A 54,470-nucleotide genomic window follows, 5' to 3' on the forward strand; every position below is an offset into this window, starting at 1 on the left:
TATGCGGAAGCGTTCACGGAAGTGGGGATTCCCCACCGACACATGAAGAAGTCACTCGCGACGTAGACGCGGTCCGGGTGCTCACAACCCGACACCGGCGAATGTCTTCGAGCACCCGGGTGGGCCACCGCCTCGTCGCCCCCTGACCTCAACAGCCAGGGGATGCTGGTAACCTTTGCGAGAGGTCAGCGGGCCAGCGACACCGAGGAGACATGATGAACGGAACGAACGACGGACGCGCCGCGCCCCCTTCCCACCGGGCCGGCCCCTCGGGGGGTCCTGGGGACAGCGAGCTGGATGACGAGGGCTCTCCTTCCGAGTCGGAGGAAAGCCGCGCGCCTCGCCGTCCGCCCATCCACGTCCTGGAAGACAACACGCTGCACACGCGGCTGACGAAGGCCCTGGGCGTGCACTACCCCTTCGTCAGCGCGGGCATGGCCTTCGTGGCGCTGCCGCCGCTGGTCATCGCCGTGTCGGAGGCGGGAGGCATCGGCATGCTCGGCTCCGCGCCGGAGCCCGCGCCCTTCCTGCGCTCGCGCATCCAGACCATCCGCGCCGGCACGCAGCGCCCGTTCGGCGTGGACTTCATCCTCGACCGCGCGCGGGCGGGTGACTTCACCACGCGCGAGCACATCGACACGTGCATCGCCGAGCGAGTGCCGGTGGTCGCCTTCCACTGGACCCTGCCGCCCGCGGACTGGGTGAAGGCCTTGAGGGCCGCGGGGACGAAGGTCTGGGTGCAGGCCAGCTCGGTGGAGTTCGCGAAGGAGGCGCTGGCGCTGGGCATCGACGGACTCATCGCGCAAGGCCGTCAGGCGGCGGGCTACAACAAGGGCACCACGCCCACGCTGAAGCTGGTGCGGGAGCTGCGCGCACTGGTGGGAGAGCTGCCGTTGCTCGCCGCCGGTGGCATCGCGGACGGCCTGAGCGCGGCGCGGGCGCTGTTCCACGGCGCCGACGGTGTCTGGGTGGGCACGCGCATGGTGGCCTCCGTGGAGGCGTACGCGCACCCGGGCTACAAGCAGCGCGTGGTGGATGGAGACGCGCGCGACTCCGACTTCACCACCCTCTTCGGCCCCGAGTGGTCCGGTCCTCGTCAGCGCGTGCTGCGCAACCGCGTGGTGCGCGAGTGGGCGGGCCGCGAAGCACGCGCGCCGACGAACTCCACCGACTCCATTGGCACCACGCGGCTGTACCCGGGGCTGACAGGCGGCGACGCGCTCTACACGATGCCGCGCTTCAGCGCCTTCGTGCCCACGCCCGACACGCAGGGCGACCTGGAGGAGATGGTGCTGCCCGCCAGCGGCTCCAGCATGGCGCGCATCGAGAGCGTGCAGCCCGCGGGGCAAATCGTCGTGGAGATGATGGAAAGCGCGCACCGGCTCCTGGCGAACCCGTACGAGCTGGAAGCCGACGCAGACGAGAACGACCGCTCCTGAGTCGAGGTGCCCGGCGGACGGCGCCCTGGTGCTCCGCCCGCCGCCCTTCCGACTGAATCGGGTGAAGCGCTCGGGGAAGTTGGAGTAGGAACCCACGGAAGGACGGGTGGGTGCCATGACGATGACGACGACACAGGCGCGCTGGAAGCGCGTGGCGGTTTCGGGCTGGGTGGCCCTCGCGCTGTGTGGCGGAGTGGCGGTGGCGCGGGCCGTGACTTCGGAGGTGAGGACGCCCTCGCGGCGCCTGTCCGCCGACGAGCGTGTCCTGCTGGGCCGAGCCGCCGCCGAGGCGGAGCCCCACTGGCGTCGACGCTCGATGCACTCGTTCCCTGGGGACCACTGGTCCCAGGACGACGACTTCGGCGCGTCGGAGCGCGGCTGGGTGATGAGCGAGGCGCGCAGGCGCGACGTGCCGGTGACGGACGTGTTCGACGCCATCGACTCCGAGCTGCGCTCGGCGGCGCCCATCCTCCCGCCGCGCAAGGCCTCCGCCAGCCCGTGCAAGCCCCGTCCGTTCTACGACTGATGCCCGGCTCCCTCTCGCCCTCCCGCGCGCTCCCCTCCGCATGACGACCTCCTCCCACGGACTGCTCCGCGCCGCCCACCGCGCCGCCTCGCTCACCAGCGTGCGCCTGGCCCTCTTCGGCGTCCTCGCGCTCGCCGCGTGCTGGCACTCCCTGTCGGTCGCCGGGGGGATGAACGACTTCCGCGACTCGCACCTGCTCGACTCGTACGAGGACGCGGGCACGCGCAGCGTGGCGCACTACGGACAGCTCCCGCTGTGGAACCCCTGGTCCTGCGGTGGCCAGTACGCGCTGGGCAGTCCGCAGACGCGCGTCTTCTCGCCCACCGTGGTGCTGTCCTCGCTCGTGGGCCCGCGTCGCGCGGAGCCGCTCCTGTTGTGGGTCTTCCTCGTGCTCGGAATGGAGGGCTTCTTCCACTACGCCCGACGGCGCACGGGCTCCGCGCTGGGCGCGCTGGGCGCGGCTCCCCTCTTCGGGCTGATGGGCTTCACCGCGCTGTCCTGGGCCATCGGCTGGCTCAACTTCGCGGGCTTCCTCCTGCTGCCGTGGCTGCTCGTCGGCACGCGGCGTGTCGTCGAGGGGAAGCTGTCCGGTGTGGCGCTCGTGGGCGGCGTCTTCGCGCTGCTCTTGAGCTTCGGCGGCACCTACCCCGTGCCCATGGGCGCCCTCTTCGTCGTGCTGGAGACGGGCCGCTCACTGTATGGAATGCGCGGGCTGCGCAACCTGCACAGACTGAACAAGGCGCTGTGGGCCCTGTGCGCCACCGCCTGCTTCACCCTGGCCGCGTGCGCCTTCCGGCTGTGGCCCCTCATCGAGACGATGCGCTCCTCGCCGCGCGTCATGGCGGGCACACCGGGCAACTCGCTGGTGCCGCTGGTGCAGATGCTGCTCCAGCTCCCCGCGCGCTCCGGCTACAGCGACCCGGGCAACTTCTACTTCGCGCCCGCGGCCCTCGCCCTCGCGCTGCCCGCCCTCTTCTTCGCCCGACGCCGCGCGCTGTATCCCGCCATCGTCGCGGGCCTGTGCGCGTGGATGGCGGCGGGCTACTCGGCCAAGCCTTCACTGTTCGCGGGGCTGCGCACGCTCCCCATCTTCGAGACGTTCCGCTACCCCGAGCGCTTCCTCGTCCCCACCGGCTTCTTCCTCGCGGAGCTGGCCGCGCTGGGGCTCGCCGTGTTGCTCACGCGCACGTGGCGCTCGCCCGCGAAGTGGACCTGGGCCGTCGTGGCCGCGTGCGCCGTGCTCGTCTCGAGCTGGGGCCTGCAGCTTCGCGCCTTCGACAACCTGTCGCGCTGGGCCCAGATGACGGCGATGCCCGCCGAGCGCGAGCAGCCCTTCGCGCAGGCGCGCGGCAATCGCTGGTCGCAAGGACACCTGCTCGCCCTCAACCGGGGCTCCATCGCCTGTGGCGAGGCGTGGCCCGTGCCCATGTCCTCCAAGCTGCGCGGCGATTTGGGCGCGGAGGAGTACCTGGAGGAGCCCGGCGCGGGCACCGCGAAGCGCGTGGAGTGGACGCCCAACCGCGTGTCCGTGGACGTGGACGCGACGCGGCCCACCGTGCTGCTCGTGAACCAGAACTGGCACCCGGGCTGGAAGTCGTCCCAGGGCGAGGTCGTCTCACATGACGGCCTGCTCGGCGTGCGCGTGCCGGAAGGTCGCCATCAGGTCGTGCTGAGCTTCCTGCCCCGCTCGGGAATCGGCGGCGCGCTGGTGTCGGGCCTCGCGTGGGCGGGGCTCGCGTTCCTCGTGTGGCGCCAGCGGAGTGGACACCCGCTGCGGTGGCCCGTCGCGATGAACGTGTTCGCCGTTCCCATCGTCACGTGGTTCGTGCTCGCCATGGCGTGGCATGAGCCCGTGGCGAAGGCGGAGCCGCGCAACGCGGATGGCTCACCGCTGACGGTGCCGGCGCTGCCTCCCGAGGCCAAGCCCGTGGACACGCGCTTCGAGGTCCCCGTGGAGCTGGTGGGCGCGGAGGTTCCAGGGGAGCCGGACGCGGAGGGCATCCTCCCCCTGGTGCTCCACTGGCGCACGTCTGCACCGGTGCCCCGCTCGGTGGGCATCTTCGTGCACGTGGTGTCGGCGGAGGGCCAGCGCATGGGCTCGGACCACGCGGTGGTGGGCGGCACCTGGTTCTTCGCGGACGCGCCCCGGGACACGCTGCTGCGCGACGCCTTCTCCCTCTCCACCCGGGGCTGGCGGCCCGGGGAGTGGAAGGTGCTGGTGGGTCTGTGGCACGCGGGAGGCGACCAGTCCCGCGTCAACGTGGTGGAGCCGAGCGGCCAGCCCGTGTCCGAGGGCCGCGTGTACGTGGGGACGTTCACCGTTCCACGGAACGTCCGCCCCAATGAGTCCTCCGTGAACCCGTAGTCCAGGAGACGACAGCGCGCCGAGACGCGGCGGCGCTCCCGGCGTTATGAAGCGCGCATGCGAATCCTGCACACCATGTTGCGCGTTGGAGACCTGGAGAAGTCGCTCGACTTCTACACGCGGGTCATCGGAATGAAGCTGCTGCGCCGCCACGACTACCCGGACGGCAAGTTCACCCTGGCCTTCGTCGGCTTCGGCCCCGAGGACACGCACCCGGCGCTGGAGTTGACGCACAACTGGGGCGTGGAGAAGTACGAGCTGGGCACGGCCTATGGCCACGTGGCGCTCGGCGTGCCGGACATCCGCGCGACGTGCGATGCGATTCGGCAGGCCGGTGGCAAGGTGGTCCGCGAGCCGGGGCCGATGAAGCACGGCACCACCGTCATCGCCTTCGTCGAGGACCCGGACGGCTACCGCGTGGAGCTCATCGAAAAGGGCAGCTAGTCCCGCGCCCGGTGACAACGAAGCCTGCGGCGCCCGTCGCGGGCCATTAAGGTGGCCGGGTGAGCCCCAGCCCTTCCTTCCTCCCCAGCCACGAGCCCCCCAGCCGACCGCGCGACAGCGCCCTGCTCTTCCTCTCGCGCGGCATGGAGCTGCTCATCGTCGAGCAGGAGGGCGCCATCAACCTGCCCACCGGCTCCGCGTTCCCCGAGCTCACCGCGGCGGCCCACTACCTGGGCGCGCTGGACGGCGTGGATTGCTACGCCGCTCCGCTGCCTCGGGACTTCGCGGCGCCGGAGGGCACCACGCTGGTGCCCGCGCGCTCGCTCTACAAGCGACTGGACGAGGTGCGCTTCGCCATCGCCGGCCGCGCGCTCGCCATCGCCGAGTGGGACATCCAGCACCGCTTCTGCGGACGCTGTGGCCAGCCCACCCAGCTCGTCGCCGGGGAGCGCGCCCGCCGCTGCACGGTGGACAACACCCCGTTCTACCCGCGCATCTCCCCCGCGATGATTGTCCTCGTCACCCAGGGCGACACCATGCTGCTCGCGCGCAACTCCACGCTGCCGGAGCCCATGTTCAGCACGCTCGCGGGCTTCGTGGACGCGGGCGAGTCGCTGGAGGAGTGCGTCGCGCGCGAGGTGAAGGAAGAGGTCAACATCGAGGTGAAGAACATCCGCTACTTCGGCTCGCAGCCCTGGCCCTTCGGGCGCTCGCTCATGGTGGGCTTCACCGCCGAGTACGCGGGTGGTGACATCCAGGTGGACGGCAAGGAAATCGCCGAGGCGCACTGGTTCCACCCGGACCAGCTGCCGCGCGTCCCGCCCCGCCTGAGCATCGCCCGGCACCTCATCGACGCCTTCATCGAGCGCGTGAAGGGCCCGGCGCACAAAGGCTGACAGCGTCCCAGGGGTGCCAATAAGCAGGCCTTCGCGCCATCGGTTAGCGTCCCCCTCCCGCATCCTCGCAGGAGGGACCCGGATGAATCGCTTCGCGCTGCGCGACCGTACCGACCGCCTCGATGCCGTGACTCAGTACGAGGACATCGTTCGCATCCTCACCACCCAGGAGTTCCCCTGGGACATCAACCAGGCGCTCAGCTTCGCGCTGTTCCGCACCTACGCGGTGCCGAGCATCGGCGTGCTCCTGCACGAGACAGGGGAATTCAACGAGCGCGTCCAGAAGCGCTACGACGACACCGTGCTCATCCTCGACGCCATCCTCGAGCACGGCATCACCAGCCCCGCCGGACACAGCGCCTTCCGCCGGATGAACCAGATGCACGGCGCCTATGCCATCTCCAACGATGACATGCGCTACGTGCTCTCCACCTTCGCGGTGTCCCCCATCCGTTGGGTGCGCGAGTTCGGCTGGCGTCCCTTCACCCCCCACGAGGAGGAGGCGTGGACCCACTACTACCGCGCGATGGGCCGCCACATGGGCATCCAGGACATCCCCGAGACACACGCGGACTTCGTCGCGTTCCTGGACGGCTACGAGGCGAAGCACTTCGCCTTCGATGCGCGCGGCCAGGCCGTGGCCGACTCCACGCTCGAGCTGCTCACCACCTTCCCGCCGTCCCACCTGGCGCCCAAGAAGCTCGTGAAGCTGTTCGCTCGCACCCTCATGGAGGACGCGCTGCTGGACGCGTTCCACTACGCGCGCCCCTCCGCGCTCACCCGGAAGGTGTTCCGCTCCGCGCTCCGGTTGCGCGGGAAGTTCGTGCGCTACGCCCTGCCCCCGCGCGCGGTGCCCAAGTTCAGCCGCGAGAGCCCCAACGTGCGCACCTACCCGAAGGGCTACGCCGTCGAGCAGCTCGGCACCTTCCCCAAGACGTGCCCCGTGCACCACCACCGCCCGGCCACGGCCACGGCCGAGGAGGGGACGCCTCCCCGAGCCCAGGGGACAGGCGGTTCCTGAGCCTGGACGTCCACAAGTCCCCCAGATTCCACGCACTTCGCCGCGCGCGGGGTGGGGGCGCGGGTCCGGGAATCCCCGGCCGCCTCTGGGATGTTGGCTCCGGATTGGGGTGGCGGCTTGACCTCCCGGGCTGACTGGGGTTGAAGCGCCGCTCCCTTCGCCTCACGAAGAAGCCATGCCCGCCGCGCGTCCCCACATCGAGCCCCGCCTCGTCCCCACCGCCGACTCCGTGGTGGTGAAGGAGATCTACCTCTCTCTCCAGGGCGAGTCCTCGCACGCCGGCCTGCTGTGCGCCTTCATCCGCCTCACCGGCTGCCACCTGCGCTGCACCTACTGCGACAGCGAGTTCTCCTTCCACGGAGGCGCGCGCCGGAAGAACGCGGACGTCATCGATGAAATCAAGACGCTGCGCACCCCGCGCGTGGAAATCACCGGCGGCGAGCCCCTGCTCCAGCCCGGCGTCTACCCGCTGATGCAGTCGCTGCTCGACGAGGGCTTCACGGTGCTGCTGGAGACCAGCGGCGCCATCGACGTGCGGCTGGTGCCCGCCGCCGTGCACAAAATCGTCGACATGAAGACGCCGTCCTCGGGCGAGGCCGCGCGCAATGACTTGCGCAACTTCGCGTCGATGAACGCGAACGACGAGCTGAAGTTCGTCATCGGCTCACGCGAGGACTACGACTGGTCCAAGGCCCTCATCACCGAGCACCGGCTGGCCCAGAAGCCCTTCGCGCTGCTGTTCTCCACCGTGTTCGACAAGCTCCACCCGCGCGAGCTGGCCGAGTGGACCATCGAGGACCGGCTCCCCGTCCGCTTCCAGCTCCAGATGCACAAGTACCTCTGGGAGCCGAACGCGCGCGGCGTCTGAAGCCCTCAGCCTCGGGCGCCGGACGCCGCGAAGTACAGCCAGCCCCAGCCCAGCAGCCACGCGGCCAGGAGCCCCAGGTTCAGCCAGCCCAGCACGTACGCCACCCGCGCGGGAACCCGTCCCTTCTCGGGGCTCTCTCCCCGGCGGATGCGCCCCGCCTCCCGCATCCCCAGCACCACGCTGCCCACGCCCGCCACCAGCGGCGGCAGCGGCAGCGCCAGGGAACACGGCAAGGTCAACAGTCCCATCACCCCGAGCGCCAGCGCGCCCCAGGCCGCGCGCGACACGGGCCCCTCGCTCCGCCGCAACGACACACACGGCGCGCAGAAGGCGGACTCGCCGACGACCTCCAGACACTCTCCACACAGGAAGCTTCCGCAGCGCGTGCAGGTGGCCACCGCGGAGGCGTCCGCGTGGCGCGCGCACAGGGCGGCCGTGCTCTCCACCATCACCGTGACACCCTGGCGTCGGGCGAGCGCACGGCGAAGCGGGGCCTCAGAAGCCCGGCGGAGGAACGCGCGCCGTCAGCACCGTCAGCGAGTGCGCGCCCAGGCCCAGGAACACCGCGGCCAGCACCGTGCAGGACACGAAGCCCGCGACGATGAGCCCCTTGTGCCGGTGCTCGAACTGGCTGAACGCATAGAAGAGCGTGTAGCAGGGGATGAGCAGCACCATCACTCCCGTGCCCACGCTGCGACGGAAGGCATGGACGATGAGGAAGGCGGCGCACACCAGGGCGACGAGACTGGACAGGATGGCGAGCGGGAGCAGCGGCACGCCCTCCCCTTAACACGTTCCACCCCTGGCCAGGGCGCCGTGCACATACTAAGCACGGCCCGTCGTCCTCCTACCGAGGTGATTGCGCATGAACACCGCCAAGACGCTGCTCAACTTCGTCCTCGCGGGAGCCCTGCTGGGCATCCTCGTCGCATCCTGGGTCGGGCCCTCCGCCATCGGTTGGTACAACGAGACGCCCCTGGCGACCCAGACGATGTGCAACCTGCCCCAGGTGATTCAAAAGGTCAGCTCGGACCTGCTCGGCTGGCAGAGCGTGGGCGCCGGCATCGGCGCCGCTGTGTTCCTGGTGCTGGGCATCCTCTTCACCGTCAGCATGAACCGGAAGGCCCGCAGGCAGGAGACTCCGCCGCCTGGCGCTCCGTCGCAGACGGCGCCCTGAACCGAGAAGCTCCGGCCCGACTACGGCGTGCGCACCAACACCGAAGGTCCGGTGCCCAGGATGCCGCCGCCTTCGGTGTCCACCACGTTGACCTGCAGCAGGAAGTGCATGGGCTCCTTCACGTCCGGAGCCGTCCACGTCGGGGTGCGCGAGTGGGCGTCGCTGAAGTGGCCCGCGGGCTCCGCCGGATTCTGCGTCCAGTAGTACTCCATGTCGTCACCGTCGGGGTCCTGCACCTCGAGCACGAGCTGCACCACGCCCCCGGGTGCCACCGTCTTCGGGCTCGGGCTGGGTCCCACCCGCACATCCGGCGGATGGTTCACCACCCGTCCACAGCCCAAGGTCAAGACGACCAGTGCGGCGAAGACTCCTGAAAGCGACCGAAGCATGGACTGCCCCCTGTGAAGAGTGGTCCCACGGTAACGCGCGAGCGCGCGCTCGGGTATCGAGGGGCTTGATACAAAAGACCCGGATTCCCGGATGACGACACATGATGGCGCGAAGGGTCGCCCACCAACGGTCATCCCCGCACCCCGGTATGACGTGGGAACCGGCTCAGCGTCCGCGGCGTCGCGGGGGCCGGACGTCGGACACGAGCAGCAGCTTGTCGCTCCGGGTGAGGCGCTTGATGGCGGCCTCCCGTCGTAGGGCGGCGCCTCGGTCCTCGGCGGACTCGCTCCAGACGAGCGTGACGGGCAGCCGCGCTCGGGTATACGCCGCGCCGCGCCCTCGCCCGTGGGTGGCCACCCGACGCTCCAGGTCATTGGTGGCGCCAGTGTAGAGCGAGCCGTCACGGCAGCGCAGCATGTAGACAGTCCAACGCGAAGAGTCGTCCGGCACGGGGGGCGTCACTGTACCGCCCCGCGCCTGGACTCGTCGCACGCTTCAGGTCGCCGGGCGCATCCGCCCTCCCTGCCTCAGGCAGAAGCGCGGCAGCCGAAGGGACAGCCGCCTCCTTCCGCCCGGCAGCCCCACCCGCGCCATCACCTCCGACACGGGCGCCAGCGGATCTCCCCACGCCGCCAGGATGTGCGCCTCACTCACCAGCCCCATCAAGCCGCCCCCCTCGCCCACCACGCCCAGCAGTTGCACCTGGTGCCGCTCCATCTCTCTCAGGGCACGCAGGAGGGTGTCTGTGGGAAAAACGGTGGCGATGAAGGATGACAATGTTTCCTTGATTGCCCTGTTTTGCCGCATCCAGTTTCCTCCGGACCGATATGCCTACATCTCCTTGCAACGGCCCTGCCGACAGGGATGACCGCCCACCATTGAACACGGCAACGGGCTGCGGACCGGCTTAGAGTGGGGGGGTGACACGGAGACAGGTGGCGCGGCTGGGGCGGATGGCAGACCTCTTCTCGCGGACGATGAGCCGGGGAAAAGAGGGGTTGCTGACGCTGACGTTCCGCCCGGACGAGCTGTACCGGGTGCCCACGGACGACGGCGCGGCCATTGCCCTGGGGCGCTATCACGCCCGAGGCGAGCGGAGGTACGCGGAGCCCGTCATCCTCTGCCACGGGCTGGGCGCCAACCGCTTCCACATGGACTTCGACGAGCAGTACAGCCTGGCGCGCTACCTGGCGCGCTCGGGGTTCGAGACCTGGGTGATGGAGCTGAGGGGGCGGGGGCTGGCGGGCGACTGCTCGGACTTCAACTTCGACGACCAGGCGGAGCACGACGTGCGCACCGCGCTGCGCACTGTGATCTCCACGGGGTCCAAGGAAGTTCTCTGGGTGGGACATTCCAAGGGCGGCCTGATGCTCTACGCGCACCTGGCCCGCAATCCGCAGGCGCCGGTGCGGGCCGCGGCGATTCTGGGCAGCCCGTTCACCTTCGCGGTGCAGCCGGGGCTGCGCACCTTCATCCAGCGCGTGGAGCCGCTCCTGCGGCTGAAGGTCATCCCCACCGGCCGCGTCACCAGCATCGCGCTGTTGGGCGCGCCGCCGGGCCCGCTGAGCCGGTACATGATGCTGGCGGAGAACATGGAGCCGGAAGTCATCCGGCGCGCGCTGGCCAACGTGCCGGCCAACATCGCCGGCGGAGTGGGCCGCCAGTTCGCCCGCTGGATCTCCACCAACCGCTTCACCACCTATGACGGGGGCTTCGACTACCGCGAGGCTCTGGCGGGGGTGAAGATCCCCGTCCTGTTGCTGGCGGGCAGCAAGGACCTGTTGGCGCCGCCCATGTCGGTGGCGCGAGCCAAGGAGGCCCTGGGAGGCCCGGTGAAGTTCCTCGTGGCCGGGCGAGGGCACGGCTTTGGAGCGGACTACGGGCACGCCGACCTGGTGCTGGGCCGACGGGCACCGGACGAAATCTTCCCCCTGGTGGAGGCGTTCCTGTCCGCGCACGCCACCCGGCCGTGAGACGGCACACAGGGGACGGGACTCCGGGTTGTCCGGACCCCCTCGGCGTGCTACCCGGAAGCCCCTCCCCATGAGTCTGTCCCCTCGCCTCCTCACCCTCGCCCTGCTGGCGCCCGCCGCGTGCGGGAACGCCCCGGTCGAGGTGCCCGCCGGGCAGGCGGTGATGGACCTGCGCCACACGCGACGGGCGGGCGGACGGGCGGTGGCGCGCTGGAGCGGCGATGCCGTGACGGCGGAGGAGCTGACGGAGCGCTTCCTGGAGATGAGCCCCGCGCTGCGCGAGCGCTACGTGGAGCCCCGCGCCCGCCGCGAGTACGTGGAGTCGCTGGCCCGGTTCGACTTGCTGGTGCGCGACGCGCTCTCCCAGGGACTCCAGGACGACCCGGAGGTGGTGGAGGCCACGCGGCGCGCGCTGGTGGGCCGGCTGATGCGCTCGCGGCTGGAAGAGGCTCAGGTGTCCGTCTCGGACGCGGAGCTCGCGGAGGCGTACGCCGCGCGCAAGGACGACTTCGTGCGCCCGGAGGCGGTGCGGCTGTCCCATGTCTTCCTCGCCGCGCCGCGCGCCGATGCCGCCGCGCTCGCGGAGGCAAGAGCCCTGCTCGCCCAGGCGAAGGCGCTCCCGGCGGAGGACTTCGGGGGCTTCGGGAAGCTGGCGCGCGAGCGCAGCCAGGAGCCGCGCACGGCGCCGCTGGATGGCGACCTGCGCTTCCTCTCCGACGAGGCCCTGGCCCGCGAGTACGGAGCGGAGGTCGCCCAGGCGGCTCGCGCGCTGACGTCCGAGGGCGCGCTGAGCGACGTGGTGCGCACCGACACGGGCGTGCACGTGCTCAAGCTGCGCGCGCGCAGGCCCGCGCTGAACCTCTCGCTGGACGACGTGCGCGAGGAATTGCGCGTGCGCTTGGAGGGCGAGAAGCGCACCCGCGCGTGGGGCGAGTACCTGGCGCGCGTGGAGCAGCGGTTGTCGTTGTCGGTCGACACGGACGCGCTGGCGGGAGTGCTGGTGGACGTCCAGGCCCCCATGCGCAAGCCGTCGAGCCCGCTTCCGGGAACGGTGCCCGCGCCATGAGGGCCCGCTTGCCAGCTCGAGGGGCCATCCCCACCTTTGGGAGTCGCCCTCACCCTCTCCCCAGGACTCCGCGCATGCGTCTTTCTCCCACCCGCGCTCCCTTGCTGTCCCTGGTGCTCGCCCTGGCGCTGAGTCAGGGGTGCAACACCCCCGTCAAATCGGCGCCCGAAGACACGGTGGTGGCCACCGTGAATGGAGAGGTCCTCTCCCGCGTGGACTTCGAGCAGGAGCTGGGCCGAGAGCTGGCCTCCACGGAGGCCTCCCAGCGCACGCCGGAGGAGATTGAACCCTTCAAGCGCGCGCTGCTGGACACGTACATCCACCGGATGCTGCTGCTCCAGGAGGCGCGGAAGAACAACGTCACCGTCACCCCGGAAGAGGTGGACCGGGGCGTGCTGCGGCTGTCGGGCGACTATCCGGCTGGCAACTTCAACGAGGTGCTCGCCCAGGGCCAGCTCTCCATGTCGGAGCTGCGCGCGCGAGAGGCCAGCCGGCTCACGATTGAGAAGCTCTTCGCCAGCCACGTCTACTCGCGGGTGGGGGTGACGGAGGAGGAGCTGCGCGCGTACTACGCGGCGCACGAGGGCGAGCTGAACGAGAGCGAGCAGGTGCACGCCGCTCAAATCGTGGTGAAGGGCCTGGACGAGGCCCGCCGGCTCCAGACGCAGCTCAAGTCGGGCAAGAAGTTCTCGGACCTGGCGCGCAGGTACTCGCTGAGCGCGGACGCCAAGGTGGGGGGCGACCTGGGGTTCTTCCCCCGAGGACAGATGCCGCCGGCCTTCGACGAAGTGGTATTCAAGCTCGGGGTCGGGCAGGTTTCGGACGTGGTGTCCACCGAGTACGGCTACCACCTGTTCAAGGTGCTGGAGCGCAAGCCCGCGCGGAAGCGGGACTTCGCCGAGGCGCGTCAGTGGGTGGAGACGAAGTTGATGGAGCAGAAGCGCACGGAGGCGCAGGACGCCTTCGAGAAGGAACTGCGGGACAAGGCGCAGGTCCAGGTGAACGAGACCACGCTGCAGGCCATCCGCGGACAGCCCGCGGCGCTCCCGCAGGCAGCGAAGTGACGTGACGGAAAGCATGGGCCCGCACCGGACTGTTGGACGGGCCCGGTGTGGTGCGGAAGGATGCACGGAATGAAGAAGCTGGTGGCATTCGTCGCTGCGGCGGCGCTCCTGGGGGGCGCCACGTCGGCGCGCGCGGAGCTGGTGGACAAGGTGGCCGCGGTGGTGAACCGCGACGTCATCGCGCTGTCGGAGGTTCAGCAGCGCGCGGCGCCAGAGCTGTCGCGCCTCAATGACCCGGATCCGCGCAAGCGCTCCGAGCAGCGCGCGCACCTCATGAAGACGGCGCTCGACACCCTCATCGGCGAGAAGCTGATGGAGTCCGAAATCACGGAGATGGGCATCTCCGCGACCGAGGGCGAGGTGGACGAGCTGGTCAACGACGTGCGCAAGCAGAACAACATCACGGACCCGGCGCAGTTCGAGCAGGTGCTCACCGCCGAAGGCCTGACGATGACCTCGTACCGGGACATGCTGCGCAAGCGCATCCTCCGGGACAGGCTCCTGCGCATGAAGGTGGGCCCCAAGGTGAAGGTCACCGAGGAGGACCTCAAGGCCGCCTACAACCAGTACGCCCGCGTGGAGGGCGAGGACTCCGAAGTCCACGCGCGCCACATCCTCGTCGCCGTCGACCCGAAGGCCACCGAGGAGCAGGTGGCCGCCGCGCGCAAGAAGGCGGAGGGCATCGCCAATGAGGCCCGTCGCGAGGGCATGGACTTCTCCGCCCTGGCGCGCGCCCGCAGCGAGGGCCCCAGCGCCGCGGACGGTGGCGACCTGGGCTGGTTCAAGCGCGGCGTCATGGTGCAGGCCTTCGAGAAGGTCGCCTTCAACCTCAAGGAGGGCGATGTCAGCGAGCCGGTGCGCACCAACTTCGGCTGGCACGTCCTGAAGGTGGAGGAGCGCCGCTCCGTCGCCGCGACGTCCTACGAGGAGATGCGTCCGAAGCTGGAGAACAAGCTGCTCCAGGAGAAGACGGACAAGTTCCTCGAGCAGTACGTCGTGGAGCTGAAGCAGAAGGCCAGCATCGACGTGAAGATGTAGCCTGTCGTCCCCACGCGGGGGATGCTCGCCACCGTGAGCCTCCCCCTCGTCGGTATCTCCCTGGGTGATGTGTCGGGCATCGGGCCGGAGGTGACGGCCGCGGCCCTGGCGCTCCCCGCCGTGCGGCGCGTGCTCATCCCCGTCGTCTTCGGGGATGGGCCCACGCTGGAGCGCTTCCCCTTCTTCCGCCGCCATGCGCGCGTGGCCCCATCCGAGCTGGGCCGCGTCGAGTCCCCCACCGTGGTGGAGGTGACACACCTGGCCGCCAAGGACCGCGTCCCGGGCAAGCCTTCGCGCGAGGGAGGCCGCGCGCAGTACGCCTACGTGACGGCGGCGATTGAAGCCATGCGCGCGGGACACGTGGACGCGCTGTGCACGGCGCCGGTGTCCAAGGAGCAGATTTCGCGCGCGGGCATCCCCTTCATGGGCCACACGGAGGTGCTGGCGGAGGCCTTCGGCGTGGAGGTGATGATGATGATGGACGGGCCGCGCGTGCGCATCGCCCTGGCCACCAACCACGTCCCCCTCTCCGCGCTGTCGAAGCTCCTCACGGTGGACGGGCTCACCGCGCAGCTCAAGCTCCTGTCACGCAGCCTTGCGCCCGTGGTGGGACGCAAGCCTCGCATCGCCGTGCTCGGGCTCAACCCGCATGCGGGCGAAGGGGGCCTGTTGGGACGCGAGGAGGTGGAGGTGATTGGCCCCGCCATCCGCAAGGCGCGCTCGGCGCGGGTGGATGCGCACGGGCCCATTCCGGCGGACGGCCTCTTCGCCAGGCCCGATGAAGTGGGCACGCGGTACGACGCGGTGCTGGCCATGTACCACGACCAGGGACTCATCCCCGCGAAGGCGCTCGACTTCGAGCGCACCGTCAACGTGACGCTGGGTCTGCCAGTGCCGCGCACCTCGCCGGACCACGGCACGGCCTACGCGATTGCCGGCAAGGGACAGGCGAGCTGCGTGCCCATGGCGGAGGCGCTGCTCAAGGCCGCTCAGCTCGCTCGGCCGCCCGCGCGAGGTGCTCGGCCAGGTCCTCGCCGTCCTTCTCCGCGTCGATGAGCTTCACCTCCGAGCCCACGCCGCTCGGGGGAATCACCAGCACCGTGACTTTGTCGAGTGGACACTCGCCCAGACAGCCCGAGGAGAACACGCGGGTGCTGGGCCCGAGGCCACGCGCCGCCACGGCCTCCCGGATGCGGCGCGGCAGGTCCACGCCCCCAAGGCGAGGGTCCAGGCGCACCGTGCAGTTGTGGCACACGTGCAGCTCGGTCGGCTGGGAGCCCGGAGCGGCCTCGATGGGAGGGGGCTTGTGCATCGCCTGGAAACATAAGGCGGATGGGCCGTGAGCGCCGTAAGCTCCGCGCGGGTGCCGAGGGGCGCCCACACCCGGAAAGACGACGTCACCCTCCTGGAATCACCTGGAGCATCAGGTTCCTGACGAGTTCCTTCCACGGCCCATGCGCGGGTGAGGGCTGATACCGAGGGACTTTTCAGATGAGCATCCGGAACACGAGGCGCGCGACATGAAAGCGCCTTTCGGCAGAGACCTGACGACGGGCAGCATCCCCCGTCACCTGGTGGCCTTCTCCATCCCGATGTTGATGGGGAGCTTCCTGCAGACGGCGTACAGCTTCATCAACGCCATCTGGGTGGGGCGGTTCCTGGGCACCGAGGCGCTGGCGGTGGTGACGGTGAGCTTCCCCGTCGTCTTCGTCCTGTTCTCCATCGGCATGGGCCTCACCATGGCGACGAGCATCCTGGTGTCGCAGAACTACGGCGCCCGGAGGATGGATGAGCTGCGCAAGGTGGTCGACAGCTCCACGGTGCTCATCTACTCGCTGGGCGTGGTGCTCACGCTGCTGGGTGAGTGGCTGGCGCCGAGCATCCTCACGTTGATGGACACGCCCAAGGAGATCCACGCGGAGGCCGTCAGCTACCTGCGCATCTTCCTCCTGTCGATGCCCCTGGGCTTCGGCCTGTTCCTCACGCGCAGCCTGTTGCAGGGCGTGGGTGACTCGAAGACGCCGCTGTACTTCCAGGCGGGCTCCGTCCTGCTCACCACCGTGTTGGATCCGGTGCTGATGTTCGGGTGGCTGGGCTTGCCCAAGCTGGGCTTGAACGGCACGGCCTGGGCCACGGTCGTCTCCCAGCTCCTGGCGCTCGTCACGCTGCTCATCTACCTGCGCATGAAGGACGTGCCCGTCGCGCCGCGCAGGCCTCGGCTGGCCCACCTGGGGCCCATCACCTTGAAGACGCTGCGCATCGGCGTGCCGGCCGCGGTGCAGCAGTCGCTCGTGTCCATCGGCATGGTGTTCGTGACGGGGCTCGTCAACGGCTTCGGCGAGGTGGCCACGGCGGCGTTCGGCGCGGCGTCGCGCATCGACCAGATTGCGTTCATGCCGGCGATGACGTTCGGCATGGCCATCTCCACGCTGGCGGGACAGAACCTGGGCGCGGGCCGCGACGACCGCGTGCAGGAGATTTTCAAGTGGGGCTGCCTGTTGAGCGGCGGCGTCACCCTGGTCATCTCGGCGGTGGCGGTGACATTCCCGGAGGCGCTGCTGCGCATCTTCGTCACGGACCCCGCGGTCATCACCCCGGGCGTCACCTACCTGCACATCGTGGGAGGGACGTACGTCCTGTTCGCGCTCATCTTCGTGAGCAACGGCATCATCAACGGCGCGGGACGCACGTTGATAACGACGGCGTTCTCCCTGTTGAGCCTCTGGGTGGTGCGGGTGCCGGTGGCGTACTGGCTGTCGCGCCGCATGGGCAGCGTGACGGGTGTGTGGATTGCGATGGCGCTGAGCTTCGGCGTGTCGCTGGTGGTCAGCATGGCCTACTACTTCTCGGGCCGGTGGCGGCGCCCCCTCATCAAGAAGCCCCCCGAGGGCCCCACCACGCCCAACCCGGGCGAGGTCTTCGGACACGAGACGGGCGAGGCCTGAGCGGCCTCGCCCCCTTCGGGCCAGGGGCTAGAAGACGAACGGGAAGCGGATGGGCTCCTGCATGCGGACCGCGTGCACGGGGAACTTCCAGTCGCGCACCACGCCCTCGATGCAGCCGGCGAGCGGCGTGGCGCGCAGCACCTGCGTGTCCATGGCGACGTTCGTCGTCTCACCGCTCGGCAGCACGGACCAGCGCACCACGAAGCGCCCGCTCTTCTCCAGGGACGTGTCGGCGGAGTGCTGGCGCAGGCACGCGGTGATGGCGGGCTGATTGGACACGACGACCTGCTTCACGTCCTGCGACGTGAGGTGCTCCTTCGTGTCGAGCGCGGGCGGGACGTAGACGGTCCGCGTGGCGGTGGGCGCGGACGCGGCGCGCGCCTCCTCCGCTTCGTCCGTGAAGCCCAGCTCGCGCGCGAACTCCTCGTCCAGCTCGGACTCGGTGCTGTTCGCGCCATCCGGGTCGTCCGTGGTGTCCACCGGAACGGACGTGGCCAGTTCGTCGGAGTCGGGCTCGTCGAAGGTCATCTCCATCACCGCGCCCGACGAGGCCGCCGCGACGCTCTGGGCCGGAGCGGGGCTCGCGGGAGCACGGGTCGGCGCGCTCTCGGTACGGATGCGCCGCTCGCCGGACTTCACGGCCCGGGTGTCACGACGGGCCATCAGGTCCGCGCCGCTCGGGCCCGAAATGGACGTGGGCGCGCGCGTCGAGTCCGTCGACGTGCCTTGCGCGTGCAACCCGTTCGCGACGTCGCTGATGCCGCCAGGCGAGGTCGTGACGAAGGGGCCCGTGTACCGAGGCGCGGTGGGGTTCATCGCGTGGGAATCGGCCGTGCCCGTCGAGACGCCGGGACTGGCCCAGTGCTCGATGGCACCCGAAGACACCGCGCCACCAGTCTGCCCCGAGGCCTTCGTTCCCATCAGCGCTCCCGTGTTGTTCGCACCGTTGAGCCGCGCCGATGCGCTCGCACCCGGCAGTGCGCCCGCGGTGTTCGCGCTGTTGCTCTGGCCCAGGGCGCTCGCGCCTTGCTCCCAGAAGCGCACGCTCGCGACCACGAGCATCCCCGCTGCCACCACGCCCACCGCGGCGACGCCCAGCAGAACGCCAGACACCACATCCCGACGACGATTCGGCGCCGTCGGAGCGGCCACCTGTCCACCCCAGGCGTGCTGCTGCCCAGGCGCCATCGGCCCGCCCCACTGCTGAGCGGGAGGAACCATTGGAATGCCCCACGGTTGCTGCTGAAGATTGAGCGGGCCCTGCACCTCGTTCATGGTGTTCTTCTGGGCCGCCGCACGCGAGGCCGCGATACCGCGAGCCACCGCCGGAGGCACGACCTTGGAGTGCTCCCACGGCAGGCGCACTGCCTCGGCGACGGGCACCTCCGGGTTCGCGCGCATCCACTCCGGAATCACCACGGGCGAGGACTCGGACACCGTCTCGTCGGGCTCCGCGTCGGAGAACGTGGGCCGAGGAGACTCGGCAATCCAGCGCGCCTCCTCCTCCGCCAGGTCGAGCAACGCGCGCATGTCCTCCGCGGCTTCGCGCGTGGACGCATCACCGCCGCCATCGACCTCCGGCTCCAAGGCGAGCTCACGGTCCAGGTAGGCGTCGAGGTCGCCATCCAGCGCCTCCGTCACACTCAGCGCTTCACCCGACTCGTCGTGCTCGAAGCCATTCGCCTCGGGATGACTCATGCCCCGCGTACGGAGTTGTTCTTCTCCTCCTGACAGAAGCTCGCCCACACGCCCTCCCCTTCAACCGCGCAGCCATTCCCGCGCCAGGGCCGCAACGTAGGGACGGCTCCTGCTCACGCCAGCGTGACTGTCTCGCGCACGACGTTTCATCGCCGTGGCACGCGTTCGCTGTCCGGTGTCTCACCGCTCACGGACGAGACACGGCGCCACACCACTCCTGCGCACCGACACCGCACGACGCGTGGCCGTCCGAAAAATCGCGCACCACCGGACACGCAGTGTCCTTTGGTGATACACTGTGTCTCACGGGGGTGCTCAGGATGCCGCTCAATCGCGGTGAACGTCGGTGGACACTGCCAGCACGAAACGCGGACTGGCTCGTCGTCTCGTCCGTGGACGCCGAGGCCAAGGAGCGTCACCGTCACCCCGTCCCCGAGGTGTTCGTCACGTCCTCCCTGGAGCGGTGGCTGTCCACCCCTTCGGCGCGCACGCTGTACGGCATCTACGAGGCGCTCGGCGGTGGCAGCCCCCTCGGGCTGAACGGCCTGGAGCGCACCCGCTACGAGGAGCGCCTCAAGCAGCGCCTCTCGGACGCCTTCTCACGCGGAGAGCTGGTCGCGCTGGAAGTCGCCCGTCCGAAGAGCGTGCCGGCGCCGTGGACGCCTCAGCCCGCGGAGCAGGCCGAAGAGGTCGTGGTGGAGGAGATGACCTGGCTGGCCATCGAGCTGAAGGACGAGGCGGGCAAGCCCGTCCCCAATGCCCGCTACGTGGTGAGCCTGCCCGACGGCAGCACCCGCGAAGGCACCCTTAACGCCAACGGCTATGCGCGCGTGGAAGGCGTCAATCCCGGCGAGTGCCAGGTCACCTTCCCAGAGCTGGACGGCCAGAGCTGGAGCTGAGGCTCCGCCGTGCTTCACCTCTCAGGGCCTGCGAGGACCCGGAGCGGACGACGACATCCCCAGCGGTCGCTGGGGCAACAGCTTGAAGAGGAAGGCCAGGAGCGCCTCGAAATGGTCACCCTTGCGGAAGACGGCATCCACCGGCATGTCGATGGCGCTGTCAGCGCCGGTGACGAAGACCACCTTCGCGCCCGGCATGTGGTGACGCACCAGCGGAATCAACCCCGTGCCGAAGCCGTCCCCCAGGCTCTGGTCCAGCAGCACCGCGTCGATGGGCCGCGGGTGGTTGAGCCACTTCTCCGCTTCCGCGTAGGAGCCCGCTGTCACCACCGCGAACCCCGCCTCCTCCAACAGCGCCGCGAGCGTCATCCGGTTGGACGGGTCATCTTCCACCAGCAGCAGGCAGCGCCCGAAGGTCCAGCTCGTCTCCATCACTTGCTCCCCCGTATCTCGTCATGGCCCGTGAACCGCATCCTGGCCCCCGCCTCCGGGCGGTGCAGGAAGAGGACCTCGACGTGCGTGCCCCCCGAGGGGCCTCCGTCCAGTGCCACCTTCCCCCCATTGCGCAACACCAACCGCTGCACGATGTTCAAACCCAACCCCGCATGGCCGGGACGTGTCGAATAGAAGGGCTCGAAGGCGCGCGAATACGCCTCCGCCGCCAGCCCCTCCCCAGCGTCCTCCACGCGAATGCCCACGCCGCCCTCACCTTCATCAACGTCCCAGGTCCGCACCGTGAGCACTCCGCCGCGCGGCATCGCCTCCACGGCGTTGTCCACCAGACAGCGCACCAGGAGCGCCAGGTCCTCCAAGTCCAGAGGCACCGTGCCCCGCGCCTTGAAGTCGCGCTCCACGCGCACCTGCTCCGGCACCCGCGCCTCGCGCAGCGCCTGCTCCATGGCCTCGCTCGCGTGACACAGGGGCTTGTCGCTGCTGGCCACCGGGGCGCGGCGCGTCAGCACCTCCTCGGCGGCGGCCAGCTCCCGGTCGATGAGCTGGAAGAAGGCCTCGACGCGGGCATCCGTGCCCCAGACGTCCGTCTTCTGCATCTTCCGCATCAGGTAGAACGAAGCATTGCGGACACTGGCCAGCTTGTTGCGGAGGTCATGCCGCAGCGTGGAGGCGACGACGTCCGCCACCGCGGCCCGTTCCCGCGCTTGGAGATCTGCGCGCGCGCCCATCCGTCAATTCCTCGCACCCTGGGGCCCGGCGGGCCCCTGCGCCCGGGGTTGGCCTCTCACCCGGGCAATCGCTTGCACCAATTCCCGCAGCGGCACCGGCTTGGTCATACACACCACCGCGCCCTGCGCCGCCACCTTGCGTAACAATTCGGGCACCACGTGCCCCGACATGGCGATGACGGCCACGGACAGATCCGCCGCCTTCACCTTGGCCACCAGCTCCGGCCCGCTCATCTCCGGCATCACCAAATCCAGCACGCACACGTCGAAGTCGCCCGAGCGCAGGTAGTTCAGCGCTTCCTCGCCGCTGTACACCGCGCGAGCGCGCAGCCCCACCGTGCTCAGCGCGCGCACCATGGCCCGCGCCACCGGCTCCGTGTCGTCCACCACCAACACCTGGGGAGCCCGCGCCGCGCGCAGAATCGTGTCCAGCGCGTGCGCCACGTCGAAGGGCTTGGGCAGCACGGTGAAGGCGCCCTCGGCGAGCGCGTCCTCCACCAGCTCCTCCGCCGTGAAGGCGGTCATCAGCACCACGGGCATGTCCGGACGCGCCTGCTTGATGCGGCGCAACAGGTCAACCCCGTGCAGCCCGGGCATGCGCATGTCGCTGAGCACCACGTCCACCGGATGCTCGCCCAGGAGGCGCAGCGCTTCCTCTCCGTTGGCGGCCTCCAGAACGGTGTGGCCCTCCAACTCAAGGTTCGCCGCGAGCGTGATGCGCAGCCCCTCCTCGTCGTCGACCAAAAGGATGCGAGCGGGGCCCAAAGCCACGTCCTCCATCATGCGGCCTGAGCCGCGGCGGTTGCCGGGAGATGAATATGGAATTCACTACCCCGGCCGGCTTCGCTTCGCACAGAGATTGTACCTCCGTGACGTTGCACCATGTTGGCCACAATGGCCAGCCCCAAGCCGGTGCCACGCGTCTTGGTTGTGAAGAGGGGTTCGAAAATCTTGGGCAGCACGTCCGGAGGGATGCCCGTCCCGTCATCTACCACGCGAATGGCCCACGGCCCCGTGTCGCCGCCTTCCGCCAGCACTGAAACCTGGCCCGCTCTTCCCTGGGGCATGGCCTCCACCGCGTTCTGCACCAGGTTCACCAGCACCTGACGGAACTGCTCCTTGTCCAGGCTCGGCACGGGGAGCGACTCGGGGACTTCGTTGAGGATGCGGACGCCATCCCGGGAGGGAACCACGCCAATGGCCTCGTCCACCAGAGGTCGCAAAGGACACGGCTGCAGCGCGGGGGGTCGCTCACGCGCGAAGTCGAGCAGGTCGGAGATGATTTTCGCGCACGCGCCCAGCTCGCGCTCCATCACCCCGAGGAACTGGGGGACCCGTGGGTCATCCGCGGCCCCGATGGCATCCCGACTCAGTCGTCGGGAGAGGTAGGCATGCGCGTTGCGCACGGCGGCCAGCGGGTTGCGCAATTCATGACCCACGCTGGCGGCGAGTTGACCCACCGCGGCCAGCTTCTCCACGCGGATGAGGTGCTCCTGGAAGCCGCTCAGCTCACGCAGGGCGCGGTCCAGCTCCGCGGACTTGTCCTCCTCGCGCTCGCGCGCCAGCTCCAGCTCCGCGCGGCGCACGGCGACTTCGCGCATCTCCCGCCGCATCACCCGGCCCGCGTGCAGGAGCACCAGGTTCAGGAAGCCCACCCAGAGCGCATGCTCCAGGAAGCGCCACCACTCCGCGTTGGGCACGCCGTACACCGACGCCGGCCACAACAGGCCCCGGATGACGTGGTCCAACACGGTGGCGCACGTGGCCGTCAGCAGCACCCACGGGTCCCGGTACAGGGAGAGGAACGCGAGCGAGACGAAGATGTGGAAGTGCGTCTCGATGCGTCCACCCGTCAGGTGGATGAGCAGCGAGGACCACAGCATCTGCGCCAGGGCCACGCCGTGGCGGGTGGAGATGGCCCCGGGACGCCAGCGCGCCAGGGCGATGGGGAACACGGTGAGGGCCGCGCCGAGGAAGAGGGCGGCATACACGTGGGCATGGAGGGCGCGGTCCTTGCCCTCCCAGCCATAGGGCGAGACGAAGAGGGCCACGAGGACGCCGAAGGCCCATTGGGCCAGCATCAGGCCCGCGAAGAGGCGGTCCGTGCGGCGTCGCACCGTGGTCAGGTGCTCGTGAAACAGCAGAACGGCGCGTTCCTTCAGTGCCACCGTCGGGCCGCTGGCATCCTCCGTGGGCTTCATGGGGTGTTCGTGGCCCGGGCCTCGGGCGGTTCCTCCAGGGCGCAACCGTAGACAGCGTGCTCCGACGACCCACCCACCCGACCCGCCTCCCGCAGCAGCGCCTCCACGGCGTCCCGCCCCGGGTTGTCACCTCGATGTCCCCGCGCCCCGGTGAGTCCACCGCTGAAGCGGAGCCGACCGGCGGCATCATAGAGCAAGGAGTGTCCGGAAGTAGCGACTCCAAACCCGCGAGCTTGCTCGCCTCCTGCGTCCACGAGCACCGTGACGCCCGGAATCGCGGCGGCGGCGCGCCACAGGGGCCCTTGCGTCCAGTCCTTGGAAGTGCCCTCGGGCTGGAGGAACAGGACGCGCGCGTCGAGCTGGCCCCGGGCGTGCTCCATCAAGACGGACAGCTCCCCCAGGCTCGCGCGCGTGCAGGGGCAGCGCGGGTGGGCCAGCATCACCAGCGTGGGCCGCCCCTCCGCGCGAGGAGGGTGCGCGGACGCGGGCCAGGAGGAAGGCGACTCGAGCGTCGCGCCCGGGGTGAGGGCATGTCGGGCCAGGAGCGCGAAGCCCGCCACCGTGGCGACCAGCCACAGCAGACCTCCCAGCAGCCATGCCCCCCGCGACAAGGCGGGAACCTTCATCGGGGACCCCACTTGTGCTCGGCCAGGCCGGAGGTCAGCCGGTTCATGTCGCGCTTGAGGCGCGAGGACTCGGCGGCCCGGCGGATCATCGCGATGAGGTCCGGGGGCTGGTAGGGCTTGAGCACGAGGTAGAAGAGGCCCTGCGCGTCCAGGCGGTCCCTCCAGTCGAGGTACTCGCGAAAGCCCGTCACCAGCACGCCCGCGATATGGGGGTACTGCGTCACAGCCTCGCGCAGCAGCTGGATGCCGCTGGGCCCCGGCATGTGGAGGTCCGTGCACAGGACGTCGAAGGGGTGCAGCCCGAGCATCCGTCGCGCGGTGAGCGCATCGGGCGCCGTCTGGACCTCGAAGTCCTCGGAGAGCACAGCAGCGGTGGTGGCGAGGACAGCAGCCTCGTCATCCACCAGCAGCACCTGGAGCCTCGGAACAGTCATGGCGGGGACCTCCCGAGGATAACGTCGTCCGCGCCAGAGCGTGAGCGGTCGCGGTGGATTGTTCTCCACTGGCAGGCGCCCGGTACGCGAGCGCTAGAGGGCAGGCACCTACACCCGCGTGCGGGCGGGCTTCGCGCGGACGGGGACACCGGCGCTCGCTCCTCCGCCTGTCGCTTCGTGCGTCCCAAGGGTTGGAGCGAGCGGATCCGCGCTCACTGATGGGCGGTGAAGCGGCCTCGCGCCAGGAAGACGTTCGCGTCGTCGATGAGGACCTCCGTGCCCGCGTCGGCGCGCCAGACGTCGATGAGCCGCGTCACGCGCTCGTACGTGAGGGGATAGATGTCGCCATGAGGAGGCTTCTCCACCAACACCCACTCGTACACCCGACCATCACCGGGCTGCGGCCCGCCCACCGCGTAGATGTCATCGCGGTCCGCGAGCAGGGGGACGAAGTTGCTGCCGAGCAGCGCCAGGCCCTCGCGATGCCGGGCCAGTACGTCCACGCCGCGCGCGATGCTGGCCAGACGCGCCGGGTCTCCGGGGCACTGACGAGGGTACGTCCGGGAAGAGGTCAGCGTGCGCGTGAACTGGCGCAGGTTGACCTCGTTGCTGAAGAAGAGGATGAGCCCCGAGGACACGAGGACCCACGCGGGCACCCTCCGGGCGCGCAGCAGGGGCAGGAAGCCCATCAGCGCCGCGGCCAGCAGCGGCACGGTGTAGTGGAAGCGCCAGGCCATGCCGAGGAAGCGGATGCCGAGCATCGGCAACAGCACCAACAGCCACGCCCAGTCTGGCTTCACGCGCTCGCGCCACGCCCAGACGCCCAGCGGCAGCAGCAGCAGCAGCAGCGTGCCCATGCGCGACAGGTGGACCGGCGCCAGGCGGAGCGAGACGTAGTGGAGGAGCCCGCCATCCAGGCCCTGCTTGAGCCGGACGCTGTAATCCTCCGAGGGCCCCAGCAGCCATGGCCGCAGCCCATAGACACCCGCGAGCCAGACCAGCGACAGCACGCCCACGCCCACCGCGAAGCGCCGCTCGCCGCGCAGCCACAGCGCGACGCTCAGCATGATGCCCCCGAAGGCGAACTCCTCCTTGCAGGCGAACAGCAACACCAACGACACCAGCAGCCAGCCGTTGCGGCGCAGGTGGTACGCCACACCCGCCATCACCCACGGCAGCGCGGACCACGTCGTGGGATGGATGGGGAACTTCAGCGCCTCCACCACGCTGGGGGACACCAACAGGAACGCCGCCAGGAGCCCCGTGGCGGCGCGACTCAGCAGCCCACGCGCCTGGAGCCAGAGCAGCGGCGCCACCGCGAGCAGCACGAAGAGCGCCTCGCCCACCAGCGCGGCCCACATCGGCGGCAGCACCGCCACCAGCGGGCGCGCCAGCCACAGGATGGGGTCGAAGTGGTCGTTGAAGATGTAGACCTGTCGCGCGCTGAGCCACGGATTCGGGTCCCCCAGCGACAGGCGCGCCAGGGCTTGCGTGTAGATGCCCAGGTCGAAGTGCGCGAAGCAGGCGTGCGCGGCCTGAATCCAGACCGGCGCCACGACGAACACGACCCAGACGAGGACCACGAGCGGCAGGGCCAGCATGCCCGGCCATCGCCGCGCGCGTCCGAGGCTCGAGTCATCGGCGGAAGGTGTCATGAGGTCGCGAGGCGGCGCCGGCCACGGCACCGAAGGCCGCGTCGTCTAGCGCACTCCCGTGACTGATGTCACCCCGTGTGAACGTCCAGCCCCACCCCGGGGCCCGCCGCATCCGCGCGAAGGATGCGAGGCCCCGAGGCGCGAGGACCTCTGTGCGCGTCAGTGGCGATGATGCGCGTGCAGCCCGTCCGTGTAGTGCTGGAGCTGCCGGCGCGCGGCGTCGAACGCGTCCGACACGGCCTGGTAGGGGTCCTCGTGCGCGGCGTCGTGCTCCGGCTCCTTGCCCGCGATGATGTCCTTTCCGGGCACGTGCAGGTCCACGCGCACGCGGAAGTGGTGGGTGTTCTGCTGGTGCCGATGGGGCTCGTCCACCACGACGTGGCATCCGACGATGCCGTCGAAGAACTGCTCCAGCTTCGCTGCGTGGTCGCGGATGTGCTCGTTCAGGGTCTCGCTCGTCGCCATGCCCCGGTAGGTAATCTGCAACGCTCGCTTCATCGTCGGCCTCGGGTCGGGCCCCGCCGTTCGCGGGGCTTCAGGGTGCACCCCTCCCCATTGCATCACCCTGGCCAGCGCCAACCCCTTGGAATGCCTGGGCACCCCGCGCGCGCTTCCGCAGCCTTTGCGGCGAAATGGGGCAGCACGCAGTCCCTGCGGGGCGCAATGCCCCACACCTACCTGCTCGTGTCGAGGACGGCCGCGCCGCGCACGTGTCCCTCGCGCAGCGCGGTGAGCGCCTCGTTGGCCTCGGACAGGGGGAACACCCGCACCTCGGTGCGCACCGGCACGCTGGGCGCGAGCACCAGGAAGTCCATCGCATCCGAGCGCGTCAGGTTCGCCACCGAGCGCACCACGCGCTCCTCCCAGAGCAGCGAATACGGGAACGAAGGGACATCGCTCATGTGGATGCCGCCGCACACCACCACCCCACCCTTGTCCACGGCGCGCAGCGCGGCGGGCACCAGCGCTCCCACGGGCGCGAACAGGATGGCCGCATCCAGCGGCTCCGGCGGAAGCGCGTCCGAGCCTCCCGCCCACACCGCGCCCAGCTCGCGGGCGAAGCGCTGCCCCTCCTCGTCTCCGGGGCGCGTGAAGGCAAACACGCGGCGCTTGCGATGACGCGCCACCTGGATGAGCACGTGCGCGGCGGCGCCAAAGCCATACAAGCCCAGCCGCTCACCCTCTCCCGACAGGCGCAGGCTGCGAAAGCCGATGAGCCCCGCGCACATCAGCGGCGCGGCATGGACGTCCGAGTAGTTCGCGGGCAGCGGGAAGCAGAAGCGGTGGTGCGCCACGGCATACTCCGCGTAGCCGCCATCCACCTGGTAGCCGGTGAAGCGCGCGAAGTCGCAGAGGTTCTCCCGGCCGGAGACGCAGAAGCGGCACTGTCCGCACGTCCACCCGAGCCAGGGCACGCCGACCCGCGTGCCTTCCTCCAACCCCAGCACGTCCGCGCCGACCTCCACGACGGTGGCCACGATTTCGTGGCCTGGGATGAGCGGCAGCTTCGGCCTCGGCAGCTCCCCGTCCACCAGGTGCAGGTCCGTGCGACACACCGCGCAGGCGTGCACGCGGAGCAGCACCTCCTGCGGGCCCGGACGGGGGATGGGCCACGTCTCCGCTCTCAGTGGCTGCCCCGGCGCGTGGAGAACCATCGCGCGCATGGTGCCTTCCATGGGGTCGCTCCCTCTGTCGCCCACCCGCGAGCGGGCGCCGGCGTCCGAGGGAAATATGGGGGGCGGAGGGCCCGGCGGGAAGCGCTGCCTCCCCGCCTCAAATCTGGATGCCCGCGAGGAGGCCCGGCCAGGTGCGCACGGTGGTGCGTCCGCTGTCGGAGACCTCCTTCCACTCCGGGCCGATGCCCAGCTCCTTCCACGGGTCGCTCCCGTTCCAGGTGACGAGCGTGTTGGAGCTGACCCCGCCGAACACGGCGAACCGGCTCGACAACCGCCAGCCCGCCATCACCCGGAGCTGCCCTAGCACGTGGTTCGTGTCGTCATCGAAGTCGAAGAGGCGGTTGGCGTGCAGGCTGGAGCCCAGCACGTCCACGTCGACATAGAACCGGCCCATGGGGATGTGGCCGCCCAGGCCCGCGCCCACGGTGTAGCGACGACGGTCTCCGTCCATCGGCGGAGAGAGGCCCACGGTGAGCAGCGTGTAGAGGTGACGCCCGCCCAGCTTCAGGCCGATGTTGGTCAGCGCGACGTCACTGGCCCAGGCCTGCACATGGGCCTGACCGTTGCCCACGAAGCTCAGCAGGCCCACCGACTCGCCCTCGGTCTTGCCCGCCACGTTCACCAGGCCCACCTGCGCGCCGTCCACGTGGCCGGCCACGTTCACCAGGCCCACCTGCGCGCCGTCCACGTCGCCGCCCACGTTGATGATGGAGAGCTGCGCGCCGGACAGCTTGCTCGCGTAGCTGACGCCCGAGGATATCTGCATGCCCGTCAGCTCCGACGCGACGTTGACGCCCGCCGCCATCTGGAGCCCGCGCGAGACACCGCGCGCCACGTTGCCACCCACCGCCATCTGCACCCCGTTCAGCGTCCCCGCCGCCAGGTTGCCGCCCACGGAGAGCTGCGCGCCCCTCACCTCGGCGCCCCCGAAGTTCGCGCCCACCGAGAGCTGCGCGCCTCTCATGTTGGCGCCCGCGAAGTTCGCGCCCACCGAGAGCTGCGCGCCTTCCATCGCACCCGTCGCCACGTTGCCGCCCACCGTGAGCTGCCCGCCGCCCATGGTTCCGCGCACCACGTTGGTGCCCACCGAGGCCAGCACGCCCTCCGCGTCGCCCGCCACCACGTTGCCGCCCACCGCGAGCAGCGTGCCGTCCACCGGACCGCCCGACACGTTGGCGCCCACCGAGGCGAGCACGCCCGTCGCGCCGTGCGTCACCCAGTTGCCACCCAGCGACAGGCCCAGCGCCGTCACACGCCGCGCATGCGTGGCAATCAAGCCGATGGACACGTCATGCACCAGGTTCTGTCGAGCAAAACCCGAGGTGCTCAGCCCCGGCAGAATCGACAGGTTGAAGGGCACGTGGACCTCCTGCTCCGCGGCCTCCGCCTTCGCCACCGCCACCGGAGCATCCGTCGTCGTCGACACCGCGCCCACCGTCGTCGCTTCGACGAGGGGCGGCGGCACCATCACCCGCTCCACGCCCGGACCTTCCACCAACGACACGGACGCGGGCCCCGCGTCACCGCCCGCCGAGGCGCCAGCTGCCGGGTCGACGCCCTTCGACTCCTCGGCGCCGGCGGACATCGCCACCATCGCCGCCATGACGCCCGCACACACCGAGACCTTGCGCTTCATCGCTGGGACCTTCCTGAGCTGATTTCCGAGAGGGCTCCTCCCACGCGCGGCGCGGGCACCAGAGCCGGGGTTGTTTCGCGGGAGACGTCGCCGCCCCCTTCGCGCAACAGAACACCGGGCCCGCGAAATACTGTCACCCGCCCTCCACGCTAGGATTTCCCCACCATGTCCCAGACACCCCGGCGCCCCAGGCCCCCCTCCTCGCCCTCGCGTCGGGACGTGCTCGCCGCGGGGCTCGGCGCCGCGCTGCTCCCGAGCCTGGCGCACGCGGCCCCGAAACCCTCACCCTCCGCCAAGGCCTCCATGCTCACCCGTCCCATCCCCAAGTCGGGCGAGGCCCTGCCCGTCATCGGACTCGGCACCTGGCAGACCTTCGACGTGGGGACGTCCGCCGATGAGCGAGCGCCCTTGAAGCAGGTGCTCCAGCGCTTCCTCGACTCCGGGGCGCGCCTCATCGACTCGTCACCCATGTATGGCCGGGCGGAGCGCGTCGTGGGGGACGTGCTCGCCTCGCTCGGCGACGTGCCCAAGCCCTTCCTCGCCACGAAGGTCTGGACGACGGGCCGCGAAGCGGGCCTCACCCAGCTGGAGACCTCCGTGAAGGACATGGGGCGCGGACGCATGGACCTGCTCCAGGTCCACAACCTCGTCGACTGGCGCACCCACCTGCCCGTGCTGCGCGAGTGGAAGGCCCAAGGCCGCGTGCGCTACGTCGGCATCACCCACTACGCGCGCGGCGCGTTTGATGACCTGGAGAAGCTCCTGCGCGAGCAGACGCTCGACTTCATCCAGCTGCCCTACTCACTCGCCGAGCGCGACGCCGAGAAGCGCCTGCTCCCCGCCGCCGCCGAGCATGGCGTGGCGGTGCTCGTCATGCAGCCCTTCGCCACCGGACAGCTCTTCCGCCAGGTGAAGGGCCGCGCGCTGCCGGAGTGGGCCGCGGACTTCGACTGCGCGAGCTGGGCGCAGTTCTTCCTGAAGTTCATCCTCGGCCACCCCGCCGTGCACTGCCCGCTGCCCGCCACGAGCAACCCCGAGCACGTCGCCGACAACCTCCGCGCCGGCTTCGGACGACTGCCCGACGCGAAGACACGCGAGCGCATGGCCCGCGTGCTCAATCCGTGACGTGGCGCGGGGCTCCGGGCTCCAGGCTCGGAGCTCGAGGCCCTGTTACAGCTCCGGGTCCGGCGTGAACTGGACCTCGGCGATGGCGGACAGCACCACGCCGGTGCCGGGCTCGCCCGCGTCGTCATCGCGGCCCACCTCCAGCACCTCGTCCTTCGCGTCCCACTGCCCCAGGTAGTACGAGCCGCCGGCCACCATGCACGCGCGGTCCTCGGACACCACCACCTCCACCACCTCCTGCTTGTCGCTGGTGGCCCTGAGCAGCGTCCACTTCTTGCCGTCCTGACGGAACTCGTCGACGACCTCCTGAAGCTCCGCGTCGCTCGGCGCGCCACCCTCGTGCGTCTGCCGCTCCCACCGACGCCCGTCCTTCTGCGGCTGGCGCCCCTTCCACGCGCGCCCCAGCTCCAGCAACTTCTCCTCCGCCGCGTCCTGCAGCCCGTGCATCTCCTCGGGCAGCTCGATTTCCTCCAGTGCCAGCAGGGCCGTCTCAATCTGCAGCGCCTTCAAGCACCACTCGTTCCACGCGGTCTTCAGCATCGTCGCACTCGCTTTCCGTCCCCCACCTACCACACCGCCCGCCTGCCCAGGCGCCATCCGACCGGACGGCCCATGCTCGCTCCCCTCCACCCTGCCTACCTTCCAAGACCAGGAGGAGCGCGCATGAGCACGAAGAAGAAGGAGCAAGGCACCCGCGACGCCGTCGAACATCTGGGAGACCTCATCCACGGCATCAAGGTCGCGATGATGACCACCGTGGAGGCTGACGGAAGCCTGCACAGCAGACCGATGTGGACTCAGGACCACGACTTCGACGGAGAGCTCTGGTTCTTCACCCGAGCCCACTCCCACAAGGTCGACGACGTGGAGAAGGACCACCACGTCAACGTGTCCTTCGCCGACCCCTCCCGTGAGCGCTACGTCTCCGTGAGCGGGCGCTGCCAGCTGGTGAAGGACGCGCGCAAAGTCCGGGAGCTGTGGAGCCCCGCCCTCAAGGCCTGGTTCCCCCAGGGCATCGATGATCCAGAGCTGGCCCTGCTGCGCGTGCACGTGGAGCGCGCCGAGTACTGGGACGCCCCCTCCAGCCGCATGGTGCAGCTGGCCGGCATGCTCAAGGCCGTCCTCTCCGGGAAGACCTACGCCCCCGGCGACCACCAGTCCCTGGAGCTGAACGGCGGCAGCGGCCCCTCCGGCCCCCACTGACAGCGGCTCCACCACCGGGCCCACCCTCGCCGCTCGGTGAAGTGGCGGGGTGGGGTTTTCTGCCTCGACTTGGGGTTGCGCCAGAAGCGCGCGGGCGCCATGACAGGCGCGCCGCAGCCGTCCCACACCCCTCGAAGGCACCCACGCCGTGCCACTTTCCCTACACACACCTCGCGGGTCCATACCGACCCCGACCTACCCGTCATGCCTATGCACGGTCAGGTAGGTGTCACTTTTCTCACGGCCTGGTGTTTCTCTGACAGGCGCGTTCGCGTCGCCTTGTACCTGGGGCCTGGGTGATCCATCAGTCCGCCCCATGGCGTGCTAACCAGCCGCCCCACATGACGTTGAAGTCACGAACGCTTTAGAGTATCAACCATCCGCATTCGGGATTTTCCGCATACCCCACGGCATTAGTCGGTGCGCAGCGGAAGGTTCGCAGAAGACTCACCACAGGGCGGCATTACCGCCTTTCGAAGGAATCCACGATGGAGAACAAGAAGTCGGTCTCGAAGCCCGAGGGCAAGCTGGCGGTGCTCATCCCCGGCCTGGGCGCGGTGTCCACGACGCTGATGGCGGGTGTGGAGCTGGCGCGGCAGGGCAAGGGCGCGCCCATCGGCTCCCTGACGCAGATGGGCACGGCGCGCCTGGGCAAGCGCACGGACGGGCGCACCGTGAAGCTGGGTGAGCTGGTGCCCCTGGCGGGACTGAACGACGTGGTCTTCGGCGCCTGGGACATCATCAGCGAGGACGCGTACCAGGTCGCGGTGCGCTCCGGCGTGCTGCACGACAAGCACCTGGAGCAGGTGAAGCCCTTCCTCCAGGGCATCAAGCCCAAGAAGGGCGTGCACGACGCCGAGTTCGTCCGCCGCATCGAGGCCAACCACGCCAAGGCCACCAAGACGCACCGCGAGAGCATTGAAGCGCTGCGCCAGGACATCCGCGACTTCAAGAAGGAGCTCAACGCCAAGCGCGCGGTGATGGTGGTGTGCAGCAGCGTGGAGACCTTCCGTCCCCTGCCGGAGTCCTTCAAGACGCTGGCCGCCTTCGAGAAGGCGCTGGACGAGAACAGCACGGACATCAACCCCACCGCGCTCTACACGTACGCCGCCATCAAGGAAGGCGTGCCGTTCGCCAACGCGACGCCCAACGCGAGCGTGGACACGCCCGCGCTGCAGGAGCTGGCGAAGCTGGAGGGCATCCCCGTCGCGGGCCGTGACCTCAAGAGCGGCCAGACGATGATGAAGACGGTCATCGCCCCCGCGCTCAAGGCCCGCATGCTCGGCCTCGAGGGGTGGTTCTCCACCAACATCCTCGGCAACCGCGATGGCGAGGTGCTCGACGACCCCGCGGCCTTCAAGGCCAAGGAGGTCACCAAGTCGAGCGTGCTGGACACCATCCTGCAGCCGGACCTCTACCCCGAGCTGTACAGCAAGTACTCGCACAAGGTGTCCATCCACTACTACCCGCCCCGCGGCGACGCGAAGGAGGGTTGGGACAACATCGACATCACCGGGTGGCTCGGCTATCCGATGCAGATCAAGGTCAACTTCCTCTGCCGCGACTCCATCCTGGCGGCGCCGCTGGTGTTGGACATCGCGCTGTTCCTGGACCTGGCCAAGCGGCTGGAGTGGCGCGGCATCCAGGAGTGGATGTCCTTCTACTTCAAGAGCCCCATGGCGCAGCCCGGTCTGCCCGTCGAGCATGACCTGTTCATCCAGCTCACCAAGCTGAAGAACACCCTGCGCGTCGTGGCCGGGGAAGACCCCATCACCCACCTCGGACTCGACTACTACGGGGATGACCTCCCGCTCGCTCGCTAAGACCACGGCCTTCACGTGGCTCGTCACCCTGATGGGTGTGGGCCACTTGATGCTCGTGACGGCCACCGGAAGGCTCCGGTGGGACCACGTCGTCGCGGACGCGCTGCTGGTGGGGGTGGCCTGGGCGGGCCCCCGCACGCGGCGCTTCCTCTTCGGTGGCTTCCCGCTATGGCTGACCGGCATGCTGATGGACAGCCAGGGACTCTGGCTGTTCCTGCGGAGCGACATCCACACAGGTGACTTGTGGGAGTGGGAGCGCCAGTGGTTCCCCGCCCCCGGCGGTGTCAACTGGCCCTTGTGGTGGAGCACTCGCTCGCTCGCCGTGTTGGACCTGCTTTGCGGCTTCGCCTACGCGGCCTACCTTTACGAAGTCTTCTTGATGGCCATCTTCTTCTTCGTGAAGAAGGACTCGCGCTTCGAGAAGCTGTGCTGGGCCTTCCTGGTGGTGAACGCCCTGGGCATGGTCACCTACCTGCTCTATCCGGCCGCGCCGCCCTGGTACATCCTACAGTACGGCCCGGGCCCGGCGGACCTCGCCGCGTTGCCCAGTCCCGCGGGCACCGCGCGCTTCGACGCACTGTTGGGTATCAATTACTTCGCGGGCTTCTACGCCCGCAATCCCAACGTCTTCGGGGCCATGCCCTCGTTGCACGCCGCCTATCCCTTCATGGTGATGCTCTTCGTGTGGAAGGACGGCCCGAAGTGGCGTCTGGCCACGGGGGCGTTCGCCTTGCTGGTTGGTTTCTCCGCTGTCTATCTGACGCACCACTACATCCTGGATGTGCTCGCGGGCCTCGTGTTCGCGCTCGCCGCCTTCCTGGCGGTGGAGCTGGCCTTTTCGCGCAAGAGCGCACCCATGACCGTCACGCTGCCGCTGACTCCTGGAGGGGACACCCGTGCTTGAGAACGTGGTCGCCTGGTTGACCGGAAACCTGTCTCCCTCGGCTCGCATCTGGACCGCGTTGGGTCCAGCCATCCTCGCCTGTGTGTACTTCCTGGGAGGGTTGCTCGTCTTCTGTATCCGCTGCGCCTTCAAGGGCGTGCCTCGCGACGAGGAGACGCTCAAGCGGGGCAACGCGGGGTTCGTGGGCTACTTCCTCCGGCACTACTTCTTCTGGATCATCCAGCCGTTGTGGGCGGTGATTCTGCGCTCGGGCCTTCCGGCCAACGCGCTGTCCATGCTGTCGGGGCTGTTGGGCATCTCCTCCGGCGTGGCGGTGGCGGCGGGCCGGTTCGCGCTGGGCGGCTGGCTGTTCCTGGGCGCGGGCATCCTGGATGTGATGGACGGGCGCATCGCCCGCACGCGCAAGGAGGCCAACCCCGCGGGCGCGGCGCTGGACTCGGTGCTGGACAGGTACGTGGACTCGGCGATGTTGATGGGCCTGGCCTGGTACTACCGGGACACCTGGGTGCTGTTGCCGGCGCTGGGGGCGCTGTTGGGTTCCTCGCTGGTGCCGTATGTCCGCGCCAAGGGCGAGGGCCTGGGCGTCAACGTGCGTGACGGCGCGATGCAGCGGCTGGAGCGGGTGCTCTTCCTGGGCGCGGGCACGGCGCTGTCGCCGATTCTGGAGGCGGTGTTCTGGCCCACGGAGAAGCACCCCATGCACTGGTTGGCGGTGGTGGGACTGGTCTTCGTCGCCATCATGAGCAACCTGACGGCCATCTCGCGGTTCCGGAATCTGGTGAAGGCGCTGGCGCCCAAGCGGGTGGAGGCGCGTTCGGAGAAGGCGATTGTCGGCCTCAACGCGGCGGCGGGCGCGGTGGCCACGTTGGCGGACTTCGCGGTGGTGCTGGCGCTGGTGGAGCTGGCGGGCCTGTTGCCCGCGTGGGCCACGGTGCTGGGCGCGCTGCTGGGCGCGGTGGTGAACTACTCCATCAACCGGGTGTTCACCTTCCGCAGCACGGCGGCGGTGGGCCGGCAGCTGATGCGCTACGCGGTGGTGAGCGGGACGAGCGCGCTGCTCAACGCGGGCGGCGTGGCGTTGCTGACCTTGCATCCACAGCTGGCCTACACCCTGGGCTGGTGGCTGGTGCGCGGCGTCGTCTACTTCGCGTGGAACCTGCCCCTGCAGCGCGACTACGTGTTCAACGACTCGAACTCGCAGGAAGCGCTCCTGGAGCAGCGCCCCCATGCGGCGTGAGTCGAGGCTCCAGGTCCTGGGCCTCCTCTTGTCACTCGCGCTGCCCACCGTGGCGGCGGGAGCGACGCTGGAGCCCACGGCCTCCCCGAGTGACAACTACGGGGAGAGCTTCACCTTCATCGGGGACCTGGAGGACAGCACCTTCGTGCTGGTGCAGTTGCAGGTGACGAACATCGGTCCGGGCTCGCGCACGGGCATCTGCCGCGCGACGGTGCTGCGGCCGGGCGAGCGCGCGTGGACCGCGCAGAAGAAGGTGGGCTCGCGCGACTGGGGCTATGACGCGGCCACCAGCACGCTGCGCGTCGGCACGTGCTCGGCGCGCTCGGCGGAGGGCGTGACGCGGGTGGAGGCGCCGCTGGACGGTGGGCGGGTGGTGCTGGAGTACGCGGCGCAGGTGGCGCCGCGCTCGCCGGACGGCTCGGAAGTGGAAGTGGGCAACGCGCGCTACCGGCACGAGGTGACGCTGGCCTTCAGCCCGCTGAAGGCGAAGGTGCAGCCGCCCAAGAGCGCGGAGCTGGAGCAGGCTGGTGGCGGCTACGCGGACCACACGCGCTCCACCATTGCACCGGCGAAGCTGGCCAGGCGCTGGGTGCGCTTCCGGGCCCTGCGTGAAGGCGGGGAGCGGCTGGTGTTGCTGGCGCGCGAGGGGCAGGACGGTGAGTTCGGTCCGGTGTACTCGTGGGCGGAGGGTGGCACGCCGAGCCAGCTGGAGTCCTTCACGCTCAGCCGCGAGGGCGCGAAGGAGCGGAGCGTCTGGACGGTGGATGTCTTCGGCGGTGATGGGGCGAAGGCCATGGTGCTGCGCTCCACGTCGCTGTTGCAGCGCAGCGCGCCCGTGGAGGAGCTGGGCGTGCTGGGTGGGCTCATCAAGCCCGTGGTGGGCTCTCCCGTGACGTACCTGCACCGCGCGGTGCTGGAGCGCGTGGGGAAGGCACCGGTGGCGGGGTTGATGGAAGTGTCGCTCGAGGGCGATTTGTGAGCGTGTCGTTGTTGCGGGACGTGCACCATGTGCCCGGGGTGCGAGGCTGGGTGCGCAAGCAGGTGCTGCGCTCGGTGGCGCGCTGCGTGGAGTGGACCACGAAGCTCCCAGGGCGTGGACTCAACGTGTCCCAGGTGAGCGAGTGGCTGCACGTGGGTGGCTCGGTGCCGCCGTCGCGCTACGCGGAGCTGAAGGCGCGGGGCATCACCGCGGTGATTGATTTGCGCGCCGAGAGTGTCGACGACGCGAAGGCGCTGGAAGCGCTGGGCATCGAGCTGTTGAACCTGCCGGTGACGGACCGCTATCCGCCGTCGGTGGAGCAACTCCTGCAGGGTGTCGAGTGGGCCATGCCCCGGCTGGAGCGGGGTGGGCACCTCTATGCGCACTGTGAGCACGGCGTGGGCCGGGGTCCGCTGATGGGGTTGGCGGTGATGGTGGCGCGCGGCTGGGAGGCTCCAGCGGCGTACCGCGCGCTGCGAAAGGCGCGGTGGCAGTGCACGCTCAATGACCGGCAGTTGGGCGGCTTGGCGGACTTCGTCACCGCGTGGGCGGCACGGCGTTCGGGACGCGCGGCCTAGCGTCAGCGGCTGAACGGCCCTTTCGACACGGTTGCGCTCCGGAACTCGGGGTTCCTACCCTGACTCGTGGAGACGCCAAGTCATGTTGGAGCTCTTCACCGATGAAGTGCGCCGCAATCCTTTTCCCCTCTACGCGAAGCTGCGCGCGGCCTCTCCGCTGCTCCACGAGCCCGAGGCGGACCTGTGGATTCTCTTCGACTACGACAGCGTGAAGCGGGCGCTGCATGACCACGACGCGTTCAGCTCCATCGTCACCACGGAGACGGGGACGACGCCGGACTGGCTGTTGTTCTCGGACCCGCCCCGGCACACGAAGCTGCGCGGCATCATCATGCGGGCCTTCACGCCGCACTCCATCGCCAACCTGGAGCCACACGTTCAGGCGCTGTCGCGGGAACTGCTGGACGTGACGGTGGAGCGTGGGGAGATGGACCTGGTGACGGACTACTCCAGCCTGCTGCCGGCGATGGTCATCGCGAAGATGATTGGGATTCCCGCCGAGGACCGGGTGCGGTTCCTGCGGTGGGGGGACATCATCATGAAGCTCAGCTACACCATCGCGGACGGGGCGGAGTCGAAGCGGGCGATGGAGGAGAACTTCGCGGCTCGGAACGAGATGCGGACGTATCTGGCGGGCATCCTCGATGAGCGTCGGAGGGCACCGCGGGATGACCTGCTGACGAGGCTCGTCGAGGCGGAGGTGGATGGGGAGCGGCTGGACGCGAAGGAGCTTCTGGGGTTCTTCCAACTGCTGCTGGCGGCGGGGACGGAGACGACGACCAACCTCATCAACAACGCACTGCTGTGCTTCATGGAGTACCCGGACCAGCTCGCGCGGCTCCAGCGTGAGCCGGGGTTGTTGCCCTCGGCCATCGAGGAGGTGCTGCGCTTCCGTTCTCCGGTGCAGTCGATGTTTCGCTCGACGAAGCACGAGGTGGAGCTGCACGGGCGGGTGATTCCGGAGGGGAAGTTCGTGCTGCCGATGATGGGCTCGGCGAATCGGGACCCGCGGCAGTTCCACGAGCCGGAGCGCTTCGATATCGGCAGGGACCCCAATCCGCACATCGCCTTCGGGCACGGCATCCACTTCTGCCTGGGTGCGGCGCTCTCACGCATGGAGGCGAAGGTGGCGCTCACGGACCTGCTGGAGCGGCTGCGAAACTTCCGGCTCGCCAGCGACGAGCCCTGGCAGCCGCGACAGGCGCTCCATGTCCACGGCCCCATGCACCTGCCGCTGCGCTTCGAGCCGGGTGCGCGGAGCTGAGGTTTCACCGCGTACTTCCTTCCTGGTGAAGATGCTAGGTTCCCGCTCTTCTCCATGTCCTCGATCCACACTCGTGCCCTGCTGTTGGCCCTGATGCTCGGAGCCGGGGCCTGTGGGTCGAACCCCAACGTTCGCGTGCGTCGCTTGGAGAACGGGCGCCTCCAGGTTGATGGCCCCCTGGCCGGTCCGTTCAAGACGACGGAGGCCCTGGCGGAAGCAGGGTGCGAACTCATGACCGCGCAAGGCGGTGCATCAGCAGGCCCCATGGGCTCCGAGTACTGCGCCCTCAACTACTATGCACCCGATGAGGACGCGTTCTATTTGAGCTACCTGTCAGACTTCAAAGACAGGCAGGACACCCGGGAGATGAAGACCTGCTCAATGCCACAAGTCCTCAATGACCCCGCGCGCGTAAACGCCCTCATCACAGGCGGCGACCATACCCATCCCCACAATGCTCGATTCTCGCCAGGCGACCTGAGTGGAAGATGGAACCCTGCTCGCATCGTCACCGAGAAGACAGGACGTGTCTTCCAGCGAGAACTCTTCGTATTCCACCGACGCGGAGATGGAGCGTGCTCCGTGTACGGCTTCAACTATGCGACCCGCGTGGTCTCAGCGCTGCGCGGTGGCCAGTGGATTCAAATCGGCCAAGTCTACGACGACAACGGGAACATCCGGATGTTCGAAGGCATGGGTTGGCAACCATGATGGCGCCACACCGCTCCCGGACCGTGAAATCATGCGGAAGCCATCCATGAAGACCTCCCCGCTCATCGCACTCCTCTGTGGCGCATCCCTCCTGAGCGGCTGCTCCCTGCTCGGCTACCACAAGCCCCGGAAGGCCGAGCGCGCGCCTCCCGAGGAAGCCTCCAAGGTGACGTTTCCAGATTCGATGGAGCAGGGAGTCCACCTGGATGGCCCGGCGATGGCGGCACTCGAGATCGCCATGAACGCGTTCCTTCCACCTGACCGCAAACCGGATGCACGCGATGAGGCCCTAGCGCGATGCCTCGCGCGTCGAGACACCTACGACGCCTCGGTCCTGAAAGAGAACGACGACCTCTACTTCGTCAGCTTCCTTCCCAGGCTCTCTCGCTGCGGCATCGAGCTGGAAACGCCCCTGATGGACGCGGGGGCCGTCTACGCCATCGATGCTCGCGGCCGCATTCTCGCGGAGCTGTAGCATCGGGTTTGGGAGAAGGTGCGAAGACTGGCCTGAACTCGTCATGCCGAAGAGGTGCTGAATCCGGCGTGACCTATCGGTCGCCAACGGCGTACCACACGGGCATCACCCAGGCCTTTCGGACTCCAAGCCCTAGCCTATGCGCGAAACCATCGAACTCCGTGTCGAGGAATCGGAAACATGGCGACTCTTCCGCGACGACGAGGGCGTCGTGCTTCCAAGCGGAACGGTGCGTAAAGTCACACTACCCACCGACGATGAGCGCATGTCGCGCGTCAGGGAAATCGACCGCGCCCTGCGTCAACAAGGCCAGCTGTTCTTCGCGGGCTGGCGCATCCTTCGCCACTACTCCGCGCGAGAGCTGAAGTCCGCCGAGTTGCTCAAGCTGGGCCTGGAAGCCGTCTTCGAGCCCTCTGGAGAAGAGTGCGGGACCGGATACGACGAAGCCACCGCGTGCACGCTGTGTGGAGCGGGCGCCAGGCAGGTGACGGACTTGAGCCTGGACGTGCGCCGGATTCCCAAGCACGCGGCCCTCGCTCGAACCCTCGCGCACGAGCTGATCATCTCGGCTCGGCTCGCGGACCTCTGGCGGGAGCGTGGAATCACGGGCGTGGACTTCCGCCCCATCCTGCGAGCTGGCACGAGCGCAGAGCCCGTGAAGGAGTGGAGTCAGCTCGTCCTGACAGCGCCCCCGTTGGACATCCTGCCCGCCACACTCACGGGCAATGACCCCTTCGACCTCGACGAGGACAACGCGCAACGCTGCCCCAAGGGCCACGTCGTCGGCCTGAATGTACTCTCCGAGCTTTCCCTACGACGCGGCGACTACGACGGAAGCGACCTGACCTGGACACGACAGCTGGTGGGGATGAGGAGCGGAGTCCTTCGCCCTCACCCACTCCTGCTCATGTCGCCCAAGCTGCATGGACTTCTGGCGGAGCTGAAGGTGAAGCGCCTGGACGTCGAAGTCGCGCACCTCGCGTAGCCCCACCACCCTACCAGCGCTGCTGCGGCTCCATCGCCGTGGGCCGGCGCTTGTCCGTGGGCGTCAGTGCATCCGCGGGCGAACAGCGACAGACCTCACAGCCACGCTCGCGGTCCATGGAACACTCCGTGCCAGTGATGCACGAGAGGTTCCGCGACTCCTCGCAGCGCGTGTCGCCCTTCTTCTCTTCCTTCTTCCCACCATGGCCACAGCCCGCCAGGGCCACCGCCACCGTCACCACCGCGAGCCACCCGCTCCGCTTCATGTCCTGCCCTCCCTCTGCCACCCACCCGGCACGAAAAACAGTTGCCGGGTGAAGAGAAGTCTCACGCCTCCGGCGCGGGCTGCTCCGGCTGCTCCGCCGAGGCCCCGTGCTTGCGCCGCCACCGCTCCACCAAGAGCAGCAGCGACGGGAAGCCCAGCAGCACGATGACCATGTTCAACCCGAACCCCAGGTTCGCCAGGTCACCAATCGAGTTCAACCCCGGGTGCTTCGCCAACACCAGCGCCACGAAGCCGATGGCGCTCGTCAACAAGCCTCCCGTAATCGCCCGACCCGTCTCCCCATACACGGAGATGAAGTCCGCACCCGGCTCACCCAGCCGTTGCACCAGATGCACTCCCGCATCCACCGTGGTGCCCACCAACACCGGCAACACCATGATGTTCAGGTAGTTGAACTGCAAATCCAGGAGCGCCATCAACCCCACCAGCCCCGCCACCGACAAGAGCGTGGGCACCATGCAGATGAGCGCCGTGCGCAGCCGCCCCAACGTCAGCCACATCGCCGCCAGCACGCTGAGCACCGCCGCCGCGAGAATCCGCGGACCCTCGCGCGACACCATGTCCAGGATGTCCGCCAGGATGAGCGCCTCGCCCGCCGCCGACACCTGACTGCCGTCCGGCATGTGCAGCCCGCGCACCTCCTTGGAGAAGCGCCGCGTGCCCTCGCCATCCGACAAGCTCACCCCGCCGCCCGCGTACACCAGCACCACGCCACCCGTGCTCCCATCCAGGCTCTCGAACTGGTGACGCACGCTCGCCGGCAGCTCCGCCTGCGTGAAGGGCTTCGCCTGCGACATGTTCATCGCGCGCGTCAGCGACACCCGCGTGTCCTCCGGCAACCGCTCCGGGTCCAGCTTGTTCAGCCGCGCGTGGATGGCCTCCAGCACCGCCCGCTTCTCCGACTGCTGCCGGGGCACCAGGTCCTCCAGCGCTCCCACGAAGTCGATGGTGGAGTCCTTGCCCCGCGCCGCCTTGCGCGCCTCCAACTGCCGGACGACTTCGCGCTCCATGTCCTGCGAGTCCGTCAGCACGACGACGGGCGTCTGCGAGTAGCCCAGGATGTTGTTCACCTTCTGGTCCAGCACCGCCGACGCCTGCTTGTAGTCCTCCAGCGTGCGCGAGTCGTAGTTGAACGAGATGCGATACGCCTGCGAGATGAGCGCCAGCACGGCAACGCCAATCACCACCGCCACGCCCCGGTAGGACCGCGGCAGCCACCGCCCCAGCAGCGCCATGGGCCCCGTGCCCCCCTGGTGCACGCGCGGCGACCAGCCGAACCGCGAGGCCACCCCGAGCAGCGCCGGCAGGATGAGCACGTACGCGAAGATGCTCACCAGCATGCCCACCGCCGCGATGATGCCGAACTCGCGAAACGCCCTGAACTCCGACAGCGCGAGGCTCAAGAACGTCAGCGCCGCCACCAGCGCCGCGATGAGCGCGGAGAAGCCCGTGTGCCGGAAGGACTCGTGCACCGCCGCCTCGGAATTCATCCCCTCCGAGCGCAGCGTCCCGTACCGCCCCAACAGATGGATGCCGTGCTCCACACCCAGACCGCCGAGCACCGCCGCCAGGAAGCCCGTGAGCAGATTCACCTGCCCGTACGCCAACCCCACGAAGCCGTACGTCCACCCCAGGCCCGCGAGCACCGGCAGCATGGTGAAGCCCACCGACAGCGCGCTGCGGAAGTGGAACGCCAGGTACGCCAGCAGCAGCACCATGGCCAGCGAGGAGGCGGTCGCCAAATCACTGACGATGACGCGCTGCTGGTCGATCTTCTTCTTGAACGTCCCCGTCACCGCCGTCTTGAAGCCCGGCCCGTACTTGGAGAGGTCCTGCTTGGCCAGGAAGTCCTCCATCTGGGTGACGACCTTCTTCGAGTAGTTCAGGTCCGCGGCGCTGCCCTTGGGCTTCGCCATCAACACCACCATGCGCTCCGTCGGGTCCAGGTAGTACAAATCCCCCTGGCCGGAGAGCCGCTGGTTGGCGCGGCCGGTGTACTTCTGCTCGATGTCGGCGAAGTCCACCGACGGCGGCGGCGCGTCATCCAACCGGACGAACAGCGGGTTGGCCTGCTCCTTCTCCCAGGCGATGCGCGCGTCGATGCGACCCTGGATGGTCTTCAGGTCCTCCAGGTCCACGTAGTACAGCGCATGCTTGTCGAAGAACTCGCTGGGCCGCTGGTAGTTGACGTAGCGGATCTCCGACAGCTCCGCGAGCTTCGGCGCCATGTCGTCCGCGAAGCGCTTGAGCACCTCCGGCTCCGCGCCCATGCCCACCAACACCACGTTGCCCTGGCCACCGAAGCGCTTGCGCAGCTTCTCGATGTCCTGGACGCTGGGGAACGCCTTGGGCAGCAGGCCCACGAAGTCCGCGCTGAGCGTCAGGGTCCTCGCGAAGTAAGCGCCCAGCAGCGTGAGCACCAACGCCACCACCAGTGCCTGATACGGCCGCCGGTGGCTCCGCGCGGCGAGTTGGCCCATCGCCCCCTCGAACCGCTCCGACCAACGCTTCTCACCCATGTTGCGACACCTGCTGTGTTGTTTGCGGGCTGAACGACGGCCGGCCCACCTTGGGCATGCGCCAACCAGGGAGTCAACGCGTTTATGCCGTAAGGCGGAATGTAAGGCACCGAATCACTTGACCTTCTCTAACAATTCCCGAGGGCCCTCGCCCGTCTGTCTGCCCGGCTGCTTCCGGGGGTGAATCGCGCAACCCGGCGCGCCCGCGAATCAGGGGCAGTAGCGGCGGGTCCGCCGTCCTCCTGGGGGGCAGACGACCGGGCGGCGGGCACTGCATCACCCACGCCGAGTCCCCACGTTCCCGACCACATGGGGCCGCTGACGCGGACACCCGAGGGAGGGGAAGCCGTGCCGCTTTCCACGCCACCGGAGAGGCCGGGGCCTGGAGAAGACGGACTGCCTACCGCGACGGAATGGATTCGGAGCCGACGACATCGAAATCCGGTGAGCGCCGCTGGATGCGGCACGTGGAGCGGAGCCTCGGGGCCCTGGCAACACGCAGTCACCGTCGGCCCATTCTCGCCCTCGGCATCGCCCTGCTCCTGGCGGCGGTCGGCGGCTTCTTCGCTCGCAACCTCAAGCTCAACGCCAACCTGGTGGACCTGCTGCCTCACTCGTTCGAGAGCGTGCAGGACCTCCATGAATTGGAGACGCGCTTCGGCGCGCTCGGCTGGGTGGCGGTGGTGGGCGAAGGAGGCGACGCCGAGTCGCTGCGCCGCTTCGCCAATGACATGGCGCCCAAGCTCCAGGCCTTGCCGGGCATCCGCTTCGTGGAGAAGGAGCGCACGGGCGCCTTCTTCAGGGACAGGGCGCTGTACTTCCTGTCGGAAGAGGACCTGCGAGAGGTGCACCGACGGCTCGCCGCGCGGCTCGCGTGGGAGCAGCAGCAGGCCAATCCGCTCTATGTCCCGCTGGTGGACGACCCCGCGCCGTCCATCGACTTCTCTGACCTGGAGGCGAAGTACGGCGGCGCCGCGGGGCAGAAGCTGTCCTCCGCGACGGACGACTACTACCTGGATGCGAAGGCCCGGCGCGTCGTCGTGCTCGTCAAGCCGGAGATGACGTCGGCGGACCTGGCCTACTCGCGGCAGGTCGTGGACGAGGTGCGCGGGCTGCTCGACCGGCAGGACCTGTCCCAGTACGGCGCCGACTTCCGGGTGGAAATCACCGGCACCTTCCAGAAGAAGCTGGACCAGCAGCAGCAGATCATCCGCGACATCACGGTGTCGTCGGCCGTGGCCATGGCGCTGATGCTGCTGTACCTGCTCTTCCACTTCCGCAGCCCGTTGGCGGTGGGGCTGGTGTTGGCGCCGGTGGGCGCGGGCCTGGCGTGGACGTACGGCCTCGTCGCCCTGGTGTACGGGCAGGTGAATCTGCTGACGGGCTTCCTGGGAGCCATCCTCGGCGGCCTCGGCGTGGAGCATGGCATCCACCTGCTGGGCCGCTACCTGCACCTGCGCACGGAGGGCGAGTCCTCCGAGCAGGCCACGCGCGAGGCCTTCACCCACACCGGCGGCGCGGCCCTCGTCTCCGCGCTGGTGGCGGCGCTCACCTTCTTCGTGCTGGGCACCTCCCAACTGCGCGCGTTCCGCGAGTTCGGCGTCATCGCCGGCATCGGCATGCTGGTGCTCATCGCGGCCTACGTGCTGGTGCTGCCGGCGCTCCTGGGCCTGACGGCGCGCTGGGGCTGGCGTCCCAAGCGGGGGACCGTCACGCCGCGCGAGTCTCCCTTCGGTCGGGTGCTGGTGCGCCACCGCTACATCATCACCGCCGTCTCCGCGGTGCTGCTGGCGGGCCTCCTGACGCAGGTGCCTCGGGTGCGCTTCGACTACAACTTCGGGACACTCGAGGACCAGGACCTGCCCTCGTTCGTGCTCGACCAGCAGGTGAACGAAATCATCGGCTACTCGCAGACGCCGATGGTCGTCCTCACCAAGGGCCCCCAGGAAGAGCACGCGATGGCGTCCGCCCTCGCCCAGCGTCAGCGCGAGCGGGGCCCGGACTCCACCATCGACTTCGTGGCCTCGCTGTCGTCGCTCGTGCCTCGAGACCAGCCGCGCAAGCAGGCCGTGCTCCAGGACATCCACCGCTTGCTCGAGCGCGTCCCTGAGGAGCGCCTGTCTCCGGAGCAGCGCACGCACCTGGTGGAGCTGCGTCGGCAGAGCGAGGCCCGGCCCTTCACGCTCGAGGACCTTCCCGCGAGCGTGCGCCAGCAGTTCATGGGCCGCGAGGGCACGCCGGGGAGCTTCGTGCTGGTGTACCCGGCGGTGAATCAGTCGGACGGGCAGGCGGTGCGAGCGCTGGCGCGCGAGGTGCGCGGCGTGGCCACTCCTGATGGCGAGCGCGTGTCCGCGGCGGGTGAGGCCATGGTGATGGCGGACCTGCTGGACATGGTGACGCACGAGGCGCCGCTCATCCTCGGAGGCACGACGCTGGCGGTGCTCCTGGCCATGTGGATGACGCTGGGCGGGCTGCGCATGGCGGTGCTGTGCCTGCTGCCCACGGTGGTGTCGCTGCTCGCGCTGATTGGCCTGATGCCGCTGATAGGGATGGAGTTCAACTATCTGAACATCCTCATCATCCCGGTGCTCATCGGGACGACAGTGGACGCGGGCGTGCATCTGCTGACACGCCTGGCGTCACCGGGCAGCGACTTCGTGGAAGTCTATTCGGAGACAGGTCGGGCCATCTCAGGGGGCCTGCTGACGAGCGCCATGGGCTTCGGCGCGCTCTTCTTGGCCAGGCATCCAGGCCTGAACTCCGTGGGGGCACTGGCCAGTCTGGGCTTCGCCACCAATCTACTCGTCATGCTGGTGGCCTTTCCCGCGCTGCTGCTGGTGCTGACGGCGCGACGACAGCGTCGACACCGGGCGCGCATGGATTCGCAGATGAAGCAACGGGCGGCGGCGGGGACTCCAGGTCCCGAGCACGCCACCCCTTGAAGCTGACGTAACGCACACCCACGGAAGGAGGCAGGTAATGGCGAAGCACATGAGGCGGTGGATGTGGGCAGGTGCCATGGCGGGCACCCTGGCATTGGGCTCGGCGTGCAGCTCCACGGAGGCACCCATCGTGGTGGCCCAGGCGGACACGAGCACCACGGGACAGCCCGCGACGGGTGGCTCGGGGAGCACGACGACGCCTGACACGACGACGCAGGACCCGATGACGCAGGACCCGACGCAGGCGGCCCCGGGCACGGTGCCGAGCACGCCGGAGCAGAACCCTGGCAGCACCACGACGATGCCGGGCGACAGCACCACCACGACGCCGGACACCACGACGACGGCCCCGGGGACCACGACCACGCCCACGTTCGACGGTGACGCGGGCATGGGCGGCTCGGGCGTGGTGCCGGGCACCACGGACGACAACTCGTCCGGCACGTTCCAGCCGCCCGCGGGCGGCGCGGTGATGGACGGCGGAACCTTCTGACGCCACTCGCGTCACCAGGTTGACGAGGCGGGAGCGGCCTTCCACGGCGGCTCCCGCCTCGCGTCGCATGAGCGGCGTCTCCAAAGCGGCCCCCCTGGACAGCGCCTCGCGCGCCTGCTTTGTCGCGCGAGTGATGGACACCGAGACACCCCGCATCCTCTCGCTCCACGTGGGCCTGCCCCGCGAGCTCGGCACCCCCGGGGCCGTGGACCCGCTGGAGCGCCCATGGACCAGCGCCATCCACAAGGAGCCCGTGCTAGGCCCGGTGTGGCTGTCACGCACGGGACTGGCCGGAGATGGCCAGGCGGACCTGCGGGTGCATGGGGGCCTGGAGAAGGCCGTGCTCGCGTACCCCGCCTCGCACCACGCCTTCTGGCGCGCGGAGCTGGCGCGCGAGGACGTGGGCCCGGGCGCCTTCGGTGAGAACTGGGTCGTCTCCGGCGGCGCGGAGGACAGCGTCTGCATTGGCGACGTGCTGCGGGTGGGCGGCGCGCGCGTGCAAGTGTCGCAGCCGCGTCAGCCGTGCTGGAAGCCCGCGCGGCGCTGGCGGCACAAGGAGCTGGCGCTGCTGCTCCAACGCACGGGACGCACGGGCTGGTACTACCGCGTGCTGGAAGAAGGTGAGGTCCGTGCGGGCGACACGCTGGAACTGGTGGAGCGCCCCTTCCCCGCGTTCACCGTCGCGTTCGCCAACCACGCCATGCACGAACACCGGCGGGAGGACGCCGCGGCGCTGGCGGAGTGCCCGTTTCTCGCACCCGGGTGGCGCGAGTCCCTGCGCCGCCGCTCCCAGGGCACGCGCGGGGATGACCAGCCCCGGCTGGTGGGCCCGAACCACGACAGCTGACTCAGGTGTACCGGCGCTCGAAGAGCCGGCGCAGCCCTGGGTCGGAGCGCAGCAACCCGAGCGTGAGCTCGGCATGTCCCGGCACATAGCCGTTGCCCATCAGCAGGGTGACGTCCCGACTCACGCCATCGGCGCCGAGGGCCGCCGAGGTGAAGCTCGTGGCCATGGAGAAGAAGATGGCCATGCCGCCATCACGGGCGCACAGGATGGTGGCCATCTCCGTGTCCTGGACTGACACGCAGTTGACCACGAGGTCACAGAAGGTCCCCTGCGTGGCCCGGGAGACCTGCTCCTGCACCTCCACCGCCCGGGTGGCGTCCAGCTTCAGCGTCAGGTCACAGAGCCGGTGCTCCCGCAGCTCCGCGAGCGAGCCCTCATGGAGGTCGATGGCGAGGAGCCTGCCGGTGTCTCCCAGACTGCGCCGCGCCTGGGCGAGACTCAGCGCACCGCCCTTGCCCGCACCCAGGACGGCGACCGTCATCCCGGGCCTGACGTGGCGCTCGACCAGCGCGGGAGCGCCGCACACGTCCAGCGCGGCCAGGGCGACGGCATCCGACAGGTCCTCGGGGAGCCTCGCGTAGCTGCCCGAGGCGAAGAGGATGGCGTGGCCCCGTACGTCCACGCGGTGGGTGTCGCGATGAACGGCGCGAATCTCCTCGATGACCAGCGGGGTGAGTGAGAGGCTGACGAGCGAGGCAATCCTGTCCCCGACGCGCAGATGTCCCCGCGCGGGATGCCGAGGCCCCAGCTCCTTCACCCTGCCGATGAAGATGCCGCCCGAGCCTGTCTTCGGGTTGTGCATCTTTCCGCGCTCGCTGACGATGCTCGACACACACTCCGCGATGCGCGCATCATCGCCCCCGGCCTCCCTCGCGATTTGCTCGAACGAGGCGGCGTCGATGTTGAGGCTCTCCACCTCGACGACGAGCTCGGACTCGCGACACGGCAACGAAGGGTCGAGGCGACTGGCGCGCTGGGGGAAAAAGCCCGTCGTGCCAACGACACGTGACAAACCATAGGCATCCGCCGTCGTCTCCATCCAAGTCCTCCGCGCTGGTCGTGGCTTCGACAAGACACGCGTCTCGCCGAGATGAAAACCATATGCATCCACTTCGCTCGCAATGCCACACATAATCTCAATGAATTTCACCTCACGACCCGCAGTGTTTCACGCCTGCGGGCGCCGGGTTCATGCGGGCTCGAGCCCGTGCTGAAGCCGACATGGCCTCGCTGGCGGACCTGGACCAGGGGCCCGGCTGAAGCACGGTCGCGCACCGACAAGGGGCCGCACGTCCAGCCTCCTGCCTCTGGCCGGGGGGCAGGCAGCCAGAGGAGCGTCCGCTGCATGTCGTGATTTGGCTGCTCAGGTTCTCGTCCAGCAGCAGCCAGCCACACCAACCCAAAACTTTTCAGTGGGAGAACCACCATGAAGAAGTTCCTGAAGACGAAGCTCGTCCTGGGTTCGCTCGCCGCCGGCGCTCTCGTGTTTGGCACCGCGTGCAAGTCCGACTCGAGCGCGAAGCGCGACGACACCACGGCGCCGACGACGACGGACACGGGCACGACGACGGGCAGCGAGACGACGACGCCCCCCGCGGGCACGTCGCCGGACCCGGGCACGGGCGGCACGGGCATGGATGACCCGATGATGAGCCCTCCGCCCGCCACGGACGTGGATGACCCGTCCATGAGCCCGCCCTCCGGCCAGGACCCGACGCTGAGCCCGCCGACGGGCCAGGATCCGACGCTGGACCCGGGCACGGGTGGCTCGGGCACGCTGGACCCCGCGGATGACACCGCCGTCGACCCCGGTACGCGCGGCGATGGCGACCTGACGCCTGACTCCAGCGACCGCGAGGACCCGTACGCGCCCGACACCAGCGCGCCCCGCGAGCCGGAGTCCGGCCGCAAGCAGTAGCTCCGCGCTGAACGCGAGAGCCCAAGATGCCCGCGCCCCGACCGGCGCGGGCATCGTCGTTTCCGGCGCGTGACACAGGGCCGGCACGCCCCTGACGGGACAAGGCCCGCGTCAAGACCCGGTGCGAGCCTCGCCACTTCGAGCGCGCGACGCCCGGACCTCGCCAGACAGCACAAGGCCCGCGCCGGACCTGGTGCGAGCCTCGCCACTTCGAGCGCGTGACGCCCGGACAGCACAAGGCCCGCGCCCTCTCGGACGCGGGCCTCACGCGCTTCACGGCGTGACGCTCAGGACACGCTCGTCCCGGGGTAGCGGCCAGGGTCCCGCTGCGGCTCGATGATGAGCGGGTCTGTATCCGCGCCCGGGGTGCCACCAGGCCCCGTGCCTGGGTCCAACGTCGGGGGAGCCCGGCGCGGCGAGGACTCGTCCTCGATTCCCGCCTCGCGCTTGGGGATGGTGGGAAGGGCATCGGGCGGAATGTGCAACACGTCCTTCTTGCTCATGACGGCCTCCTTTCCCCGCAACGTGGGGGTCCTCCAGCCTCCGGGCAGCAAGGGGCTGCTTGAATGGTTGCCCAGGTGTTGGCAGCGTCCCCGCCAGAAACCTTCTCAACCCGGAGCACTCCCGCCATGCGCCGTCTCCTCACGGTCCTCGCCGTCCTCCACCTCACCGCCTGCGCCACCACCCACACCAACGACCCGAGCAATCCCTCCGGGCCCGTCCCCCGCCCCGTGCCACCCGACGCCAGCGAGTCGCGCCGGCTGGGCACCGAGGCCGACAAGCTGCTGGAAGATGGCCGCTACGAGGACGCGCTCTTCCTCTACCGCAAGGCTTGGAACGACGGCTTCCGCCACCCGGACGGCCTCTACTACGCGGGCGTCATCGCCGCGCGCTCCGGCAGCCAGGAGGAGGCCATCATCTGGCTGGGCCGCGCCGCCGACGCGGGCTTCGCCGCCACCGAGTCGCTGACCTCCGAGCCGTCCCTGGAGCCCGTGCGCCAGCACACCGACTGGGCCCGCATCGCGGAGAAGGTCGCCGCCAACGCACGCAAGGACGCCCCCGCCGCCACCAGCACGCAGAACTGAACCTCTCTTCAACTTCCGTGGCCCGCACCCTCCGGGTCACGGAAGCCTCGCTTCACTGAAAGTCATTGCGGAGGCGGTAGACAGGCGAGCGGGCCAAACCCTGCTCGCTCGTACCTCCGCGCGACGTGGAGCACGGGCCGGCAGGCACCCGGGGTCGGTGGCACCTTCAGGGTGAAACGCGCTTTCCTGACAAGGCCCGGAGACATGCCCCATCCCCAAGTCCCCGCCGCACCCTGAATCCAACCAAGCGAGGCGTGATGAGTGTGAAGTTGCTGCTGGCCGGCCGGCGTGGCGGGGATGTGCCCTTCACGTCGACCTCCGACAATTCGCGCGCCTGGCTGCGGCAGGTGGAGCAGTGGTTCCAGGCGAACGCGAAGGAGTGGCTGGAGAACAGTCACCTGAGCACCGGCCCGCAGGGCGCGCCGCTCTTGCGCCTGCGATTGCATCCCGCGGCGGGCGAGGTCTCCATCCTCGCGGCCAGCGGCGCGCGCGTCGTCATCTCCGCGGAGACGACGGCGGTGGGCCCGGGCTACCACGTCTTCCTCTGTGACTTGCTCAAGGCGATGGGGCAATCGCTGCACCTGCACTGGGCGGAAGCCGACGAGGCGATGGGCGTGGGAGACCCCACGGGCTACTTCCACACGGACGACGCGGGGCCGGTGGAGGTGCACATGCTCGCGTGGCTCCAGGAGTCCGTGGGACAGGTGTTGCGCCTGCGCAGCCGGGGCGAGTCGGGCTTCGCGATGTCGATGCGCTTCGGCCACACCTTCGAGTATCCCGGCGCGCTCCTGACGCCGCTGGGCCCCCGGGACGAGCGCTGGATGCGCCTCGTGTACGAGGACCCTCGCGTGGGCATGGATGTGTTTCCCTGGTGGAAGCAGGGCGTGGGCGCGCACGCGCGACTGGGCAAGGCCCTGTGCCGGCTGTGGACGGAGGTCGTGTGGCGCCCGCCCCTGCTGGACGAGGAGCGCCGGCTCTTGCGCGAGGTGGCGCGCGCGCTGGAGCTGGCGTGGCGGGAGGACCCGGAGCTGGCGTACCCGTGGCGCGAGTGGCGCGAGGTGCTCGGCTACCTGGGCGTGGGCGGGACGCTCGCGGAGCTGGTCCACCGGCACGCGGCGTTCCACGCGGCGAAGGGGCCGCCCATCGGCTACCGGCGAGGCTCCGTGCAAGTGGCGCTGCCCTCGGGTTGGGAGATTCGAATCCCGGGCTCGCTGGCGGAGGCGCACCTGGAGGACGGCACCTGGGTGGCCAGGGACCATCGACGCAGCGTGCGCTTCGTCCCGCTGGAGGATGCGACGGGGGACAGCCCGGTCCCCACCACGGCCGAGCGCCGGGCGATGGAGCTGGAGCACCGGGGCGAGCGGGTGAGCGGCCGCGCCTCGTTGCACATGGAGCCGGGCGAGTGCCGGCTGACGGCGGTGTGCAGCTCGGGCAGGCACCGGGCGCTGTGCGTGGTGAGCTTCGACGACCCGGAGGAGGAGGACTGGGCGCTGGGGACCTGGCGCTCACTGGACCACGCTGTCGCTGCCTGACGGTTGCCGGTACGCGGGGGCCATCCCACATTCAGCGGGCAATTTCCTTGAAGAGGAATCGAGAGCCCGTATGAGCAGGGAAGTCTGGCCGGGCAAGCCCTGGCCGCGTGGTGCCACCTTCGACGGCACGGGAGTGAACTTCGCCGTCTTCTCCCAGGTGGCCACGCGCATCGAGGTCTGTCTCTTCGACGCCGCGAATCCAACGAAGGAAATCGAACGTTTCCCGCTGACGGAGGCCACGGACTTCGTCCACCACGGCTACGTGCCCGGATTGGAGCCCGGGACGCTCTACGGCCTGCGGGTCCACGGCCCGTACGAGCCGTCGAAGGGGCACCGCTGCAATCCGCACAAGCTGCTGGTGGACCCTTACGCCAAGGCCCTGCATGGCGACGTGGACTGGAAGCAGCCGGTGTTCGGCTACCCGCTCGGCAACCCCCAGCAGGACCTGGCGCGCGACGAGCGTGACAGCGCGGCGGGGGTGCCCAAGAGCGTGGTGGTGAGCGACTACTTCGACTGGGGCAATGACCGCCGGCCGGAGATCCCCTGGCGCAAGACGGTCATCTACGAGGCCCACGTGCGCGGCCTCACCATGAAGCACCCCGACGTGCCCGAGCACCTGCGCGGCACCTACGCGGGGCTCGCCTCGCCGCCCATCATCGAGCACCTCCAGAAGCTGGGCGTCACGTCGGTGGAGCTGTTGCCCGTGCACGCGTTCGCGGACGACTCGTTCCTCAACGACAAGAAGCTGTCCAACTTCTGGGGCTACAACACGCTCGGCTTCTTCGCGCCCGAGCAGTACTACGCCAGCCGCAAGACGCCCGGCGCGGCGGTGGCCGAGTTCAAGGCCATGGTGCGGGCGCTGCACGCCGCGGGGCTCGAGGTCATCCTCGACGTCGTCTACAACCACACGTGCGAGGGCAACCACCTGGGGCCCACGCTGTCGCTGAAGGGCATCGACAACGCGAGCTACTACTGGCTGATGCCGGACCCGCGCTACTACCTGGACTTCACCGGGTGCGGCAGCAGCGTCAACGCGTCGAACCCCAACACTGCGCGGCTCATCATCGACAGCCTGCGCTACTGGGTGAACGAGATGCACGTGGACGGGTTCCGCTTCGACCTGGCCACGGTGCTCGGGCGCACGGGTGAAGGCGGGTTCGACCCGAGGGCGGCGCTGTTCCAGATTCTCCAGCAGGACCCGGTGCTGAGCCGGGTGAAGCTCATCGCGGAGCCATGGGACGTGGGGCTCGGCGGCTATCAGGTGGGCGGCTTCCCCGCGCCGTGGCGCGAGTGGAACGGCAAGTACCGGGACGCGCTGCGCCGCTACTGGAAGGGGGACGAGAACCAGGCCAGTGAGGTGGGCTACCGGCTGACGGGGAACTCGGACCTGTACGCGGAGGCGCGGCGCAAGCCGCAGGCGAGCATCAACTTCGTGACGGCGCACGACGGCTTCACGCTGCACGACCTGGTGACGTACAGCCAGAAGCACAACGAGGCGAACGGCGAGCACAACCGCGACGGCGCGGACGACAACCAGTCGTGGAACTGCGGCGTGGAGGGTGAGACGGAGGACGTAACCGTCGTCGCCCTGCGCGAGCGACAGAAGCGCAACCTCCTGGCCTCGCTGTTCCTGTCCACGGGTGTCCCGATGATTGTCGCGGGCGACGAGATGGGGCGCACGCAGCAGGGCAACAACAACGCCTACTGCCAGGACAACGAGCTGTCGTGGGTGGACTGGGAGCTGGACGCGCGGCGCGAGAAGCTCCTGGAGTTCACCCGGAAGCTCATCCACTTCCGGCACCGGCAGCCGGTGTTGCAGCGGCGGCGCTACTTCAAGGGCACGCACCTCTGGGACTCCGAGCACAAGGACCTGGCGTGGTTCCGGCCGGACGGCTCGGAGATGAGCGCGGAGGACTGGAAGAAGCCCTTCGTGCGTTCGCTGGCGTTCCTGCTGGGAGGCGACGCCATCCCCACGCCGGACGAGCGTGGCCAGCGCATCATCGGCGACGCGGTGCTGGTGTTGCTCAACGCGCACCATGAGCCGGTGTCCTTCACCGTGCCCCCCGTCGCGGCGGGCCATCGGTGGGAGCTGGCGCTGTACACGGCGGACGACGCCCGGGACGGGGACAAGGTGGCGCCCCAGGGGAAGTTCGAGCTGGTGGGCCGCGCGATGGCGGTGTTCCGGCAGGTCGAGGACTGAGCCACGTGGGAAGGCAGGGGGCCTCGTCGTCCGGGCGAGGCCCTGTTGCATCCGTGGTAGCGTGATGGCGTGTTGCGGCAGGGAGCACGCACGACATGTCGATGATTCAGTTCACGCGGAACTACACGGACCGCTCGAACGACTACG

General features: G+C 69.3%; 57 protein-coding genes (2 of these 57 cut by a window edge). 35 read left to right on the top strand and 22 right to left on the bottom strand.

The features are described from left to right. From ACN469_RS00645 to ACN469_RS00680, 8 genes are all read left to right on the top strand, one after another. Positions 1-66 carry the 3' end of a GNAT family N-acetyltransferase gene (locus ACN469_RS00645; protein WP_498763086.1) on the top strand. Its footprint begins 384 nt before the window's first position, so 66 of the gene's 450 nt are visible here — the last part of the coding sequence; the start codon falls outside the window, past its left edge; its stop codon occupies positions 64-66. 146 nt (positions 67-212) lie between these two features. After that, a complete protein-coding gene (locus tag ACN469_RS00650) occupies positions 213-1,439 on the top strand; it encodes an NAD(P)H-dependent flavin oxidoreductase (RefSeq protein ID WP_498763088.1) in 1,227 nt (408 codons plus the stop codon). Positions 1,440-1,554: 115 nt separating this feature from the next. Further along, on the top strand, positions 1,555-1,965 hold the full coding sequence (locus ACN469_RS00655; protein WP_498763089.1) for a hypothetical protein: 411 nt from the start codon (positions 1,555-1,557) through the stop codon (positions 1,963-1,965). A 40-nt stretch (positions 1,966-2,005) separates the two neighbouring features. Next, positions 2,006-4,330 carry a putative glycosyltransferase family protein gene (locus ACN469_RS00660; RefSeq protein WP_498763090.1) on the top strand — a complete coding sequence of 775 codons (2,325 nt, stop codon included), beginning with the start codon at positions 2,006-2,008 and terminating at the stop codon, positions 4,328-4,330. Between the two features lie 57 nt (positions 4,331-4,387). Then, complete coding sequence (gene gloA, locus ACN469_RS00665; protein WP_163863655.1) at positions 4,388-4,774, top strand: lactoylglutathione lyase; 387 nt, start codon at positions 4,388-4,390, stop codon at positions 4,772-4,774. A gap of 59 nt (positions 4,775-4,833) precedes the next feature. Continuing rightward, a complete protein-coding gene (gene nudC / locus ACN469_RS00670; protein ID WP_498763092.1) occupies positions 4,834-5,670 on the top strand; it encodes an NAD(+) diphosphatase in 837 nt (278 codons plus the stop codon). 82 nt (positions 5,671-5,752) lie between these two features. Continuing rightward, positions 5,753-6,691: an oxygenase MpaB family protein gene (locus ACN469_RS00675; protein ID WP_498763094.1), complete on the top strand. Its 939-nt coding sequence runs from the start codon at positions 5,753-5,755 to the stop codon at positions 6,689-6,691. Between the two features lie 175 nt (positions 6,692-6,866). Further along, positions 6,867-7,559, top strand: coding sequence for a radical SAM protein (locus ACN469_RS00680; RefSeq protein ID WP_498763096.1), 693 nt, complete (start codon positions 6,867-6,869; stop codon positions 7,557-7,559). A 5-nt stretch (positions 7,560-7,564) separates the two neighbouring features. On the opposite strand, the gene ACN469_RS00685 is transcribed toward ACN469_RS00680, so the two are convergent. Beyond that, positions 7,565-8,008, bottom strand: coding sequence for a B-box zinc finger protein (locus ACN469_RS00685; protein WP_498763097.1), 444 nt, complete (start codon positions 8,006-8,008; stop codon positions 7,565-7,567). A 46-nt stretch (positions 8,009-8,054) separates the two neighbouring features. Beyond that, the gene (locus tag ACN469_RS00690; RefSeq protein WP_498763098.1) at positions 8,055-8,336 is read right to left on the bottom strand and encodes a hypothetical protein; all 282 of its coding nucleotides are present in this window, start codon (positions 8,334-8,336) and stop codon (positions 8,055-8,057) included. 88 nt (positions 8,337-8,424) lie between these two features. On the opposite strand from ACN469_RS00690, the gene ACN469_RS00695 reads away from it, so the two are divergent. Beyond that, complete coding sequence (locus ACN469_RS00695) at positions 8,425-8,736, top strand: hypothetical protein (RefSeq protein WP_498763100.1); 312 nt, start codon at positions 8,425-8,427, stop codon at positions 8,734-8,736. Positions 8,737-8,756: 20 nt separating this feature from the next. On the opposite strand, the gene ACN469_RS00700 is transcribed toward ACN469_RS00695, so the two are convergent. From ACN469_RS00700 to ACN469_RS00710, 3 genes are all read right to left on the bottom strand, one after another. Then, positions 8,757-9,125: a hypothetical protein gene (locus tag ACN469_RS00700; protein ID WP_498763101.1), complete on the bottom strand. Its 369-nt coding sequence runs from the start codon at positions 9,123-9,125 to the stop codon at positions 8,757-8,759. A gap of 166 nt (positions 9,126-9,291) precedes the next feature. Next, positions 9,292-9,543, bottom strand: coding sequence for a GIY-YIG nuclease family protein (locus tag ACN469_RS00705; RefSeq protein WP_498763103.1), 252 nt, complete (start codon positions 9,541-9,543; stop codon positions 9,292-9,294). 78 nt (positions 9,544-9,621) lie between these two features. Then, positions 9,622-9,933 (bottom strand): CBS domain-containing protein, encoded by a 312-nt coding sequence (locus ACN469_RS00710; RefSeq protein WP_498763104.1) that lies wholly within the window; start codon positions 9,931-9,933, stop codon positions 9,622-9,624. A gap of 146 nt (positions 9,934-10,079) precedes the next feature. Here ACN469_RS00710 and ACN469_RS00715 point away from each other — a divergent pair, with 146 nt between their 5' ends. The 5 genes from ACN469_RS00715 (at position 10,080) to pdxA (ending at position 15,323) form a co-directional block, all read left to right on the top strand. Next, the gene (locus ACN469_RS00715) at positions 10,080-11,099 is read left to right on the top strand and encodes an alpha/beta fold hydrolase (protein WP_498763598.1); all 1,020 of its coding nucleotides are present in this window, start codon (positions 10,080-10,082) and stop codon (positions 11,097-11,099) included. 70 nt (positions 11,100-11,169) lie between these two features. After that, the gene (locus ACN469_RS00720; RefSeq protein WP_498763106.1) at positions 11,170-12,165 is read left to right on the top strand and encodes a peptidylprolyl isomerase; all 996 of its coding nucleotides are present in this window, start codon (positions 11,170-11,172) and stop codon (positions 12,163-12,165) included. Between the two features lie 74 nt (positions 12,166-12,239). Then, a complete protein-coding gene (locus ACN469_RS00725) occupies positions 12,240-13,229 on the top strand; it encodes a peptidylprolyl isomerase (RefSeq protein WP_498763108.1) in 990 nt (329 codons plus the stop codon). Positions 13,230-13,298: 69 nt separating this feature from the next. Further along, entirely contained in the window at positions 13,299-14,267 is a 969-nt protein-coding gene (locus tag ACN469_RS00730) for a peptidylprolyl isomerase (protein ID WP_498763110.1), read from the top strand. 33 nt (positions 14,268-14,300) lie between these two features. Then, positions 14,301-15,323, top strand: a complete 1,023-nt coding sequence (gene pdxA, locus ACN469_RS00735; RefSeq protein WP_498763112.1) for a 4-hydroxythreonine-4-phosphate dehydrogenase PdxA — start codon at positions 14,301-14,303, stop codon at positions 15,321-15,323. Here the strand turns inward: pdxA and ACN469_RS00740 are convergent. Beyond that, positions 15,247-15,579, bottom strand: coding sequence for a hypothetical protein (locus ACN469_RS00740; RefSeq protein WP_498763114.1), 333 nt, complete (start codon positions 15,577-15,579; stop codon positions 15,247-15,249). The genes pdxA and ACN469_RS00740 overlap by 77 nt on opposite strands. A 208-nt stretch (positions 15,580-15,787) precedes the next feature. On the opposite strand from ACN469_RS00740, the gene ACN469_RS00745 reads away from it, so the two are divergent. Beyond that, the gene (locus ACN469_RS00745; protein WP_498763116.1) at positions 15,788-17,212 is read left to right on the top strand and encodes an MATE family efflux transporter; all 1,425 of its coding nucleotides are present in this window, start codon (positions 15,788-15,790) and stop codon (positions 17,210-17,212) included. A gap of 27 nt (positions 17,213-17,239) precedes the next feature. Here the strand turns inward: ACN469_RS00745 and ACN469_RS00750 are convergent, their stop codons facing one another. Beyond that, the gene (locus ACN469_RS00750; protein ID WP_498763117.1) at positions 17,240-18,910 is read right to left on the bottom strand and encodes an AgmX/PglI C-terminal domain-containing protein; all 1,671 of its coding nucleotides are present in this window, start codon (positions 18,908-18,910) and stop codon (positions 17,240-17,242) included. A gap of 320 nt (positions 18,911-19,230) precedes the next feature. Here ACN469_RS00750 and ACN469_RS00755 point away from each other — a divergent pair, with 320 nt between their 5' ends. Further along, entirely contained in the window at positions 19,231-19,809 is a 579-nt protein-coding gene (locus ACN469_RS00755) for a carboxypeptidase-like regulatory domain-containing protein (protein WP_498763119.1), read from the top strand. A 21-nt stretch (positions 19,810-19,830) separates the two neighbouring features. Here ACN469_RS00755 and ACN469_RS00760 read toward each other — a convergent pair whose 3' ends face one another. The 10 genes from ACN469_RS00760 to ACN469_RS00805 all read right to left on the bottom strand — a co-directional run bounded on the left by ACN469_RS00760 (position 19,831) and on the right by ACN469_RS00805 (position 29,218). After that, the gene (locus ACN469_RS00760; protein ID WP_174456961.1) at positions 19,831-20,241 is read right to left on the bottom strand and encodes a response regulator; all 411 of its coding nucleotides are present in this window, start codon (positions 20,239-20,241) and stop codon (positions 19,831-19,833) included. Then, positions 20,241-20,990: an ATP-binding protein gene (locus ACN469_RS00765; protein WP_498763121.1), complete on the bottom strand. Its 750-nt coding sequence runs from the start codon at positions 20,988-20,990 to the stop codon at positions 20,241-20,243. Before ACN469_RS00765 ends, ACN469_RS00760 begins: the two co-directional genes overlap by 1 nt. Before the next feature lie 3 nt (positions 20,991-20,993). After that, complete coding sequence (locus ACN469_RS00770; protein ID WP_498763600.1) at positions 20,994-21,770, bottom strand: response regulator; 777 nt, start codon at positions 21,768-21,770, stop codon at positions 20,994-20,996. Next, complete coding sequence (locus ACN469_RS00775) at positions 21,770-23,191, bottom strand: sensor histidine kinase (protein ID WP_498763123.1); 1,422 nt, start codon at positions 23,189-23,191, stop codon at positions 21,770-21,772. The genes ACN469_RS00770 and ACN469_RS00775 overlap by 1 nt, the downstream gene beginning before the upstream one ends. Beyond that, entirely contained in the window at positions 23,188-23,817 is a 630-nt protein-coding gene (locus ACN469_RS00780; protein WP_498763125.1) for a thioredoxin domain-containing protein, read from the bottom strand. Before ACN469_RS00780 ends, ACN469_RS00775 begins: the two co-directional genes overlap by 4 nt. Then, positions 23,814-24,251, bottom strand: a complete 438-nt coding sequence (locus ACN469_RS00785) for a response regulator (RefSeq protein WP_498763127.1) — start codon at positions 24,249-24,251, stop codon at positions 23,814-23,816. The genes ACN469_RS00780 and ACN469_RS00785 overlap by 4 nt, the downstream gene beginning before the upstream one ends. A gap of 212 nt (positions 24,252-24,463) precedes the next feature. Further along, complete coding sequence (locus tag ACN469_RS00790; RefSeq protein WP_498763129.1) at positions 24,464-25,906, bottom strand: DUF2079 domain-containing protein; 1,443 nt, start codon at positions 25,904-25,906, stop codon at positions 24,464-24,466. A 159-nt stretch (positions 25,907-26,065) separates the two neighbouring features. Beyond that, positions 26,066-26,404, bottom strand: coding sequence for an HPF/RaiA family ribosome-associated protein (locus tag ACN469_RS00795; protein ID WP_498763130.1), 339 nt, complete (start codon positions 26,402-26,404; stop codon positions 26,066-26,068). Positions 26,405-26,580: 176 nt separating this feature from the next. Continuing rightward, on the bottom strand, positions 26,581-27,582 hold the full coding sequence (locus ACN469_RS00800; RefSeq protein WP_498763132.1) for a zinc-dependent alcohol dehydrogenase family protein: 1,002 nt from the start codon (positions 27,580-27,582) through the stop codon (positions 26,581-26,583). Positions 27,583-27,679: 97 nt separating this feature from the next. Further along, the gene (locus ACN469_RS00805; RefSeq protein ID WP_498763134.1) at positions 27,680-29,218 is read right to left on the bottom strand and encodes a pentapeptide repeat-containing protein; all 1,539 of its coding nucleotides are present in this window, start codon (positions 29,216-29,218) and stop codon (positions 27,680-27,682) included. A 165-nt stretch (positions 29,219-29,383) separates the two neighbouring features. Between ACN469_RS00805 and ACN469_RS00810 the strand changes: the two genes are divergently transcribed. Then, positions 29,384-30,343, top strand: a complete 960-nt coding sequence (locus tag ACN469_RS00810; protein ID WP_498763136.1) for an aldo/keto reductase — start codon at positions 29,384-29,386, stop codon at positions 30,341-30,343. A gap of 45 nt (positions 30,344-30,388) precedes the next feature. On the opposite strand, the gene ACN469_RS00815 is transcribed toward ACN469_RS00810, so the two are convergent. Then, positions 30,389-30,883, bottom strand: coding sequence for a hypothetical protein (locus ACN469_RS00815; RefSeq protein ID WP_498763138.1), 495 nt, complete (start codon positions 30,881-30,883; stop codon positions 30,389-30,391). Positions 30,884-31,006: 123 nt separating this feature from the next. Between ACN469_RS00815 and ACN469_RS00820 the strand changes: the two genes are divergently transcribed. From ACN469_RS00820 to ACN469_RS00865, 10 genes are all read left to right on the top strand, one after another. Continuing rightward, on the top strand, positions 31,007-31,546 hold the full coding sequence (locus ACN469_RS00820) for a pyridoxamine 5'-phosphate oxidase family protein (RefSeq protein ID WP_498763140.1): 540 nt from the start codon (positions 31,007-31,009) through the stop codon (positions 31,544-31,546). Positions 31,547-32,034: 488 nt separating this feature from the next. Next, complete coding sequence (locus tag ACN469_RS00825) at positions 32,035-33,369, top strand: inositol-3-phosphate synthase (protein WP_498763142.1); 1,335 nt, start codon at positions 32,035-32,037, stop codon at positions 33,367-33,369. After that, positions 33,347-34,273 carry a phosphatase PAP2 family protein gene (locus ACN469_RS00830; protein ID WP_498763143.1) on the top strand — a complete coding sequence of 309 codons (927 nt, stop codon included), beginning with the start codon at positions 33,347-33,349 and terminating at the stop codon, positions 34,271-34,273. Before ACN469_RS00825 ends, ACN469_RS00830 begins: the two co-directional genes overlap by 23 nt. Further along, on the top strand, positions 34,266-35,510 hold the full coding sequence (locus tag ACN469_RS00835; RefSeq protein WP_498763145.1) for a GtrA family protein: 1,245 nt from the start codon (positions 34,266-34,268) through the stop codon (positions 35,508-35,510). The genes ACN469_RS00830 and ACN469_RS00835 overlap by 8 nt, the downstream gene beginning before the upstream one ends. Then, on the top strand, positions 35,500-36,489 hold the full coding sequence (locus ACN469_RS00840; RefSeq protein WP_498763147.1) for a hypothetical protein: 990 nt from the start codon (positions 35,500-35,502) through the stop codon (positions 36,487-36,489). The genes ACN469_RS00835 and ACN469_RS00840 overlap by 11 nt, the downstream gene beginning before the upstream one ends. After that, complete coding sequence (locus ACN469_RS00845; protein WP_498763149.1) at positions 36,486-37,067, top strand: protein-tyrosine phosphatase family protein; 582 nt, start codon at positions 36,486-36,488, stop codon at positions 37,065-37,067. The genes ACN469_RS00840 and ACN469_RS00845 overlap by 4 nt, the downstream gene beginning before the upstream one ends. An 82-nt stretch (positions 37,068-37,149) precedes the next feature. Further along, positions 37,150-38,331: a cytochrome P450 gene (locus tag ACN469_RS00850; protein ID WP_498763151.1), complete on the top strand. Its 1,182-nt coding sequence runs from the start codon at positions 37,150-37,152 to the stop codon at positions 38,329-38,331. Between the two features lie 54 nt (positions 38,332-38,385). Continuing rightward, the gene (locus ACN469_RS00855; RefSeq protein ID WP_498763153.1) at positions 38,386-39,042 is read left to right on the top strand and encodes a hypothetical protein; all 657 of its coding nucleotides are present in this window, start codon (positions 38,386-38,388) and stop codon (positions 39,040-39,042) included. Between the two features lie 46 nt (positions 39,043-39,088). Then, a complete protein-coding gene (locus ACN469_RS00860; RefSeq protein WP_498763155.1) occupies positions 39,089-39,517 on the top strand; it encodes a hypothetical protein in 429 nt (142 codons plus the stop codon). 265 nt (positions 39,518-39,782) lie between these two features. Beyond that, the gene (locus ACN469_RS00865; protein WP_498763157.1) at positions 39,783-40,502 is read left to right on the top strand and encodes a hypothetical protein; all 720 of its coding nucleotides are present in this window, start codon (positions 39,783-39,785) and stop codon (positions 40,500-40,502) included. 10 nt (positions 40,503-40,512) lie between these two features. Here ACN469_RS00865 and ACN469_RS00870 read toward each other — a convergent pair whose 3' ends face one another. Then, on the bottom strand, positions 40,513-40,767 hold the full coding sequence (locus ACN469_RS00870) for a hypothetical protein (RefSeq protein WP_163863707.1): 255 nt from the start codon (positions 40,765-40,767) through the stop codon (positions 40,513-40,515). Positions 40,768-40,828: 61 nt separating this feature from the next. Further along, positions 40,829-43,306, bottom strand: a complete 2,478-nt coding sequence (locus tag ACN469_RS00875; RefSeq protein ID WP_498763159.1) for an efflux RND transporter permease subunit — start codon at positions 43,304-43,306, stop codon at positions 40,829-40,831. Between the two features lie 458 nt (positions 43,307-43,764). Here ACN469_RS00875 and ACN469_RS00880 point away from each other — a divergent pair, with 458 nt between their 5' ends. The 3 genes from ACN469_RS00880 to ACN469_RS00890 all read left to right on the top strand — a co-directional run bounded on the left by ACN469_RS00880 (position 43,765) and on the right by ACN469_RS00890 (position 47,588). Then, entirely contained in the window at positions 43,765-46,248 is a 2,484-nt protein-coding gene (locus ACN469_RS00880; protein WP_498763161.1) for an efflux RND transporter permease subunit, read from the top strand. A 37-nt stretch (positions 46,249-46,285) separates the two neighbouring features. Then, the gene (locus ACN469_RS00885) at positions 46,286-46,741 is read left to right on the top strand and encodes an Erp protein (RefSeq protein ID WP_498763163.1); all 456 of its coding nucleotides are present in this window, start codon (positions 46,286-46,288) and stop codon (positions 46,739-46,741) included. Between the two features lie 133 nt (positions 46,742-46,874). Further along, entirely contained in the window at positions 46,875-47,588 is a 714-nt protein-coding gene (locus tag ACN469_RS00890; protein ID WP_498763165.1) for an MOSC domain-containing protein, read from the top strand. 1 nt (position 47,589) lies between these two features. Here ACN469_RS00890 and kdd read toward each other — a convergent pair whose 3' ends face one another. Next, positions 47,590-48,627, bottom strand: a complete 1,038-nt coding sequence (gene kdd, locus ACN469_RS00895) for an L-erythro-3,5-diaminohexanoate dehydrogenase (RefSeq protein ID WP_498763167.1) — start codon at positions 48,625-48,627, stop codon at positions 47,590-47,592. 387 nt (positions 48,628-49,014) lie between these two features. On the opposite strand from kdd, the gene ACN469_RS00900 reads away from it, so the two are divergent. Then, positions 49,015-49,506: a hypothetical protein gene (locus tag ACN469_RS00900; RefSeq protein WP_498763169.1), complete on the top strand. Its 492-nt coding sequence runs from the start codon at positions 49,015-49,017 to the stop codon at positions 49,504-49,506. A 287-nt stretch (positions 49,507-49,793) separates the two neighbouring features. On the opposite strand, the gene ACN469_RS00905 is transcribed toward ACN469_RS00900, so the two are convergent. Then, the gene (locus tag ACN469_RS00905; protein WP_498763171.1) at positions 49,794-50,009 is read right to left on the bottom strand and encodes a hypothetical protein; all 216 of its coding nucleotides are present in this window, start codon (positions 50,007-50,009) and stop codon (positions 49,794-49,796) included. Between the two features lie 126 nt (positions 50,010-50,135). Between ACN469_RS00905 and ACN469_RS00910 the strand changes: the two genes are divergently transcribed. The 4 genes from ACN469_RS00910 to ACN469_RS00925 all read left to right on the top strand — a co-directional run. Further along, positions 50,136-50,591, top strand: coding sequence for a hypothetical protein (locus ACN469_RS00910; protein WP_498763173.1), 456 nt, complete (start codon positions 50,136-50,138; stop codon positions 50,589-50,591). 257 nt (positions 50,592-50,848) lie between these two features. Next, complete coding sequence (locus ACN469_RS00915) at positions 50,849-52,123, top strand: hypothetical protein (protein ID WP_498763174.1); 1,275 nt, start codon at positions 50,849-50,851, stop codon at positions 52,121-52,123. Positions 52,124-52,193: 70 nt separating this feature from the next. Beyond that, complete coding sequence (gene glgX / locus ACN469_RS00920; protein ID WP_498763176.1) at positions 52,194-54,323, top strand: glycogen debranching protein GlgX; 2,130 nt, start codon at positions 52,194-52,196, stop codon at positions 54,321-54,323. A gap of 95 nt (positions 54,324-54,418) precedes the next feature. Next, positions 54,419-54,470, top strand: partial view of a zinc ribbon domain-containing protein gene (locus tag ACN469_RS00925; protein WP_498763178.1) — the start only. It continues 587 nt past the right edge of the window; 52 of the gene's 639 nt are visible here — the first part of the coding sequence; its start codon is at positions 54,419-54,421; its stop codon lies beyond the right edge, outside the window.

It is taken from the genome of Corallococcus terminator (assembly GCF_049194865.1).
In the GTDB taxonomy this organism is placed as follows: Bacteria; Myxococcota; Myxococcia; order Myxococcales; family Myxococcaceae; genus Myxococcus; species Myxococcus terminator_A.

What these genes read in the sequence shown, in the direction of transcription:
- ACN469_RS00650 (WP_498763088.1), top strand. Translation starts at nt 213, where the DNA reads ATGATGAACGGAACGAACGACGGACGCGCCGCGCCCCCTTCCCACCGG.
- ACN469_RS00655 (WP_498763089.1), top strand. Translation starts at nt 1,555, where the DNA reads ATGACGATGACGACGACACAGGCGCGCTGGAAGCGCGTGGCGGTTTCG.
- ACN469_RS00660 (WP_498763090.1), top strand. Translation starts at nt 2,006, where the DNA reads ATGACGACCTCCTCCCACGGACTGCTCCGCGCCGCCCACCGCGCCGCC.
- gloA (WP_163863655.1), top strand. Translation starts at nt 4,388, where the DNA reads ATGCGAATCCTGCACACCATGTTGCGCGTTGGAGACCTGGAGAAGTCG.
- ACN469_RS00675 (WP_498763094.1), top strand. Translation starts at nt 5,753, where the DNA reads ATGAATCGCTTCGCGCTGCGCGACCGTACCGACCGCCTCGATGCCGTG.
- ACN469_RS00680 (WP_498763096.1), top strand. Translation starts at nt 6,867, where the DNA reads ATGCCCGCCGCGCGTCCCCACATCGAGCCCCGCCTCGTCCCCACCGCC.
- ACN469_RS00685 (WP_498763097.1), bottom strand. Translation starts at nt 8,008, where the DNA reads ATGGTGGAGAGCACGGCCGCCCTGTGCGCGCGCCACGCGGACGCCTCC.
- ACN469_RS00695 (WP_498763100.1), top strand. Translation starts at nt 8,425, where the DNA reads ATGAACACCGCCAAGACGCTGCTCAACTTCGTCCTCGCGGGAGCCCTG.
- ACN469_RS00700 (WP_498763101.1), bottom strand. Translation starts at nt 9,125, where the DNA reads ATGCTTCGGTCGCTTTCAGGAGTCTTCGCCGCACTGGTCGTCTTGACC.
- ACN469_RS00705 (WP_498763103.1), bottom strand. Translation starts at nt 9,543, where the DNA reads ATGCTGCGCTGCCGTGACGGCTCGCTCTACACTGGCGCCACCAATGAC.
- ACN469_RS00710 (WP_498763104.1), bottom strand. Translation starts at nt 9,933, where the DNA reads ATGCGGCAAAACAGGGCAATCAAGGAAACATTGTCATCCTTCATCGCC.
- ACN469_RS00715 (WP_498763598.1), top strand. Translation starts at nt 10,080, where the DNA reads ATGGCAGACCTCTTCTCGCGGACGATGAGCCGGGGAAAAGAGGGGTTG.
- ACN469_RS00720 (WP_498763106.1), top strand. Translation starts at nt 11,170, where the DNA reads ATGAGTCTGTCCCCTCGCCTCCTCACCCTCGCCCTGCTGGCGCCCGCC.
- ACN469_RS00725 (WP_498763108.1), top strand. Translation starts at nt 12,240, where the DNA reads ATGCGTCTTTCTCCCACCCGCGCTCCCTTGCTGTCCCTGGTGCTCGCC.
- ACN469_RS00730 (WP_498763110.1), top strand. Translation starts at nt 13,299, where the DNA reads ATGAAGAAGCTGGTGGCATTCGTCGCTGCGGCGGCGCTCCTGGGGGGC.
- ACN469_RS00740 (WP_498763114.1), bottom strand. Translation starts at nt 15,579, where the DNA reads ATGCACAAGCCCCCTCCCATCGAGGCCGCTCCGGGCTCCCAGCCGACC.
- ACN469_RS00745 (WP_498763116.1), top strand. Translation starts at nt 15,788, where the DNA reads ATGAAAGCGCCTTTCGGCAGAGACCTGACGACGGGCAGCATCCCCCGT.
- ACN469_RS00750 (WP_498763117.1), bottom strand. Translation starts at nt 18,910, where the DNA reads ATGAGTCATCCCGAGGCGAATGGCTTCGAGCACGACGAGTCGGGTGAA.
- ACN469_RS00755 (WP_498763119.1), top strand. Translation starts at nt 19,231, where the DNA reads ATGCCGCTCAATCGCGGTGAACGTCGGTGGACACTGCCAGCACGAAAC.
- ACN469_RS00760 (WP_174456961.1), bottom strand. Translation starts at nt 20,241, where the DNA reads ATGGAGACGAGCTGGACCTTCGGGCGCTGCCTGCTGCTGGTGGAAGAT.
- ACN469_RS00765 (WP_498763121.1), bottom strand. Translation starts at nt 20,990, where the DNA reads ATGGGCGCGCGCGCAGATCTCCAAGCGCGGGAACGGGCCGCGGTGGCG.
- ACN469_RS00770 (WP_498763600.1), bottom strand. Translation starts at nt 21,770, where the DNA reads ATGGAGGACGTGGCTTTGGGCCCCGCTCGCATCCTTTTGGTCGACGAC.
- ACN469_RS00775 (WP_498763123.1), bottom strand. Translation starts at nt 23,191, where the DNA reads ATGAAGCCCACGGAGGATGCCAGCGGCCCGACGGTGGCACTGAAGGAA.
- ACN469_RS00780 (WP_498763125.1), bottom strand. Translation starts at nt 23,817, where the DNA reads ATGAAGGTTCCCGCCTTGTCGCGGGGGGCATGGCTGCTGGGAGGTCTG.
- ACN469_RS00785 (WP_498763127.1), bottom strand. Translation starts at nt 24,251, where the DNA reads ATGACTGTTCCGAGGCTCCAGGTGCTGCTGGTGGATGACGAGGCTGCT.
- ACN469_RS00790 (WP_498763129.1), bottom strand. Translation starts at nt 25,906, where the DNA reads ATGACACCTTCCGCCGATGACTCGAGCCTCGGACGCGCGCGGCGATGG.
- ACN469_RS00795 (WP_498763130.1), bottom strand. Translation starts at nt 26,404, where the DNA reads ATGAAGCGAGCGTTGCAGATTACCTACCGGGGCATGGCGACGAGCGAG.
- ACN469_RS00800 (WP_498763132.1), bottom strand. Translation starts at nt 27,582, where the DNA reads ATGGAAGGCACCATGCGCGCGATGGTTCTCCACGCGCCGGGGCAGCCA.
- ACN469_RS00805 (WP_498763134.1), bottom strand. Translation starts at nt 29,218, where the DNA reads ATGAAGCGCAAGGTCTCGGTGTGTGCGGGCGTCATGGCGGCGATGGTG.
- ACN469_RS00810 (WP_498763136.1), top strand. Translation starts at nt 29,384, where the DNA reads ATGTCCCAGACACCCCGGCGCCCCAGGCCCCCCTCCTCGCCCTCGCGT.
- ACN469_RS00815 (WP_498763138.1), bottom strand. Translation starts at nt 30,883, where the DNA reads ATGCTGAAGACCGCGTGGAACGAGTGGTGCTTGAAGGCGCTGCAGATT.
- ACN469_RS00820 (WP_498763140.1), top strand. Translation starts at nt 31,007, where the DNA reads ATGAGCACGAAGAAGAAGGAGCAAGGCACCCGCGACGCCGTCGAACAT.
- ACN469_RS00825 (WP_498763142.1), top strand. Translation starts at nt 32,035, where the DNA reads ATGGAGAACAAGAAGTCGGTCTCGAAGCCCGAGGGCAAGCTGGCGGTG.
- ACN469_RS00830 (WP_498763143.1), top strand. Translation starts at nt 33,347, where the DNA reads ATGACCTCCCGCTCGCTCGCTAAGACCACGGCCTTCACGTGGCTCGTC.
- ACN469_RS00840 (WP_498763147.1), top strand. Translation starts at nt 35,500, where the DNA reads ATGCGGCGTGAGTCGAGGCTCCAGGTCCTGGGCCTCCTCTTGTCACTC.
- ACN469_RS00850 (WP_498763151.1), top strand. Translation starts at nt 37,150, where the DNA reads ATGTTGGAGCTCTTCACCGATGAAGTGCGCCGCAATCCTTTTCCCCTC.
- ACN469_RS00855 (WP_498763153.1), top strand. Translation starts at nt 38,386, where the DNA reads ATGTCCTCGATCCACACTCGTGCCCTGCTGTTGGCCCTGATGCTCGGA.
- ACN469_RS00860 (WP_498763155.1), top strand. Translation starts at nt 39,089, where the DNA reads ATGAAGACCTCCCCGCTCATCGCACTCCTCTGTGGCGCATCCCTCCTG.
- ACN469_RS00865 (WP_498763157.1), top strand. Translation starts at nt 39,783, where the DNA reads ATGTCGCGCGTCAGGGAAATCGACCGCGCCCTGCGTCAACAAGGCCAG.
- ACN469_RS00870 (WP_163863707.1), bottom strand. Translation starts at nt 40,767, where the DNA reads ATGAAGCGGAGCGGGTGGCTCGCGGTGGTGACGGTGGCGGTGGCCCTG.
- ACN469_RS00875 (WP_498763159.1), bottom strand. Translation starts at nt 43,306, where the DNA reads ATGGGTGAGAAGCGTTGGTCGGAGCGGTTCGAGGGGGCGATGGGCCAA.
- ACN469_RS00880 (WP_498763161.1), top strand. Translation starts at nt 43,765, where the DNA reads ATGCGGCACGTGGAGCGGAGCCTCGGGGCCCTGGCAACACGCAGTCAC.
- ACN469_RS00885 (WP_498763163.1), top strand. Translation starts at nt 46,286, where the DNA reads ATGGCGAAGCACATGAGGCGGTGGATGTGGGCAGGTGCCATGGCGGGC.
- ACN469_RS00890 (WP_498763165.1), top strand. Translation starts at nt 46,875, where the DNA reads ATGGACACCGAGACACCCCGCATCCTCTCGCTCCACGTGGGCCTGCCC.
- kdd (WP_498763167.1), bottom strand. Translation starts at nt 48,627, where the DNA reads ATGGAGACGACGGCGGATGCCTATGGTTTGTCACGTGTCGTTGGCACG.
- ACN469_RS00900 (WP_498763169.1), top strand. Translation starts at nt 49,015, where the DNA reads ATGAAGAAGTTCCTGAAGACGAAGCTCGTCCTGGGTTCGCTCGCCGCC.
- ACN469_RS00905 (WP_498763171.1), bottom strand. Translation starts at nt 50,009, where the DNA reads ATGAGCAAGAAGGACGTGTTGCACATTCCGCCCGATGCCCTTCCCACC.
- ACN469_RS00910 (WP_498763173.1), top strand. Translation starts at nt 50,136, where the DNA reads ATGCGCCGTCTCCTCACGGTCCTCGCCGTCCTCCACCTCACCGCCTGC.
- ACN469_RS00915 (WP_498763174.1), top strand. Translation starts at nt 50,849, where the DNA reads ATGAGTGTGAAGTTGCTGCTGGCCGGCCGGCGTGGCGGGGATGTGCCC.
- glgX (WP_498763176.1), top strand. Translation starts at nt 52,194, where the DNA reads ATGAGCAGGGAAGTCTGGCCGGGCAAGCCCTGGCCGCGTGGTGCCACC.